This window comes from Pseudomonas sp. RW407, from assembly GCF_003176655.1.
GTDB classification, from domain to species: domain Bacteria; phylum Pseudomonadota; class Gammaproteobacteria; order Pseudomonadales; family Pseudomonadaceae; genus Pseudomonas; species Pseudomonas delhiensis.
Genome location: NZ_QGSL01000088.1, coordinates 801,575 through 845,030, shown reverse-complemented (window position 1 = coordinate 845,030; position 43,456 = coordinate 801,575). Strand labels below are relative to the sequence as shown.

Annotated in this window: 47 protein-coding genes and 1 tRNA gene; 11 read left to right on the top strand and 37 right to left on the bottom strand. The window is 67.1% G+C overall.

The window, feature by feature from the left end; translation table 11 throughout:
• The first annotated feature begins 297 nt into the window (after window positions 1–297).
• Complete coding sequence (locus DK254_RS10415) at window positions 298–1,134, top strand: M23 family metallopeptidase (protein WP_109933707.1); 837 nt, start codon at window positions 298–300, stop codon at window positions 1,132–1,134.
• Window positions 1,135–1,137: 3 nt separating this feature from the next.
• On the opposite strand, the gene DK254_RS10410 is transcribed toward DK254_RS10415, so the two are convergent.
• From DK254_RS10410 to DK254_RS10395, 4 genes are all read right to left on the bottom strand, one after another.
• On the bottom strand, window positions 1,138–1,545 hold the full coding sequence (locus DK254_RS10410; RefSeq protein ID WP_109933706.1) for a DUF6491 family protein: 408 nt from the start codon (window positions 1,543–1,545) through the stop codon (window positions 1,138–1,140).
• A gap of 101 nt (window positions 1,546–1,646) precedes the next feature.
• Window positions 1,647–2,159, bottom strand: a complete 513-nt coding sequence (locus DK254_RS10405) for a copper chaperone PCu(A)C (protein WP_109933705.1) — start codon at window positions 2,157–2,159, stop codon at window positions 1,647–1,649.
• A 107-nt stretch (window positions 2,160–2,266) separates the two neighbouring features.
• On the bottom strand, window positions 2,267–4,378 hold the full coding sequence (locus DK254_RS10400) for a TonB-dependent copper receptor (protein WP_109933704.1): 2,112 nt from the start codon (window positions 4,376–4,378) through the stop codon (window positions 2,267–2,269).
• Window positions 4,379–4,488: 110 nt separating this feature from the next.
• Window positions 4,489–4,899 carry a DUF2946 domain-containing protein gene (locus DK254_RS10395; RefSeq protein ID WP_256595841.1) on the bottom strand — a complete coding sequence of 137 codons (411 nt, stop codon included), beginning with the start codon at window positions 4,897–4,899 and terminating at the stop codon, window positions 4,489–4,491.
• A 404-nt stretch (window positions 4,900–5,303) separates the two neighbouring features.
• Here DK254_RS10395 and leuA point away from each other — a divergent pair, with 404 nt between their 5' ends.
• A complete protein-coding gene (gene leuA / locus DK254_RS10390; RefSeq protein ID WP_109933703.1) occupies window positions 5,304–6,974 on the top strand; it encodes a 2-isopropylmalate synthase in 1,671 nt (556 codons plus the stop codon).
• Window positions 6,975–7,025: 51 nt separating this feature from the next.
• On the opposite strand, the gene DK254_RS10385 is transcribed toward leuA, so the two are convergent.
• From DK254_RS10385 to dapA, 4 genes are all read right to left on the bottom strand, one after another.
• The gene (locus tag DK254_RS10385; protein WP_089389490.1) at window positions 7,026–7,310 is read right to left on the bottom strand and encodes a type II toxin-antitoxin system RelE/ParE family toxin; all 285 of its coding nucleotides are present in this window, start codon (window positions 7,308–7,310) and stop codon (window positions 7,026–7,028) included.
• Entirely contained in the window at window positions 7,300–7,539 is a 240-nt protein-coding gene (locus tag DK254_RS10380; protein WP_089389491.1) for a CopG family ribbon-helix-helix protein, read from the bottom strand. The genes DK254_RS10385 and DK254_RS10380 overlap by 11 nt, the downstream gene beginning before the upstream one ends.
• A 107-nt stretch (window positions 7,540–7,646) precedes the next feature.
• Complete coding sequence (locus DK254_RS10375) at window positions 7,647–7,982, bottom strand: DUF5629 family protein (RefSeq protein WP_089389492.1); 336 nt, start codon at window positions 7,980–7,982, stop codon at window positions 7,647–7,649.
• A gap of 65 nt (window positions 7,983–8,047) precedes the next feature.
• Window positions 8,048–8,914: a 4-hydroxy-tetrahydrodipicolinate synthase gene (gene dapA, locus DK254_RS10370; protein WP_109933702.1), complete on the bottom strand. Its 867-nt coding sequence runs from the start codon at window positions 8,912–8,914 to the stop codon at window positions 8,048–8,050.
• A gap of 343 nt (window positions 8,915–9,257) precedes the next feature.
• On the opposite strand from dapA, the gene DK254_RS10360 reads away from it, so the two are divergent.
• A complete protein-coding gene (locus DK254_RS10360) occupies window positions 9,258–10,211 on the top strand; it encodes an aldo/keto reductase (RefSeq protein WP_109933700.1) in 954 nt (317 codons plus the stop codon).
• Between the two features lie 100 nt (window positions 10,212–10,311).
• A complete protein-coding gene (locus tag DK254_RS10355) occupies window positions 10,312–11,241 on the top strand; it encodes a sulfotransferase (RefSeq protein WP_158546415.1) in 930 nt (309 codons plus the stop codon).
• 270 nt (window positions 11,242–11,511) lie between these two features.
• On the opposite strand, the gene DK254_RS10350 is transcribed toward DK254_RS10355, so the two are convergent.
• The 21 genes from DK254_RS10350 to trmJ form a co-directional block, all read right to left on the bottom strand.
• Window positions 11,512–12,321 carry an amidohydrolase gene (locus DK254_RS10350; RefSeq protein WP_109933698.1) on the bottom strand — a complete coding sequence of 270 codons (810 nt, stop codon included), beginning with the start codon at window positions 12,319–12,321 and terminating at the stop codon, window positions 11,512–11,514.
• Window positions 12,309–13,457, bottom strand: coding sequence for a pyridoxal phosphate-dependent aminotransferase (locus DK254_RS10345; protein WP_109933697.1), 1,149 nt, complete (start codon window positions 13,455–13,457; stop codon window positions 12,309–12,311). Before DK254_RS10345 ends, DK254_RS10350 begins: the two co-directional genes overlap by 13 nt.
• A gap of 79 nt (window positions 13,458–13,536) precedes the next feature.
• A complete protein-coding gene (gene der, locus DK254_RS10340; RefSeq protein ID WP_089389499.1) occupies window positions 13,537–15,024 on the bottom strand; it encodes a ribosome biogenesis GTPase Der in 1,488 nt (495 codons plus the stop codon).
• A gap of 86 nt (window positions 15,025–15,110) precedes the next feature.
• Complete coding sequence (gene bamB, locus DK254_RS10335; protein WP_109933696.1) at window positions 15,111–16,253, bottom strand: outer membrane protein assembly factor BamB; 1,143 nt, start codon at window positions 16,251–16,253, stop codon at window positions 15,111–15,113.
• A 1-nt stretch (window position 16,254) separates the two neighbouring features.
• The gene (locus DK254_RS10330; RefSeq protein ID WP_109933695.1) at window positions 16,255–16,899 is read right to left on the bottom strand and encodes a YfgM family protein; all 645 of its coding nucleotides are present in this window, start codon (window positions 16,897–16,899) and stop codon (window positions 16,255–16,257) included.
• Between the two features lie 26 nt (window positions 16,900–16,925).
• Window positions 16,926–18,215, bottom strand: a complete 1,290-nt coding sequence (gene hisS / locus DK254_RS10325) for a histidine--tRNA ligase (protein WP_109933694.1) — start codon at window positions 18,213–18,215, stop codon at window positions 16,926–16,928.
• Window positions 18,216–18,233: 18 nt separating this feature from the next.
• The gene (ispG, locus tag DK254_RS10320; RefSeq protein ID WP_009616174.1) at window positions 18,234–19,346 is read right to left on the bottom strand and encodes a flavodoxin-dependent (E)-4-hydroxy-3-methylbut-2-enyl-diphosphate synthase; all 1,113 of its coding nucleotides are present in this window, start codon (window positions 19,344–19,346) and stop codon (window positions 18,234–18,236) included.
• Window positions 19,347–19,348: 2 nt separating this feature from the next.
• Window positions 19,349–20,380 carry a RodZ family helix-turn-helix domain-containing protein gene (locus DK254_RS10315; RefSeq protein ID WP_109933693.1) on the bottom strand — a complete coding sequence of 344 codons (1,032 nt, stop codon included), beginning with the start codon at window positions 20,378–20,380 and terminating at the stop codon, window positions 19,349–19,351.
• Complete coding sequence (gene pilW, locus DK254_RS10310; RefSeq protein ID WP_109933692.1) at window positions 20,377–21,132, bottom strand: type IV pilus biogenesis/stability protein PilW; 756 nt, start codon at window positions 21,130–21,132, stop codon at window positions 20,377–20,379. The genes DK254_RS10315 and pilW overlap by 4 nt, the downstream gene beginning before the upstream one ends.
• 18 nt (window positions 21,133–21,150) lie before the next feature.
• Window positions 21,151–22,293 (bottom strand): 23S rRNA (adenine(2503)-C(2))-methyltransferase RlmN, encoded by a 1,143-nt coding sequence (gene rlmN, locus DK254_RS10305; RefSeq protein WP_089389833.1) that lies wholly within the window; start codon window positions 22,291–22,293, stop codon window positions 21,151–21,153.
• A gap of 27 nt (window positions 22,294–22,320) precedes the next feature.
• A complete protein-coding gene (gene ndk, locus DK254_RS10300; protein WP_009616170.1) occupies window positions 22,321–22,752 on the bottom strand; it encodes a nucleoside-diphosphate kinase in 432 nt (143 codons plus the stop codon).
• A gap of 330 nt (window positions 22,753–23,082) precedes the next feature.
• On the bottom strand, window positions 23,083–23,283 hold the full coding sequence (iscX, locus tag DK254_RS10295) for a Fe-S cluster assembly protein IscX (protein WP_109933691.1): 201 nt from the start codon (window positions 23,281–23,283) through the stop codon (window positions 23,083–23,085).
• A gap of 13 nt (window positions 23,284–23,296) precedes the next feature.
• Window positions 23,297–23,635, bottom strand: coding sequence for an ISC system 2Fe-2S type ferredoxin (gene fdx / locus DK254_RS10290; RefSeq protein ID WP_089389507.1), 339 nt, complete (start codon window positions 23,633–23,635; stop codon window positions 23,297–23,299).
• A 6-nt stretch (window positions 23,636–23,641) separates the two neighbouring features.
• Entirely contained in the window at window positions 23,642–25,501 is a 1,860-nt protein-coding gene (gene hscA / locus DK254_RS10285; protein ID WP_109933690.1) for a Fe-S protein assembly chaperone HscA, read from the bottom strand.
• A 45-nt stretch (window positions 25,502–25,546) separates the two neighbouring features.
• Window positions 25,547–26,068 carry a co-chaperone HscB gene (gene hscB / locus DK254_RS10280; RefSeq protein WP_109933689.1) on the bottom strand — a complete coding sequence of 174 codons (522 nt, stop codon included), beginning with the start codon at window positions 26,066–26,068 and terminating at the stop codon, window positions 25,547–25,549.
• A gap of 7 nt (window positions 26,069–26,075) precedes the next feature.
• Entirely contained in the window at window positions 26,076–26,399 is a 324-nt protein-coding gene (gene iscA, locus DK254_RS10275; protein WP_009616165.1) for an iron-sulfur cluster assembly protein IscA, read from the bottom strand.
• A 25-nt stretch (window positions 26,400–26,424) separates the two neighbouring features.
• Entirely contained in the window at window positions 26,425–26,811 is a 387-nt protein-coding gene (iscU, locus tag DK254_RS10270) for a Fe-S cluster assembly scaffold IscU (RefSeq protein WP_009616164.1), read from the bottom strand.
• 26 nt (window positions 26,812–26,837) lie between these two features.
• Entirely contained in the window at window positions 26,838–28,052 is a 1,215-nt protein-coding gene (locus tag DK254_RS10265) for an IscS subfamily cysteine desulfurase (RefSeq protein WP_009616163.1), read from the bottom strand.
• Between the two features lie 28 nt (window positions 28,053–28,080).
• Window positions 28,081–28,578 carry a Fe-S cluster assembly transcriptional regulator IscR gene (iscR, locus tag DK254_RS10260; RefSeq protein ID WP_009616162.1) on the bottom strand — a complete coding sequence of 166 codons (498 nt, stop codon included), beginning with the start codon at window positions 28,576–28,578 and terminating at the stop codon, window positions 28,081–28,083.
• A 139-nt stretch (window positions 28,579–28,717) separates the two neighbouring features.
• Window positions 28,718–29,494: a serine O-acetyltransferase gene (gene cysE, locus DK254_RS10255; protein WP_109933688.1), complete on the bottom strand. Its 777-nt coding sequence runs from the start codon at window positions 29,492–29,494 to the stop codon at window positions 28,718–28,720.
• Window positions 29,487–30,266, bottom strand: a complete 780-nt coding sequence (trmJ, locus tag DK254_RS10250; RefSeq protein WP_109933687.1) for a tRNA (cytosine(32)/uridine(32)-2'-O)-methyltransferase TrmJ — start codon at window positions 30,264–30,266, stop codon at window positions 29,487–29,489. The genes cysE and trmJ overlap by 8 nt, the downstream gene beginning before the upstream one ends.
• 152 nt (window positions 30,267–30,418) lie before the next feature.
• On the opposite strand from trmJ, the gene suhB reads away from it, so the two are divergent.
• Complete coding sequence (gene suhB / locus DK254_RS10245; protein WP_089389513.1) at window positions 30,419–31,234, top strand: inositol-phosphate phosphatase; 816 nt, start codon at window positions 30,419–30,421, stop codon at window positions 31,232–31,234.
• A gap of 501 nt (window positions 31,235–31,735) precedes the next feature.
• On the opposite strand, the gene DK254_RS10240 is transcribed toward suhB, so the two are convergent.
• The 6 genes from DK254_RS10240 to queA all read right to left on the bottom strand — a co-directional run bounded on the left by DK254_RS10240 (window position 31,736) and on the right by queA (window position 37,871).
• Window positions 31,736–32,272 (bottom strand): glycine zipper 2TM domain-containing protein, encoded by a 537-nt coding sequence (locus DK254_RS10240; protein WP_009616158.1) that lies wholly within the window; start codon window positions 32,270–32,272, stop codon window positions 31,736–31,738.
• Between the two features lie 182 nt (window positions 32,273–32,454).
• Window positions 32,455–33,372 (bottom strand): protein translocase subunit SecF, encoded by a 918-nt coding sequence (gene secF, locus DK254_RS10235; RefSeq protein WP_089389514.1) that lies wholly within the window; start codon window positions 33,370–33,372, stop codon window positions 32,455–32,457.
• 13 nt (window positions 33,373–33,385) lie between these two features.
• Window positions 33,386–35,248, bottom strand: a complete 1,863-nt coding sequence (gene secD, locus DK254_RS10230; protein ID WP_109933686.1) for a protein translocase subunit SecD — start codon at window positions 35,246–35,248, stop codon at window positions 33,386–33,388.
• A gap of 66 nt (window positions 35,249–35,314) precedes the next feature.
• Window positions 35,315–35,656, bottom strand: coding sequence for a preprotein translocase subunit YajC (gene yajC / locus DK254_RS10225; RefSeq protein WP_109933685.1), 342 nt, complete (start codon window positions 35,654–35,656; stop codon window positions 35,315–35,317).
• Window positions 35,657–35,695: 39 nt separating this feature from the next.
• Window positions 35,696–36,814 (bottom strand): tRNA guanosine(34) transglycosylase Tgt, encoded by a 1,119-nt coding sequence (gene tgt / locus DK254_RS10220; RefSeq protein WP_109933977.1) that lies wholly within the window; start codon window positions 36,812–36,814, stop codon window positions 35,696–35,698.
• Between the two features lie 13 nt (window positions 36,815–36,827).
• Window positions 36,828–37,871: a tRNA preQ1(34) S-adenosylmethionine ribosyltransferase-isomerase QueA gene (gene queA / locus DK254_RS10215; RefSeq protein WP_109933684.1), complete on the bottom strand. Its 1,044-nt coding sequence runs from the start codon at window positions 37,869–37,871 to the stop codon at window positions 36,828–36,830.
• A gap of 104 nt (window positions 37,872–37,975) precedes the next feature.
• Here queA and DK254_RS10210 point away from each other — a divergent pair.
• The 3 genes from DK254_RS10210 (at window position 37,976) to DK254_RS10200 (ending at window position 38,967) form a co-directional block, all read left to right on the top strand.
• Window positions 37,976–38,061 (top strand) — tRNA-Leu (locus DK254_RS10210).
• 250 nt (window positions 38,062–38,311) lie between these two features.
• Window positions 38,312–38,491: a type II toxin-antitoxin system HicA family toxin gene (locus DK254_RS10205; RefSeq protein WP_109933683.1), complete on the top strand. Its 180-nt coding sequence runs from the start codon at window positions 38,312–38,314 to the stop codon at window positions 38,489–38,491.
• A gap of 47 nt (window positions 38,492–38,538) precedes the next feature.
• Complete coding sequence (locus tag DK254_RS10200) at window positions 38,539–38,967, top strand: type II toxin-antitoxin system HicB family antitoxin (RefSeq protein WP_109933682.1); 429 nt, start codon at window positions 38,539–38,541, stop codon at window positions 38,965–38,967.
• 4 nt (window positions 38,968–38,971) lie between these two features.
• On the opposite strand, the gene DK254_RS10195 is transcribed toward DK254_RS10200, so the two are convergent.
• Complete coding sequence (locus tag DK254_RS10195) at window positions 38,972–39,208, bottom strand: hypothetical protein (protein WP_109933681.1); 237 nt, start codon at window positions 39,206–39,208, stop codon at window positions 38,972–38,974.
• A gap of 307 nt (window positions 39,209–39,515) precedes the next feature.
• Here DK254_RS10195 and DK254_RS10190 point away from each other — a divergent pair, with 307 nt between their 5' ends.
• Window positions 39,516–40,961, top strand: coding sequence for a SulP family inorganic anion transporter (locus DK254_RS10190; RefSeq protein WP_109933680.1), 1,446 nt, complete (start codon window positions 39,516–39,518; stop codon window positions 40,959–40,961).
• A gap of 90 nt (window positions 40,962–41,051) precedes the next feature.
• Window positions 41,052–41,378, top strand: a complete 327-nt coding sequence (locus DK254_RS10185) for a hypothetical protein (protein ID WP_109933679.1) — start codon at window positions 41,052–41,054, stop codon at window positions 41,376–41,378.
• A gap of 67 nt (window positions 41,379–41,445) precedes the next feature.
• Here the strand turns inward: DK254_RS10185 and DK254_RS10180 are convergent, their stop codons facing one another.
• The gene (locus DK254_RS10180; RefSeq protein WP_109933678.1) at window positions 41,446–42,993 is read right to left on the bottom strand and encodes a cyclic diguanylate phosphodiesterase; all 1,548 of its coding nucleotides are present in this window, start codon (window positions 42,991–42,993) and stop codon (window positions 41,446–41,448) included.
• Window positions 42,994–43,160: 167 nt separating this feature from the next.
• On the opposite strand from DK254_RS10180, the gene DK254_RS10175 reads away from it, so the two are divergent.
• Window positions 43,161–43,456, top strand: a 296-nt coding sequence (locus tag DK254_RS10175) for an RDD family protein (RefSeq protein WP_146219593.1), incomplete at its 3' end; no start/stop codon positions are given.

Below are 43,456 nucleotides of genomic sequence, written 5' to 3'. Positions count from 1 at the left end.
CTTGGGCTCCTACTCGTGCTGCGAACACCGCGGACCTGCAGCTTGCCTCCCGTCGCTCTCACCTTCGATCCTATCGAAAGTCGCAGACACAAGCGGACTCTGTCCGCGATTTGGCGGATAACGCCGTAGGCGTTATGCGCCCTACGAACCACCATCCTCGCCATTCCCGCGAATGCGGGAACCCAATGGACATTGTTCCTACAGGCGCTGGCACACCGGATGAATCACCGCGAACGGTTATACGCCCCAGGTTCGTGCCATGTAGACTGCCGGCTTTACCGGATTTACGGAAAGCCCATGTTCCGCGTCTTCTGCCTGCTGTTCGCCACCCTGCTCGCCCTGCCCGCCCATGCCGAGGGCTTCATCAGCCGAACCCTGAACAAGCCGGTGCCCGGCGGCGTCGCCGTGGTCCAGCTGGGCAGCGCGGGGCCGGCGCCGAGCGCCAGCTACCAGGGCAAGCCGGTGCTGGTGGTGCGCGAGGAAGGCCGCGACTGGATCGCCGTGGTCGGCATCCCGCTGAGCGTCAAGCCGGGCCAGCAGCAGCTGCAGGTGAAGCAGGCCGGCGCCAGCCGCAGCCTGGCCTTCCAGGTCGGCGCCAAGCACTACCGCGAACAGCGCATCACCCTGAAGAACACCCGCCAGGTCAACCCGCTGCCCGAGGACCTCAAGCGCATCAACCGCGAGCTGGCCGAACAGACCGCCGCCTACCGCAGCTTCAGCCCCGGCACGCCGAGCAACCTGGTGCTGGACAAGCCGGTGAACGGCCCGCTGTCCAGCCCCTTCGGCCTGCGCCGCTTCTTCAATGGCGAGGAGCGCAACCCGCATTCCGGGCTGGACTTCGCGGTGCCCGCCGGCACGCCGATCAAGGCCCCGGCGGCGGGCAAGGTGATCCTGATCGGCAACTACTTCTTCAACGGCAACACCGTGTTCGTCGACCATGGCCAGGGCTTCATCAGCATGTTCTGCCACATGTCGAAGATCGACGTGAAGCTCGGCGACCAGGTGCCGCGCGGCGGCGTGGTCGGCCGCGTCGGCGCCACCGGCCGGGCCACCGGGCCGCACATGCACTGGAACGTCAGCCTCAACGACGCCCGCGTCGACCCGGCGATATTCATCGGCGCCTTCAAGCCCTGAGGCTCATTCCGCGCGGGTGGAAACACGCTCCAGGCGGTAGAGCTCGCCGATCAGGCAAGGCTCGGGGATGCCGGTCGAGTCGTACGAGAGAATGCGGTCGAGCTTGGTCACCGCCCCCACCGTGCTGCTGATGTTCAGGCGGTTGCTGAACGACAGGTTGTCGCAGGGCGAGGAGAAGGCCACCAGGTAGCGCCGGCCGGGCGCCTGGCCGAGGACGATGTGGCCCTTGTCGAGGTATTCCCAGCCCTGGGTTTCCCACACCGGGATCGACTTCACCGCCTCGCCCTGCCGGTAGCCGAGACGTTCCAGGTGCTGGTCGAGGGGCAACTGGTCGTTGCGCAGCCCGGACTGGCTGCAGGCGGCCAGCAGAACGGCAGCCGCCACCATGGCGGCGCTGCGGACAGTGCCCATGCTCACCTCCCGGCCACACGGATGGCCGCTGCTCGGGCCGGAATCGGTCCCGTTCCATTTTCCCACCCTGGGGAAAGGCCGGCACACGGCCGGCCGGACGGTCAGTTCATCTTCATCCCGGGCATGTCATGGCCCGACATATCGTGGCCGGACATGCCGTGGTCACCGCCCTCGGGTGCCTGCTTCTGCACCTCGACCTCCACCTTGAGGTCGCCGGCCTGCTGGAAGTGCAGGGTCAGCGGGAAGCGCTCGCCGTCGGCCAGCGGCTTCTTCAGGCCAAGCAGCATCAGGTGGTAGTGGCCGGGGGCGAAGGTGACGGTGCCGCCGGCGGGAATGTCCACGCCCTCGACCTTCTGCATCTTCATCATGCCGTCCTTCATCTGGTGCTCGTGGACCTCGGCGCTGGCCGCACGCTCGGTGTCGGCGCCGAGCAGGCGGTCGGCCGCCTTGCCGTGGTTGTGCACGACGAAATAGGCCGCGCCGTTCTCCGAGTTGGCCGGCAGCAGCAGCGACCAGGGGTGCTCGACGTCGAGGTCGCCGGCCTTGTATTCGTGGGCCAGCAGCGGGGTGGAGAAGGACAGCATGGCCGCCAGGGCCAGGAGGGTCTTGCGCATGTTGGAACTCCTAACGATCTCATGGGCCTCCCGGCACAACGCCGGGCGGCAACGTCGAGGGCACGGGCAGCATAGCCGCTTCGCGCCCCCACTCAAGCCGGCGGTGCTCAGAAGCTGAAGTCCACCTTGGTCCAGAACGTACGGCCCGGCTCGCGGATCGCCTGGGGATCGTCCGCCGGGTAGCCGAAGCCGGCGTTGCCGGCGAGGTTGAGGTGCTCGGCGTAGTCCTTGTCGAACAGGTTGTCGACGCCGGTGCTGACCTTGAAGTGCTTGTTCACGCGGTACGCGGCGTTGAGCGAGAAGACGCCGAAGCCGGCGCTCTCGTCGAAGTCCTGGCCGACCACATTGCCCTGCCCCTCGGCCACCCGCCCCTGCTTCGCCACCAGGCGCCACAGCGCCCCGGCGCTCCAGTCGCCCTGCTCGTAGGTCAGGCCCAGGCGGCTTTCCAGCGGCGGCATCTGCGGCAACGCGCGGTCGTCCGTGGTGTTCTTGCCCCAGGCGTAGGCCAGGGTCGCGTCGGTCTTCCAGTTCGGCGTCAGCTGGTAGGCCGCGCCCAGTTCACCGCCCATGATGCGTGCGTCCACGTTGGTCGCCTGGGACGTTGAACCCATCATGCCGCCGCTGCGGTAGGTGAAGAGGATGTAGTCGCGGATCTCGCCGACGTAGCCCGAAGCCCAGGCCTTGAGCTTCTCGCCCTCGTACTGGGCGCCGAAGTCGAGCTGGGTGGTCTTCTCCGGCTTGATGGCGTCGAAGGCGTTGGCCGAGCCGGCCGGTCCCATGTTCGGGGAGAACAGCTCCCAATAGTCGGGGAAGCGCTGCGCGTGGCCGAGGCCGGCATAGAGGGTGGTGGGCGAACCCGCCAGGTCGTGCTCGTAGCGCAGGAAGCCGCTGGGCAGGGTATCGGCGCGGGTGTCGTCGGCGGTCGGGTTGGGCCGCGTCATCATCCCCGAGCCGAGGGTCTGCCGGTAGTCCTTGGCCGAAGCGCGGTCCAGGCGCGCGCCGCCGATCACCCGGTCGCGCTCGGCGGCGTACCAGGTCAGCTCACCGAAGGCGCCGTAGTTGTGGAAGGCCGCATCCTTGTTCCACGGCACCTCGTCGTAGGCGCCGATGCCCATGGCGCTGCGCTGGCGGTGCTCGCTGCTCTGGGCGTCGACGCCGGAGATCAGCTTGAAGTCGTCCCAGCGCCAGGTCGCCGCCAGGCGCCCGCCGAGGGTGCGGCGGTCGACGTTGGAAGCCATGGGCCCGGCCATCATGCCGGTGCCCGAGGGGGTGCGCAGGCTGTAGTTGTCCATCACGTGGTCGGCGTAGTTGTAGTAGACCTGCGCCTCCAGCTTGTCGAGCACGCCGCCGAGGTTGGACTTCTCGAAGCGCAGGCCGAGGCTCTCGCGCTTGAACTGCGAGCCATCCATGCCGCGCCCGGCGTAGCGCGCCTCGCCGTCGCCCTTGCCGGCGGTCAGCTCGACCAGGGTGTCGGCGTCCGGCGTCCAGCCCAGGGCGACGTCGCCGTTCCACTTGTTCCAGCGCGAGGGCACGGTGTTGCCGCCACCGTCCTCGTAGTCGTCGGACTGCGAGCGGTTGCCGGTGAAGCGCAGGTAGCCTTCGGGGCCGCCGGCGGCGGCGTCCAGCACGCGGTCGAAGCGGCCGTTGGAGCCGGCCACCAGGCTGCCGTTTATCCGCGTGCCCAGCTCGCCGAAGCGCTCCGGATCACGGTCGAAGCGGATGGTCCCGGCCGAGGCGCCGGGGCCCCAGATCACGGTTTCCGGGCCCTTGACCACGGTGAGCCGGTCGTAGGTCTCCGGGGAGATATAGGAGGTGGGGGCGTCCATCCGTGCCGGGCAGGCGCCGAGCATGACGCCGCCGTTGGTGAGGATGTTCAGCCGCGAGCCGAACATGCCGCGCAATACCGGGTCGCCATTGGTGCCGCCGTTGCGGATGGCGGAGAAGCCGGGGATGGTCTTCAGGTAGTCGGCGCCGTCGCTGGCCGGGATCGGCTGGCGCGCCTGCTTCGGGTCGGTGACCACGGTCAGCGGCGAGCTCTGCGCCACCGCGGTGATGACGCTGGGCTGCAGTTCGATGGCTTGATGGCCGGCGTGCGGGTCGTCGGCCTCATCGGCGCGTACGGACGGGGTCAGGCCGACGATGCCGCCGAGGGCAGTGAGTGCGCAAAGGGTGCGCAGGTGTGCCGGGCGAACGCGCCCGCGCAGGAAGAGTCTGGACATGCGAAATTCCATGATCGATGACGATGTTCTTCTGGCCAGGCACGGCGGACGCGCGCGGAGGAAGGTTCCCCTGCGCGATGGCGCTTGCGCTGGCTACGGCGAAAGAAAGGTCAGGCGGTCATGGACGGCGGCGCGCGCGAACGGGCGCCGGGGAAGATCGGCGAAGGCGGGATGGCTTGTTCGATGACGACCTGGGGCGCCGGGGCGGCCCCGGGCAGGTCGGCGGAGAGCGCCAGGCGCGGGGTTTCCAGCGCCGGGCTGTGGAGCAGCAGGCCGCAGTAGCCGCACTTCTCCATGAAGTGGTCGGCGGAGAAGCCCTGCTGCGCGGCATCGGCCCCGTGGTGGCCGCCGCGCATCTGTTCGGAGCAGGCCATGTCTTCCATGCCGGCCATGGCCGGCATGGGGTGGTCCATGGGCATGGACTGCGACAGCAGCGGGCCGAGGTGGATCATCAGCATGGCGAACAGCGCCAGCCAGATGCCCGTGCCTTGTCCTGTGCCTCGCCGTCTGCGACCTGTCACTGGAAGTCCCCGAATCGATTGGCGGCGTTTTACCCTGCCGGGCCGGCGGGCGCAATTCGCCGATGGCTCAATGCTGTGCGGCATGGAGACGCATCGGAGAGTAAAGCAGAAAAACCGCCTCGCAATTCCTTGCGCAATAAAGCCTGAACAGAAGCAGAAAATCTCGCCTATCCGTATAATCAAGCGACGGCTACCAATTTTTCCACAATGCTTGCCATCCACCCCCAAAGCGCACTAGGGTGGGCGCTATGAAAACCGCACACACCCTCATCCTGCTTCGCCAACACGCCTGCCTGCGCCTGGTCAGCCCGCGACTGCGTGGCTGAATCCGTTTCCCGGCTTCACCTCTTCATCTTTCTACCGCGCAGGGCCGCCGCTGGCCCGGAAGAACAAGGATTCCGCCCATGACCATGCTCAAAGACCCGTCGAAGAAATACCGCCCCTTCACCCCGATCACCCTGCCCGACCGCACCTGGCCGGACAAGATCATCGACCAGGCGCCGATCTGGCTGAGCACCGACCTGCGCGACGGCAACCAGTCGCTGATCGAGCCGATGGACGCCGAGAAGAAGATGCGCTTCTTCAAGTGCCTGGTGCAGGTGGGCCTGAAGGAAATCGAAGTGGGCTTCCCGTCCGCCTCGCAGACCGACTTCGACTTCGTCCGCGAGCTGATCGAGGGTGGCCACATTCCCGATGACGTCACCATCCAGGTGCTGACCCAGGCCCGCGACGACCTCATCGAGCGCACCTTCGAGTCGCTGAAGGGCGCCAAGCGCGCCATCGTGCACTACTACAACGCCTGCGCGCCGAGCTTCCGCAAGATCGTCTTCAACCAGGACAAGGAAGGCGTCAAGCAGATCGCCATCGCCGCCGGCAAGACCATCAAGCGCCTGGCCGCCGCCGCACCCGAGACCCAGTGGGGCTTCGAGTACTCGCCGGAAGTCTTCAGCTCCACCGAGACCGACTTCGCCGTCGAGGTGTGCAACGCGGTGATCGACGTGTTCCAGCCGACCCCGGCCAACCGCCTGATCCTCAACCTGCCGGCCACCATCGAGTGCGCCACGCCGAACAACTACGCCGACCAGATCGAGTGGTTCGGCCGCCACATCGACAAGCGCGACAGCGTGATCATCAGCCTGCACACCCACAACGACCGCGGCACCGGCGTGGCCGCCTCGGAACTGGCGCTGATGGCCGGCGCCGACCGTGTCGAAGGCTGCCTGTTCGGCAACGGCGAGCGCACCGGCAACCTCTGCCTGGTGACCATGGCGCTGAACATGTACACCCAGGGCGTCAACCCGGGGTTGGACTTCTCCGACATCGACGCCGTGCGCAAGGTGGTGGAAGAGTGCAACCAGATCCCGGTGCACCCGCGCCACCCATACGTCGGCGACCTGGTCCACACCGCCTTCTCCGGCTCCCACCAGGACGCCATCCGCAAGGGCTTCGCCCAGCAGAAGGACGACGCCGTGTGGGAAGTGCCCTACCTGCCGATCGACCCGGCCGACATCGGCCGCAGCTACGAGGCGGTCATCCGCGTCAACAGCCAGTCGGGCAAGGGCGGCATCACCTTCCTGCTCGAGCAGGAATACGGCATCAGCCTGCCGCGCCGCATGCAGATCGAGTTCAGCCAGGTGGTGCAGAACGAGACCGACCGTCTCGGCCTGGAAATGACCGCCGAGCAGATCTACGGCCTGCTGCAGAGCGAGTACCTGCAAGCGGTGTCGCCGTTCGCCCTGAAGAACTACCGTCTGCAGGAAGAGAACGGCATCTGCGCCATCGACATCGACGTGGTGCACAAGGGCGAGCAGCACCGCTGGCACGGCAAGGGCAAGGGCACCCTGGAAGCCCTGGTCGCCGCGCTTCCGGTGGAGGTCGAGATCATGGATTACAACGAGCACGCCATCGGCGCCGGCACCAACGCCCGCGCGGCGGCCTACATCGAGCTGCGCGTGGAAGGCGGCCGCTCGCTGCACGGCATCGGCATCGACGAGAACATCACCACCGCCAGCTTCCGCGCCCTGTTCAGCGCGCTGAACCGCGCCGTGACCCTGGGCCAGGCGAAAGCCGCCTGAGTGCCGGTGATGTGAAAAAGGGGCCTTTGGGCCCCTTTTTCGTGCCGAAGGCTACCAGCGCTCGGGAGGCAGGCGCCGGGTGTGGAAGATGCGCAGGATTTGCAATCGTCCGCCGCGAACGCGATAGGGGATCAGGTAGGGGTGGCCGGGCATAGGCCATTCGCGGGTACCGGGCACCCGGCCCTCGCGCCCTATCGCAGGATGGAGAGCCAGTTGTTCGATGTCGTCGAACACCGCAGCGACGAAGTCACGTGCGGCGGCCGGATTGTGCTGAGCGAGATGGGCGGCTTCGTCGTCGAGGTTCTGCAGCGCTTTGCGCAGCCACTCAACCTGCATTGCGCGTCCACTTGTTCAGAACCGCTTCGACTTCTGCCTCACTGGCGAAGTCGCCGGCATCGGCTTCTACGATGGCCTGCTGGATTTCGCCGATCTGCCAGGCCTCCCGGGCAAGGTATTCGTCCAGTGCCTGGGCGGCAAGGAAGTTCTTGCTGCGGCCGGTCGCCTGGGCAAGCCTGGCGAGGGTATCGGACTGATCATCCGACAGGCGCAGGGACATTACGGGCATGGAACACCTCGGCTGTAGTGTGTATCACTGCAACATACTACAGCACACTACAGGTCATGCGCGGTACCGATCGCCCGGAAGCGCCCAACGGGCCAGCCAGGGAAATGCTATTCGTCGTCGCCGCTGGCGCTCAGCGCGCCCAGGCAGCGCAGGCGGTGCTCGCTGCCCTCGGACTGCAGCGTCCAGCTATCGTCGCTGGCCTCGTACTGCGCTTCCATCACCTCGTTGTAGGTGAACTGCCAGCGCCGCTTGTCGCGGCCGTCGACCGCTTCCACGCGCAGCACCACGTCTTCGCTGGCGAAGGCCTGGCCGGCTTCGGCGGCGATCTCGGCGCGGTCCAGCAGGTCCTCGTCGAGGCTGAATTCCCAGGCGTGCAGGCCGTCCAGTTCGAGCATGTCGGTCAGCTCGAGCTGGTCCAGCAGGTAGAGGGTTTCGTCGGACATCTTCGTATTCCCGGTGAGACAGGCCGCCATCATAGAGCAAAGCGCCACCGGCGGCCCTCCCCCGCCTAGTCGGCCAATGCCGCCAGCACGCCGCGCAGGCGTTCCACCGTGGCCGCCGAGCAAGGCTGCATGGGCTCGCGCAGTTCGTCGGCGATCAGCCCCTGCAAGGCCAGGGCGGCCTTCACGGGCGCCGGGTTGGGCTCGGCGAAGGCGGCCTGCATCCACGGCAGCAGGCGCTGGAAGGTCGCCCGCGCCCCGGCCAGGTCGCCCGCCTCCGCCTGGCGCTGCATCCGCACGTAGAGGTCGGCGCGCACGTGGGCGGACGCGGAGATGGCCCCGGCACCGCCCAGGCACAGGTTGGCGAAGATCTGCAGGTCCTCGCCGGCCAGCACTTCGACGTTGCCGTCGGCGATCAGCGCCAGGGTGGTCTCGAGGTCGCCGCCACAATCCTTGACCGCCGCGATGCGGGGATGGCGGACGATGCGCCGCAGGGTCTCGCGCTCGATGCGCACGCCGGTGCGGTAGGGAATGTCGTAGAGCACCAGCGGCACACTGGCGGCGTTGGCCACGGTCTGGAAGAACGCCTCCAGGCCCTGCTGCGACGGGCGGATGTAATAAGGTGCCGGCACCAGCAGGCCGGCCACGGGGCGACGCTGGACGTCCTGCTGGAAGGCCAGCAGCTCGCGCAGGTTGTTGCCGGCCAGGCCCATGATCACCTGCTGCGGCGGCACCCACTGGAGCACGGCGTCGAGCACCACCAGCTGCTCCTCATGGCTGAGCGCGGCGGCCTCGCCGGTGGTGCCGCAGACCACGAAGCCGGCGACGCCGTCCTCCAGCAGCCGGCCCACCAGGCCTTGCAGGGCGGCGAAGTCGATTTCCCCGGCACGGAAGGGCGTGGCCAGGGCCACCCAGATCCCACGAAACGTAGACATGCGAAAACTCCTTGTGGCTGACCGTCTGGTCGCCGTCAGGGAGGGTGCGGGATGCAAGCGGGGGAGAGATCGACCTGGCGCCTGGTTGTCCTGTCAGCCCATCTGACGGGACAGCGCGCCCCGGTCAAATGAGCGACTGTTTCTTGGATTTCTTGGCAACGGCGACGCACGCGCAGGCCGGGGCGAAGGAGCCCGGGAGCGGCAGCGAGTGGTCGAAGTTGGCGAACATGGGAAGTCCGTTGCGCGAATCAGGCACCGAATATGCTCAACGTCAGACTTGGCTGTCAACAGTCTCCTAGGGTCTATGCTGGTTCAACCACACCGCAGTATGGAGAAGTGACAGGTGAACTCTCGCGAACTGGGCCACTCCGGGCTGGCCATTGCGCCGCTGGTGTTCGGCGGCAACGTCTTCGGCTGGAGCGCCGACGAAGCGACTTCCTTCCGCCTGCTCGATGCCCTGCTGGACGCCGGGCTGAACTGCATCGACACCGCCGACGTGTACTCGCGCTGGGTGCCCGGGCACAAGGGCGGCGAATCCGAGGCCATCATCGGCAAGTGGATGAAGCAGCGCGGCAACCGCGGCAGGATGATCATCGCCACCAAGGTCGGCATGGACATGGGCAATGGCCACAAGGGCCTTTCCGCGGCCTATATCGAACAGGCCGTGGAGCGCTCGCTGCAGCGCCTGCAGACCGACTACATCGACCTCTACCAGTCCCACTGCGACGACACCCACACCTCCCTGGAGGAAACCCTGGGCGCCTACGCCGAACTGGTGGCGAAGGGCAAGGTGCGCGTCATAGGCGCCTCCAACTACGACGGCCGGCGCCTGCGCGAGGCCCGCGAGGTGGCCGAACGCCTGCACCTGCCCAGCTACCAGAGCCTGCAGCCGAACTACAACCTCTACGACCGCGCCGACTACGAAACGCGCCTGGAACCGACGGTGCGCGAGCTGGGCATCGGCGTCATCCCCTACTACGGCCTGGCCGGCGGCTTCCTCAGCGGCAAGTACCGCAGCGAGGCCGACCTGGACAAGAGCCCGGCGCGGGCGGACAAGGTCAAGGGCTACCTGAACGAACGCGGCGTGACCATCCTCGTGGCCCTGGACGAGGTGGCCGAGGAATACGACGCCACCCCGGCCCAGGTGGCCCTGGCCTGGCTGATCGCCCGCCCCGGCATCACCGCGCCCATCGCCAGCGCCTCCAGCCTCGAACAGCTGCCGGACCTGGTCGCGGCGACGCGGCTGCAACTGAGCCAGGAGGACATCCACCGGCTGGATGCGGCGAGCGCCTACTGAGGGCGCCCGCCGGGATGGCCGCGGAGGCTTGCCGCGGCCGCCCATGGGCCCTTACTCTCTGCTGCGCGGATCCCCGACAAGAAGAAAAACGGAGCAGAGAATGCTGTCCACGCCGCAACGCCTCTGGCAGGTGCTCAAGCCCAACCCACAGCGCGAGGAATCACCCACGGCAGAGGCCCCCGGCATCAAGCTGCCGGACGACTGCGGCCTGTTCGTCATCGGCGCGGCACGCAGCGGTACCACCGTCTTCCAGAACGCCCTGAACAGCTCGCCGGAAATCTTCCTCCTCGGCGAACCGGCGCTGCAGGACGACCCGGGCACCCCGGACTTCGCCGCGCGCTACAACGCCATGCACAGGTCCTGGGGCAACCAGGAGAACAAGAGCAGCTTCTGCCCGCCGCTGTTCGAGCAGGATGCTCCCTGGCAGCATTACCTGGCCCGCCTCGCCCGGCACTACCGCTACGTCGGCAGCAAGATCGTGGTCAACCCCCACGAGGCCGCGCGCACCTGCCAGCAATTGTTCGAATTCCATTGCCGGCACTTCTACCGCTCGCACTACGTCTTCACCTTCCGCAACCCCATCGACGTGCTCATGTCGACCCGCGGCCTGGCCGAGCTGAACGGCGACGAGGCGGCCGGCCACGACACGGTGCTCAAGAGCTTCCTGCAGGTGATGGCGCTGTACATCCGCTTCCTGCGTAACCTGCCCTCGGTCAGGGCGGTGTTCCACGAGGACCTCGGCGAGGCGGTGCTGCGCGATACCGGCGCCTGGCTGGGCGTCGACCTGGGCGAGGCCGCCAGCTACTACGACAACGCCCGCGTCAGGCGCTACAGCCTGGACCAGGTGCCGGAGCACGCCCGGGCCCTGGCGGAGGAAGTCATCGCCGCCTACGAGGAATTGCGCGGGCAGGTTGCCGGCGGTATGCGCCTGGTGCAGTTGGAGCAGAACTCCAACCATATCGACCCGGCGCACTTCACCCCGCTGGGCAACCTGCACCGGCGTATCGTGGGGTTGCTGGTGGCGTCCTGACAGTCCATCGCGGCCGGAGGTTAAGGCGCGATTCGCGGATAAGATCCGCTCCTACGCCATGCCATCCCCTGGCGTTATCCGCCATTGGCCCCGGCATCGGTGTTCCGGCCGGCGGCGGATAACCGCGAACGGTTATTCGCCCTACGCCTGCACCATTCCACCCGTAGGGCGCATAACGCCTACGGCGTTATCCGCCGTTGTCCTCGGGCACTGGCGTTCCGGCCGGCGGCGGATAACCGCGAACGGTTATTCGCCCTGCGCTGCCCGCGCCTACAGGCGTCCCATCCAGGGCTCGATGACGAAGCGGTCGGCGTCGAGGTAGGCCGGGAAGCGTTCGCGGTAGGCGGCCAGCGCCTGGGCCGAGAGGCTGGCGTGGAACACGCCGTCGCCGTTGGCCGCTTCCAGCAGCGGTTCGCCCTGGAAGTCCAGCACCTGGCTGTCGCCGGCATAGGCGTGGCCCTTGCCGTCCTCGCCGACGCGGTTCACCGCCGCCACGTAGCACAGGTTCTCGATGGCCCGGGCCGGCAGCAGGCGGTTCCAGTGCAGGCGCCGGGCGGCCGGCCAGTTGGCGGTGTAGAGCAGCAGGTCGGTGTCCTGGGCATCGCGGCTCCAGGCCGGGAAGCGCAGGTCGTAGCAGACCAGCGGGCGCACCCGCCAGCCCTTCCATTCCAGCAGCACCTGGCGCTCGCCCGGGGTGTAGTGCTTGTGCTCGCCGGCCATGCGGAACAGGTGGCGCTTGTCGTAGTGGAGGATTTCGCCGTCCGGGCGGGCCCAGAGCAGGCGGTTGCGGTGGCTGCCGTCGACGGTGCGGATGATGACGCTGCCGGTCACCACCGCGTCCAGCCGCGCAGCCTGGTGGCGCAGCCAGGCGTAGGTCTCGCCCTCCTCCGCCTCGGCCAGGGCCTCGGAGTCCATGGAGAAGCCGGTGGTGAACATCTCCGGGAGGATGACGATGTCGGCGCCGCGGGCCTGTTCCAGCAGCGCGTCGAAGTGCGCGCGGTTGGCCGGTGCGTCGTGCCAGGCCAGGGTGGTCTGCACCAGGGCCAGCTTGAGGTCGGGTAGTTGGCTCAGATTGCGCATAGCTTGTCCGCCGCCTGGCGCAGCGTCTCCTCTTTCTTGGCGAAGCAGAAGCGCACCAGGCGCATGTCCGCCGGGGCCTGCTGGTAGAACACCGACACCGGGATGGCCGCCACGCCGTGCTCGCGGGTCAGCCACTCGGCCATGGCGACGTCGTCGAGGTCCGGGCGGATCGCCGAGTAGTCGACCACCTGGAAGTAGGTACCGGCGGCGCGCTGGAAGCTGAAGCGCGAGCGCCCCAGCAGGTCGCAGAACAGGTCGCGCTTGGCCTGGTAGAAGCCCGGCAGCTCGCGCAGGTGCTCCGGGTGCGCGGCCATGAAGTCGGCCAGCGCCCACTGCAGCGGGGTGACGCCGCAGAAGTTCACGTACTGGTGGATCTTGCGCATTTCCGCCGACAGCGCCGGCGGCGCCACCACGTAGCCGGTCTTCCAGCCGGTGACGTGGTAGGTCTTGCCGAAGGAGCTGACCACGAAGGCGCGGGCGTAGAGTTCGTCGTGGGCCAGCACGCTGGCGTGCTGCACGCCGTCGTAGATCAGGTGCTCGTAGACCTCGTCGCTGATGACGTAGATCTCGCGCTCGCGGATCAGCGCCGCCAGGCGGTCCAGGTCGGCGCGGTCGATCAGAGCGCCACTGGGGTTGTGTGGGCTGTTGAGGAAAATCAGGCGGGTACGCGGGGTGATGGCGTCGGCCAGGCGCTGCCAGTCGATGCGGAAGTCCGGCAGGCTCAGGGCGACGTGGACGCAGCGGCCGCCGGCCAGCTCCACCGAGGGTTCGTAGCTGTCGTAGCAGGGGTCGAGGACGATGGCCTCGTCGCCCGGGCGGATCAGCGCCTGCACGGCGCAGAAGATCGCCTCGGTGGCGCCGGGGGTGATGGTCACCTCGGCGTCGGCGCTGACGTTGCGCCCGTAGAAGGCCGCGACCTTGGCCGCCACCTGCTCGCGCAGCGCCGGCAGGCCGGTCATCGGGCAGTACTGGTTGTGCCCGGCCATGACGTGGCGGGCCACGGCCTCACGCAAGGCGACGGGGCCGTCGAAGTCGGGGAAGCCCTGGGACAGGTTGAGCGCGCCGCATTCGGCGGCGAGCTGCGACATGCGGGTGAAGATGGTGGTGCCGACGTTGGGCAGTTTGCTGGTGATCATGGCTACAGGCGACAAGCTTCAGGCTGCGGGGAGGTGCAACCAAGCTTATAGCCTGCAGCCCGTGGCCTGAAGCCTGCCGCTAGCGTTTTTTGTCCTTCTTCTTCTTCTCGGCCTTCTTGTGGTGCGACATCAGCCGGCGCTTCTTGTTGACCTGGCGCTCGGTGAGCTGGGTCTTCTTGCCTTCGAAGGGGTTGTCGCCGCCCTTGTATTCGATGCGGATCGGCGTGCCGACCAGCTTGAGCACGCGCCGGTAGGTCTTCTCCAGGTAGCGGGTATAGGCCTTGGGCACCGCCTCGGTCTGGTTGCCGTGGACCACGATCAGCGGCGGGTTGGCGCCGCCCAGGTGGGCGTAGCGCAGCTTGATGCGGCGGCCGTTGACCATCGGCGGCTGGTGCGTCTGCACCGCGTCCTCGAGGATCTGCGTCAGCTTGCTGGTCGGCCAGCGGGTCACGGCGGAGCGGAACGACTCCTGCACCGACTTGTACAGGTGGCCGACGCCGGTGCCGTGCAGCGCCGAGATGAAGTGGATGTCGGCGAAGTCGACGAACAGCAGGCGGCGCTCCAGCTCGGTCTTCACGTAGTCGCGCTCGGCGGACTCCATGCCGTCCCACTTGTTCAGCGCGATGACCAGCGCGCGGCCGGTCTCCAGCACGAAGCCGAGCAGGTTGAGGTCGTGCTCGACCACGCCTTCGCGGGCGTCCATCACGAAGATCACCACGTTGGCGTCCTGGATGGCCTGCAGGGTCTTCACGACCGAGAACTTCTCCACCGCCTCGAAGATCTTGCCGCGGCGGCGCACGCCGGCGGTGTCGATCAGGGTGTACTTCTCTTCGTTGCGCTCGAAGGGGATGTAGATGCTGTCGCGGGTGGTGCCGGCCTGGTCGTAGACGATCACCCGCTCCTCGCCGAGCATGCGGTTGACCAGGGTCGACTTGCCGACGTTGGGGCGGCCGATGATGGCGATCTTGATGCCGTCCTTCTCGCTCGGGCCGGGGATGCGCTTGGCTTCCTCGCCCTCGGCGACCTCTTCCAGCTCGTCCGGCAGGTCGTTGTCTTCCGGCGCCTCGGGCTCGGGCTGGAACATCTCGCCCAGGGCCGTCTGCAGCATGTGGGTAATGCCACGGCCGTGGGCGGCGGCGATGGTCAGGGCGTCGCCCAGGCCCAGCGGGCTGAACTCGGCGCGGGCGATGTCCGGGTCGACGGTGTCGATCTTGTTGGCCACCAGGTAGCAGCGCTTGTTCCGCTTGCGCAGGTGTTCGGCGATCATTTCGTCGGCAGCGGTCAGGCCCGCGCGGGCGTCGACCATGAACAGCACCGCATCGGCTTCCTCGATCGCCTGCATCGACTGCTCGGCCATCTTGGCGTCGATGCCTTCCTCGTCACCGGTGATACCGCCGGTATCGATGACGATGAATTTCTTGCCCTGCCACTTGGCCTCGCCGTACTGGCGGTCGCGGGTCAGGCCGGCGTACTCGGCGACGATGGCGTCGCGCGTCTTGGTCAGGCGGTTGAACAGGGTGGACTTGCCGACGTTGGGGCGGCCCACCAGGGCGATTACGGGAACCATGCGGCTCTCCAGGAAATTTCAGGAATTCGTAAAAAACACGCCGGCCGCTGTCGTCATCCAACAGCGGCCGGCAGGTAGAACATAGCTTAGCGAATGGTGTAGGCGACCAGCTTGCCGCTGTTGCCGTACACGTACATCCACCGGTCGACCACCAGCGGGCGCACGCGCACGCCGTCGCCGTCGACCTTCTCGCGGCCGACGAAGCGGCCGTCCACCTGGCTCAGCAGGTGAATGTAGCCTTCCAGGTCGCCCACCACCACGTTGCTGGAGAACACCGCCGGGGCCGACAGCTGGCGGCGCGCCAGGGCGTCGTTGCTCCACAGCGAGGACGAGCTGCGCCCGTCCAGGGCTTCCACGGTGCCGCTGGCATCGCTGACGTAGACGCTGCCGATGCCTTCGGCGACGCCGGCGTAGCTGGAGGCTTCGCGCTGCCAGATCACCCGGCCGCTGGCCAGGTCGAGGGCGGCGGCGCGGCCCTGGTAGCTGGCCACGTAGATCACGTTGTCGACCAGGGTCAGGCCGCCGTCGATGTCCACCACGCGGTCCAGTTCGGAACGGCCCTGGGGCACGGCGACGCGGGTTTCCCAGATCGGCAGGCCACGCTGCACGTCCACCGCCACCACCTTGCCGCTGGCAAGGCCGGCGATGGCCATGCGCCCGGCGATGATGGGTGCGCCGGTGCCGCGCAGGGTCAGCACGGGCACGGTGTTCTCGTACACCCAGCGCTGGTTGCCGGTGCTGGCGTCGAGGGCGATCAGCTTGTCGTCCTGGGTCTGCACGATCACCACGTCGCCGTCGGTGACCGGCGCCGCCAGCACTTCGCTGGGCACCCGGGTACGCCACTTCTGCTCGCCGTTGGCGGCGTTCAGGGCGATGACGTCGCCCTTCAGGGTGCCGACCAGCACCAGGCCGCCACCGACGCCGACACCGCCGGAGACCGGCACGTCGAGGTCCTGCTTCCAGATCACGTCGCCGTTCTCGCGCTGCATGGCCATGACGCGGCCTTCGGCGGAAGCGGCATAGATGCTGGAGCCGTCCACGGCCGGCTGCAGCAGTTCGTAGAGGTCGCCCTGGCCGTCACCGACCGAGCGGCTCCACTGCTTGTCCAGGCGCACCTCTTCCTTGAAGTCGGTGAGTTCCGCCGGCGGCAGTTCCTTCTTGCTGTTGCTGCTGCAACCGACCGCGAGCAGGGTCAGCGCCAGCAGCGCCGCATGTTTCCAGCGCAGCATCTTAGACACCTCCCTTGGCCAGGTCGTCGAGCTTCACCTGCAGGGCGCCGGCGGCGGCCTCCTCAGGCAGTGCGGCCTTGGCCTTCTCGTAGGCGCTGCGGGCGTCGTCGGTGCGCTTGAGCTGCACCAGCAGGTCGCCCTTGAGTTCCTCGCGGCTGGAGACGTAGGCCTTGTCGGCGTCGCCTTCCAGCAGCTTCAGGCCTTCCTCGGCCTTGCCCTGGGCGGCCAGGACACGGGCCAGGCGCTGGCGGGCCAGCTCGCCGAGGGTGGCGTCCACCGGCTTGTCGACCACGGCCTTCAGTTCACCGGCGGCATCGTCCAGCTTGCCGGCGTCCACCGCCACCTTGGCGACGAACAGGCGGCCGTACTGGGCGTAGTGGGTACCGCCGTATTCGCTGGTGAGCTTGTTGGCCAGCTCGGCGACGCGCGCGGTGTCCGGCTGGCCGGAGGGCGTCAGCGAGGCTTCGACCAGTTGCTGGTAGAGGATGGAGGCGTTCTGCGCCTGGTTGGCCTGGTACTTCTTCCAGGCCTGCCAGCCAAACACCACCACCAGCGCCAGCGCGGCACCGGTGAGCAGGGGCATGCCATTGCGCTGCCACCAGTCCTTGAGATCCGCCAGTTGTTCTTCTTCGGTACGCGTGGTCACCCCAATACTCCTAATCCGCTCGATTCTCAGGCCCGCTGGATGCAGGCTGCCAGGTGCTCGGGCAGAGCCTCCCAGGCTATGTTCTGTTGCTCACCCTCGCCACGCAGGGGCTTGAAACCTACCACGCGCGCGGCCAGTTCGTCGTCACCCAGGATCAGCGCGAACTGGGCGCCGCTCTTGTCGGCCTTCTTGAACTGGCTCTTGAAGCTGCCGGCGCCGGCGTTGAGCAGCAGGCGGATGCCGGGGACGGCATTGCGCAGCTTCTCGGCCAGGGCCAGGGCGGCCAGCTCGGCCGGCTCGCCGAAGGCACAGACGTAGACGTCGGCCGGGCGCTTCAGCTCGGCGGGCACCACGCCCAGGGTCTCCAGCAGCAGCACCAGGCGCTCCACGCCCATGGCGAAGCCCACGCCCGGCGTCGGCTTGCCGCCGAACTGGCTGACCAGGCCGTCGTAGCGGCCCCCGCCGCAGACGGTGCCCTGGGCGCCGAGCCTGTCGGTGACCCATTCGAAGGCGGTGCGGCAGTAGTAGTCCAGGCCGCGCACCAGCTTCTGGTTGATCTCGTAGCGCAGGCCGACCGCGTCCAGGCGGGCCTTCAGGCCCTCGAAGTGGGCGATCGACTCTTCGTCCAGGTAGTCGTGCAGGGTCGGCGCGCCGACCAGCAGCGCCTGGGTGCTTTCCACCTTGCTGTCGAGGATGCGCAGCGGGTTGGTGGTCATGCGCCGCTGGCTGTCCTCGTCGAGCTGCTCGAAGCGCTCCTGCAGGTAGGCCACCAGCGCCTCGCGGTAGCGCGCGCGGGCCTCGCTGGAGCCCAGGGTGTTGAGCTGCAGGGTCACGGCATCGGCCATGCCCAGCTTCTGCCACAGGCGCCAGGTGAGGATGATCAGCTCGGCGTCGATGTCCGGCCCCGGCAGGTTGAAGACTTCCACGCCGATCTGGTGGAACTGGCGGTAGCGGCCCTTCTGCGGCTTCTCGTAGCGGAACATCGGCCCGGCGTACCAGAGCTTCTGCACCTGGCCGCCGCCGGTCAGGCCATGTTCGAGCATGGCCCGCACGGTGCCCGCGGTGCCTTCGGGGCGCAGCGTCAGCGACTCCTCGTTGCGGTCGAGGAAGGTGTACATCTCCTTGTCGACCACGTCGGTGCCTTCGCCGATGCCGCGGGCGAAGAGTTCGGTGAACTCCATGATCGGCAGGCGGATCTCGCTGTAGCCGTATTCTTCCAGCAGGCCGGCGAAGGTGTTTTCCAGGTAGCGCCATACCGGGGTCTGTTCCGGCAGGATGTCGTTCATGCCACGAATGGCTTGCAGGGACTTGCTCACATGTTGTCCTTGTTGCGGTCAGCCGCGCACGATCAGGGCGGCGTCGGCTTCGGCCTTGGCGGCCGCTTTTTCGCGGATCAGCCGTTCCAGCTCATCCACCAGGTTTTCGTTCTGCAGCTTCTGCGCCGGCTTGCCGTCGATGTAGACGAGGTTGTTCGGCGTGCCGCCGGTGAGGCCGATGTGGGCCTCCTTGGCTTCGCCCGGGCCGTTGACCACGCAGCCGATCACGGCCACGTCCATGGGCACCAGCAGGTCTTCGAGGCGGCCTTCGAGCTCGTTCATGGTCTTGACCACGTCGAAGTTCTGCCGCGAGCAGCTCGGGCAGGCGATGAAGTTGATGCCGCGCGAACGCAGGTGCAGGGACTTGAGGATGTCGAAACCGACCTTGATCTCCTCCACCGGGTCGGCGGCCAGGGAGATGCGGATGGTGTCGCCGATGCCCTCGGCCAGCAGCATGCCCAGGCCCACCGCGGACTTCACGGTGCCCGAACGCAGGCCGCCGGCCTCGGTGATGCCCAGGTGCAGCGGCTGCTCGATTTCCTTGGCCAGCAGGCGGTAGGCCGCCACGGCCATGAACACGTCGGAGGCCTTCACGCTGACCTTGAAGTTCTGGAAGTCCAGGCGCTGGAGATGTTCGACGTGGCGCATGGCCGATTCCAGCAGGGCCTCGGGGGTCGGCTCGCCGTATTTCTTCTGCAGGTCCTTCTCCAGGGAACCGGCGTTGACGCCGATGCGGATCGGGATGTTCTTGTCGCGGGCCGCGTCCACCACCGCCTTGACGCGGTCCTCGCGGCCGATGTTGCCCGGGTTGATGCGCAGGCAGTCGACGCCAAGCTCCGCCACGCGCAGGGCGATCTTGTAGTCGAAGTGGATATCGGCCACCAGCGGTACGCGGACCTGCTGCTTGATCTTGCCGAAGGCCTCCGCCGCGTCCATGTCCGGCACCGAGACGCGCACGATGTCCGCGCCGGCGTCTTCCAGGCGGCGGATCTGCGCGACGGTGGCGGCCACGTCCAGCGTATCGGTGTTGGTCATGCTCTGCACGGCGATGGGCGCGTCGCCCCCCACCGGCACCGAACCGACCCAGATCTTGCGGGACTGGCGTCGCTTGATCGGAGAAGCGCAATGCATCTTTAGTTACCACCCAACTTCATGCGTGCCGTCTCGCCACGGGAATAGGGCGAAACGTCGACCGGCTGGCCGTTGTAGCTGACCTGGGCGCCGCGGGCGAAGCCCAGGCGCAGCTCCAGGGGAACCTTGGCGGCAACTTCCATGGAGTCGCCCTTGCGCTTGAGCGCGCTGACCAGGACCTTGCCGTCGGCATCGGTGACCTGGGTCCAGCAGTCGGCGATGAACTGCACCTTGACCACGCCCTGGCCGACCGCAGCGACCACGGGCGCAGCAGCCGGAGCGGCAGGCTCGGCCGGAACCGCCGGGGCAGCCGGCGCGGCAGGAGCAGCGGGCACGGCGGCGGCATTGGCGGCCGGTACGGCAGGAGCCGCCGGCGCTGCCGGTGCGGCCACCTGGGGCGCGGGCTCGGTCGGGCTGGCCGGATTGGCCGGGGCCTCGGCGGCCGGCTCGGGCTCGGCGGCGGCGGTATCGCCGGCCGGCTCGCTCGGCGCGGCGGCCTTGTCCTCGGCGACGGCCTGGTCTTCGGGCTCGTCGAGGCTGTGAACTTCGGTGGTGCCGTCGGCGCTCTCGACCTCGACGTGCTCCAGGTTCAGGCCACTGTTCTCGGCGAGGTTGCGCCCGGCGCGCTCCTGCCACCAGAAGTAGCCGAAGCCCACCAGGATCGCCAGCAGCAGCAGGCTGAACAGGCGCAGCAGGTTGCGCGACAGGCGCATCGGCTCGGCCACCCGGCCGAGGCTCTGCACGTTGCTGCCGGTGGCGTCGGTGCCGGTGTACTGGTCGAAGGCGCTGACCATCTGCGCCTGGTCCATGCCCAGCAGCTTGGCATAGGCGCGCACGTAGCCGCGGGCGAAGGTGTGGCCCGGCAGCTTGTCGAAGTTGCCCAGCTCCAGCTGGCGCAGGGAATTCTCGGTGAGGTTCAGTTGACCGGCCACCTGCGAGGTCGACCAGCCCCGGCTCTCGCGCGCCTGGCGCAAGGCCTCACCCGGATTGGCGCGGGTCGCGCTGGCGACTTCTGGCTGCGACGTCTTCATCATTTCTCTGCCTGGTATGCCTGGTATTCGGGGGATGCGGGATACAGGCGCTTGAGCTGCAGGCCGTAGCTGGCGGCGGTGTCCTTGTCGTCAAAGACCCGCGCCAGCCGCACGCCCAGCAGCAGGCTCTTGGCGTTCTGCTGTCCCTGCTTCAGGTATTCGTTGTAGTAGTCGCGCGCCGGCACGTACTGGCGATCGTCGTAGGACAGCTGCGACATTTCCAGCAAGGCGCTGGGCTGCCGGCGGTTCAGGCGCAGGGCCTTTTCGAAGTACTGCTTGGCCTGCTCGCGCTGCTTCAGCTTGAGGCTGACCAGGCCGAGGTTCTCGAAGACCCGCGAGCGCTCCGGATAGAGGGTGTCGTCGGCGGCCTTCTGGAAGGCGTCGACGGCCTCGTCGTCGCGATTCTGCTCGTACAGGAAGCTGCCGTAGTTGTTCCAGATGCGCGCATCCGAACGCGAGGACAGCGCCTTGCGGTACTCCTGCTCGGCCAGCTTGGGCTCCATCTCCTGCTGGTAGACCAGGGCCAGCGCGGCGTGGGCATCGGCGCTCGAGGAGTCCAGCTCCAGGGCCTGGCGCAGCGGCACCTTGGCCTGCTCGGTATTGCCGTTCTGCAGGTAGCCGATGGCCAGCTGGATGTAGGCGTCGCGGGCCTCTTCACGGCCCTTGGCGGTGCGGAGGGGGTCCTGCTTCCCAGACGTCACGCAACCCGCCAGCAGGCTGGCCAGGAATACGAACAGCGCGGCGCGCAAGGTCATCGGAATCCTCCCTCGAGATCAGTTTCGATTGGCGGGCGCCTTCTCGGCGTCGGCCGACAGCTGGCGCACGGCGATGTAGCGTTCGCTGCGGCGGGTACGGTCCATCACCTGGCCGACCAGTTGGCCGCAGGCGGCGTCGATGTCGTCGCCGCGGGTGGTGCGTACGGTGACGTTGAAGCCGCCCTTGTGCAGCATGTCCTGGAAACGGCGGATCGAGTTGTTGCTCGGCCGCTCGTAGCCGGAATGGGGGAACGGATTAAACGGAATCAGGTTGATCTTGCAAGGAATTTCCTTGAGCAATGCGATCATCTGCTCAGCGTGCTCGGGCTGGTCGTTGACATCCTTGAGCAGGGTGTACTCGACGGTCAGCACGCGTTCCTTGCCCAGGCGGCCGATGTAGCGCTGGCAGGCATCCAGCAGCACCGCCAGGGGGTACTTCTTGTTGATCGGCACCAGCTGGTTGCGCAGCTCGTCGTTGGGCGCGTGCAGCGACAGCGCCAGGGACACGTCGGTGACTTCGCCGAGCTTGTCGATCATCGGCACCACGCCGGAGGTGGACAGGGTCACCTTGCGCTTGGAGATGCCGTAGCCGAAGTCCTCCATCATGATGCTCATGGCGGTGACGACGTTGTCGAAGTTCAGCAGCGGCTCGCCCATGCCCATCATCACCACGTTGGTGATGGCGCGGTCGATCTTGCCGGGCACGGTGCCGAAGGATTTGTTGGCGAGCCACACCTGGCCGATGATCTCGGCGGAGGTCAGGTCGCTGTTGAAGCCCTGCTTGCCGGTGGAGCAGAAGCTGCAGTCCAGGGCGCAGCCGGCCTGGGACGACACGCACAGGGTGCCGCGGCCGTTCTGCGGGATGTACACGGTCTCGACGCAGCTGCCGGACGCCACGCGCACCACCCACTTGCGGGTGCCGTCGCTGGAGATGTCCTGGCTGACCACTTCGGGGCCGCGGATCTCGGCACAGGCCTTGAGCTTTTCGCGCAAGGCCTTGCCGACATTGGTCATGGCGTCGAAATCCTCGGCGCCAAAGTGGTGAATCCATTGCATCACCTGGCCGGCGCGGAAGCGCTTTTCACCGATGGACTCGAAGAATTCCTCGAGCTGGGGCTTGGTCATGCCCAGCAGGTTGGCCTTTGCAGCGGTATCAGTCATGGATTCACCCTCGCCCATTCGCCTGGATCAGCGAATGCGCTCGCACACCTCGGTGCTGGAGAAGAAGTAGGCGATTTCGCGGGCAGCGGAAGCTTCCGAGTCGGAACCGTGAACGGCGTTTTCGTCGATGGAAACGGCGAAATCGGCGCGGATGGTGCCGGCGTCGGCTTTCTTCGGATCGGTGGCGCCCATCAGCTCACGGTTCTTGGCGATGGCGTCTTCGCCTTCCAGAACCTGCAGGACGACCGGGCCGGAGGTCATGAAGGCGACCAGGTCCTTGAAGAAGGGACGCTCTTTGTGCTCGGCGTAGAAGCCACCGGCTTCGCGCTCGGACAGTTGGACCATCTTGGAAGCGACGACGCGCAGACCGGCCTTCTCGAAGCGGGTCAGGATTTCGCCGATGACGTTCTTGGCGACGGCGTCGGGCTTGATGATGGAGAAGGTACGTTGCAGGGCCATTTGGGATAACTCCGAAAAGCAAGGTTGGTAATGCTGAGAAGCCCCTGGGCGGACCCAGGAGCTCCTGTGATTCAGGGTGTGCCGCGCGACGGCTGCAGCCACGGGGCTGGCACGCGCGGAGCCGGCACGCACGCGGCGTTCCGGCGGGCACCGGCAGGTACCGCGGGGAACCTGGCCGATCACCTAAAGATAAAACCCGCGAATTATACGCGGGTTCGGGGAAAAGCATAAGGGCGGCTGCAAGCGGCAGGCTACAGGCTGCAGGCAAGAGCGAAAGCCCTGTAGGAGCGAGCTTGCTCTTCGCCTGCCGCCTGCCGCCTGCCGCCGCTTTCAGTCCGCTTCTTCGATCCAGGCGCCCTGGATGGCTTCCAGGACCTTCTCGCCGCCGCGCGACGGGTCGTCGGAAAACTCCGGCAGGCTGACCACCCAGTTGTGCAGGTCGACGAAGTTGACGTAGCGCGGGTCCACGTCGGGGCGGCTATCGGCCAGCTGGATAGCGATTTCCAGCACATCGGTCCATTTCAGGCTCATGCGCGCACTCCCCTCAATGGCCTTCGGAAACCTGGTTGATGGTGTATTTCGGAATTTCCACCACCAGGTCCTCGTCCGCCACCACCGCCTGGCAGGACAGGCGCGAATCCGGCTCCAGGCCCCAGGCCTTGTCCAGCATGTCGTCTTCCAGCTCGTCGGACGGCTCCATGGAGCCGAAGCCCTCGCGCACGATCACGTGGCAGGTGGTGCAGGCGCAGGACATCTCGCAGGCGTGCTCGATATCGATGCCGTTACGCAGCGCAGCCTTGAGGATGGTCTCGCCGGGCTGGGCCTCGACCACCGCGCCCTCCGGGCAATGCTCGGGGTGGGGCAGAAATACGATCTGCGGCATCTTCGCTTATTCCTCGATTTCGTTGAGCCGGCGACCGGCCAGGGCGGCCTTGACGGAAGCGTCCATCCGTCGCGCGGCGAAGGCGTCGGTCACCTGGGACAGACGCTTGATCTGTTGCTCGATGGCGGCGGTATCGGTACCGGCGGCCAGTTCGCGCAGGGTATCCATGCCGGCCTCGATGGCCAGCCGCTCGTCGGCGTCCAGCAGGCGTTCGCCGTCGGCATCCAGCGCCGAACGCACGGCTTCGAGCAGGCGCTGCGCCTCGACCTGCTGCTCGCGCAGGGCGCGGGCGTTCATATCGTCGCCGGCGTACTGGAAGGAGTCCTGCAGCATGCGGGCGATCTCGCCGTCGGTCAGGCCGTAGGACGGCTTGACCTGGATGCTGGCCTCGACGCCGGAGCTCATCTCGCGGGCGGACACCGCCAGCAGGCCGTCGGCGTCCACCTGGAAGCTGACGCGGATCTTCGCCGCGCCGGCCACCATCGGCGGGATGCCGCGCAGCTCGAAGCGCGCCAGGGAGCGGCAGTCCTTGACCAGTTCACGCTCGCCCTGCAGCACGTGGATCATCATGGCCGTCTGGCCATCCTTGTAGGTGGTGAATTCCTGGGCGCGGGCCACCGGGATGGTGGTGTTGCGCGGGATCACCTTCTCCATCAGCCCACCCATGGTCTCGAGGCCCAGGGACAGCGGGATGACGTCCAGCAGCAGCAGCTCTTCGCCGCGCTTGTTGCCGGCCAGGGCGTCGGCCTGGATGGCGGCGCCGATGGCCACCACCTGGTCGGGGTCGATGTCCACCAGCGGCTCGCGGCCGAACAGCTCGCCCACCGCCTGGCGCACGCGCGGCACGCGGGTGGAGCCGCCGACCATGACCACGGCGCCGATGTCCTCCAGCTCGATGCCGGAATCGCGCACGGCGCGGCGGCAAGCCTTGAGGCTGCGGGCGACGAAGGGTTCGATCAGGGCGTCCAGCTGGCTGCGGTCCAGCTTGCCGCGCCAGTCGCCATAGGCGACCTCGACGCTTTCATTGAGGGTCAGGGCTTCCTTCGCCGCGCAGGCGGCCTGCAGCAACTGGCGCTGGCTGCCCGGGTCGAGGTCGTCGGAGGCGCCGGCCTGCTGGATGATCCAGCCGGCGATGGCATGGTCGAAGTCGTCGCCGCCCAGGGCGCTGTCGCCGCCGGTGGCCAGGACCTCGAAGACGCCACGGGTCAGGCGCAGGATGGAAATGTCGAAGGTACCGCCACCCAGGTCATAGATGGCCACCACGCCTTCGGCGTTCTTGTCCAGGCCGTAGGCGACCGCCGCGGCGGTGGGCTCGTTGAGCAGGCGCAGCACGTGCAGGCCGGCCAGGCGCGCGGCGTCCTTGGTGGCCTGGCGCTGGGCATCGTCGAAATACGCCGGCACCGTGATCACCGCGCCGACCAGCTCGCCGCCCAGGGTGGCTTCGGCGCGCTGGCGCAGGCTGCGGAGGATTTCCGCGGAGACCTCGACCGGGCTCTTCGGGCCCTGCACGGTCTCGATGAAGGGCATGTGCGATTCGCCCTGGGTGAAGCGGTAGGGCAACTGGCCACCGAGCTGCTTCACGTCTTCCAGGCCACGGCCCATCAGGCGCTTGACCGAGATGATGGAGTTCAGCGGATCGGCGGAGGCGCCCCGCTTGACCGACTCGCCGACCTCGACGCGGTCGGCCAGGTAACGCACCGCCGACGGCAGGATCAGGCGCCCCTCGGCATCGGCCAGGGGTGCGGCGACGCCGCTGCGCACGGCGGCGACCAGGGAATTGGTGGTACCCAGGTCAATGCCCACGGCCAGCCGGCGCTGGTGCGGCTGGGGGCTTTGTCCGGGCTCGGCGATCTGCAGTAGGACCATGCGGCTTCTAATCAGGCGTAACGGGCGCGGCGCAGGCCGCGCGGATTAATCGTCGAGTCGCTCTTCGAGCTGGCGCACTTCCTGCGCCAGCTTGTCGAGAAACTGCATGCGGCGTACCAGGCGCTCGGCTTGCGGGCGACGCTCGGCGTCGTCCCAGCAATCGGCGAAGCTGTCCTCCAGCTGCTGCTGAGCCCCTTTCAGGCGGCGCTTGAAGGCGGCCACCCCATCCAGGTCAGCGCTTTCCTGCAAGTCTTCCAGCTCCTCGCGCAGCTGCATCTGCTGCAGGAGGAACTCCGGGTCCTGCACCGTGGCTTCCAGCGGCAGCGCCTGGCCCCGCAGGGACAGCAGGTACAGCGCCCGGCGCGGCGCGCTCTTCAGCGTCTGGTAGGCGTCGTTGAGCTCGGCGGCGCGCTCCAGCGCCACGCGCTGCTCGCGCTCGGTGGCGTCGGCGAAGCGATCCGGGTGGACGCTGCGGACCAGCTCACGGTAACGCTGGCCGAGGGCATCCAGGTCGAGGCGGAAGGCCGGCTGCAGGTCGAAGAGCGCGAAGTGACAAGGACTACCCACGCCGGCCTCAGACGTTGAAGCTTTCGCCGCAGCCGCACTCGCCACGAACGTTCGGGTTGTTGAACTTGAAGCCCTCGTTGAGGCCTTCCTTGGTGAAGTCCAACTCGGTGCCGTCGAGGTAGACCAGGCTCTTCGGGTCGATGATGACCTTCACGCCGTGGCTCTCGTAGACCAGGTCCTCGGGCGCCAGCTCATCGACGAACTCGAGCACGTAGGCCAGGCCGGAACACCCGGTGGTGCGCACGCCAAGACGAATGCCCTCGCCCTTGCCGCGCCCCTCGAGGGAGCGCTGGACATGCTTGGCGGCGGCTTCGGTCATGCTGATGGCCATGGGAACTCCTTACTCAACTGAGCGGTTAGAGCAGACCCTTCTTCTGCTTGTAGTCGCGCACGGCCGCCTTGATGGCGTCCTCGGCGAGCACCGAGCAGTGGATCTTCACCGGCGGCAGGGCCAGCTCTTCGGCGATGGTGGTGTTCTTGATGGACTCGGCCTCGTCCAGGGTCTTGCCCTTCATCCACTCGGTGGCGAGGGAGCTGGAGGCGATGGCCGAACCGCAGCCGTAGGTCTTGAACTTGGCGTCTTCGATCACGCCCTGCTCGTTGACCTTGATCTGCAGGCGCATCACGTCGCCGCAGGCCGGCGCGCCGACCATGCCGGTGCCGACATCGGGATCCTCGGCGTCGAGCTTGCCGACGTTACGGGGGTTTTCGTAGTGGTCGATGACCTTGTCACTGTATGCCATGGCTAATCCTCACTCTATGGGGCGGGTCAGTGGGCCTGCCATTCGACCTTGGACAGGTCGACACCCTCTTTGAACATGTCCCACAGCGGCGAGAGCTCGCGCAGCTTGGAAACGGCTTGCCCCACGATACCGGCGGCGTAATCGACCTCTTCCTCGGTGGTGAAGCGGCCGAAGGTGAAACGGATGGAACTGTGCGCCAGCTCGTCGTTGCGGCCCAGGGCGCGCAGCACGTAGGACGGTTCCAGGGAGGCGGAGGTGCAGGCCGAACCGGAAGAGACCGCGAGGTCCTTCAGGGCCATGATCAGCGACTCGCCTTCGACGTAGTTGAAGCTCAGGTTCAGGTTGTGCGGCACGCGCTGGGTCAGGCTGCCGTTGACGTAGAGTTCTTCCAGGCCTTCGAGCTTGGCGAAGAAGCGGTCACGCAGGGCGCGGATGCGCTCGTTCTCGGCGTGCATCTCTTCCTTGGCGATGCGGAAGGCCTCGCCCATGCCGACGATCTGGTGGGTGGCCAGGGTGCCCGAGCGCATGCCGCGCTCGTGGCCGCCACCGTGCATCTGGGCTTCCAGGCGCACGCGCGGCTTGCGGCGCACGTACAGGGCGCCGATGCCCTTGGGACCGTAGGTCTTGTGGGCGGAGAAGGACATCAGGTCGACCTTCAGCTTGTCCAGGTCGATGTCGACCTTGCCGGTGGACTGCGCGGCGTCGACATGGAACAGGATGCCGCGGGAGCGGGTCAGCTCGCCGATGGCGGCGATGTCGTTGATGGTGCCGATCTCGTTGTTCACGTGCATGATCGAGACCAGGATGGTGTCGTCACGCAGCGCCGCCTCGACCATGGCCGGGGTGATCAGGCCTTCCTCGGTGGGGTCGAGGTAGGTCACTTCGAAGCCTTCGCGCTCCAGCTGGCGGGTGGTGTCCAGCACCGCCTTGTGCTCGATCTTCGAGGTGACGATGTGCTTGCCCTTGCTGCCGTAGAAGTGCGCCACGCCCTTGATGGCGAGGTTGTCGGACTCGGTGGCGCCGGAGGTCCAGACGATCTCGCGGGGGTCGGCATTGACCAGTTCGGCGACCTGGCGGCGGGCATTCTCCACGGCTTCCTCGGCCTTCCAGCCGAACACGTGGGAGCGCGAGGCGGGGTTGCCGAAGTTGCCGTCCACCAGCAGGCAGTCAGCCATCTTCTGAGCGACGCGCGGGTCCACCGGGGTGGTGGCGGAGTAGTCGAGGTAGATCGGCAATTTCATCAGGTAACTCCTACAGGCTGGCGCGCGCTCAATCGATGGCGGACGCTTCAATCTTATCGAGGCTCGGCCGTTTGCCGGTGCCTCCGCAACGACGCTCATCCTGCCGCTGCGCGACTTCCTGGACTTCGCGGCGCTCGACCAGGTCGGCGAGGCTGATGCCGCTGAGGAATTCGTGGATCTGCTGGCTGAGGTCGCACCAAAGGTGGTGGGTCAGGCAGGTGTCGCCAGAGTGGCAATCCCCCTGCCCCTGGCAGCGCGTGGCGTCGACCGATTCGTTGACCGCATCGATCACCTGGGCGACGTGGATACCGGCCATGTCGCGGGACAGCTGGTAGCCGCCGCCGGGACCGCGCACGCTGGTCACCAGGTTGCCACGGCGCAACTTGGCGAACAGCTGTTCAAGGTAGGACAGGGATATGCCCTGGCGCTCGGAAATGTCCGCCAGGGAAACCGGACCACGCTGGGCATGCAACGCCAGGTCGAGCATGGCGGTTACGGCATAGCGGCCTTTGGTGGTCAGACGCATGGAACATTCCCGAATGGATCACTGGACTGGCGAAAGGATGCCATTTCCGAGTATTTGAGTCAACTATAAGACCTATCAAATTACTCGGGATTAGCCAGCGAAGGGCGGCATAATGTAGCAGAAAATCGTTAGCGGCGCATCAATGCGCCGCCTTGCCCTCTTCGTCCTTGACGCCGGCGAAGTCCTCTTCACGCAGCTCGGGCAGCTTTTTCGCACAATAGTCGCTACCCAGGGCCGTCAGCGCCTGGCACATGCCCTCCAGCCGGCCGTCGACCGCCTGCAGGTGGTCGAGCAACTGGCCGATGGCGCGCGCCACCGGGTCGGGCATGTCCTGGCTGACGCCGTAGGCGTCGAAGCCGAGCTTCTCGGCCATAGCCTGGCGCTTGGCCAGCTGCTCGGCGTCGTCCTTCATGATGATGCGCCCCGGGATGCCGACCACGGTGGCGCCCGGCGGCACTTCCTTGGTGACCACGGCGTTGGAGCCCACTTTCGCCCCGGCGCCGACGGTGAACGGACCGAGCACCTTGGCGCCGGCGCCTACCACCACGCCATCGGCCAGGGTCGGGTGGCGTTTGCCCTTGTTCCAGCTGGTGCCGCCGAGGGTCACGCCCTGGTAGAGGGTCACGTCGTCACCGATCTCGGCGGTCTCGCCGATCACGATGCCCATGCCGTGGTCGATGAAGAAGCGCCGGCCGATCCTGGCGCCCGGGTGGATCTCGATGCCGGTCATCCAGCGGCCGAAGTTGGATACCAGGCGCGCCAGCCACTTCCAGCCGGAGGTCCACAGCAGGTGCGCCAGGCGGTGCAGCCACACGGCGTGCAGGCCCGGGTAGCAGGTGAGTACCTCGAAGGCATTGCGCGCTGCCGGGTCGCGATGGAATACGCTCTGGATATCTTCGCGCACACGCTCAAACATCATCGTCACTCCGCTTGCAGGCCGCGCCCTGCGCGGCCTTCTGTGTTTCGGTGAGGATACCCCGGAGGATATTCATCTCCAGCTTGCTGACCCCGGCGCGGCCGTACAGGCGGCGCAGGCGCGACATCAGGTGCCGCGGCTTCTGCGGGTCGAGGAAGCCGATATCCACGAGGGTCGATTCCAGGTGCGAATAGAAGCGCTCCAGCTCGTCGGCGGTGACCGGCAGGCTGTTGAGCATGGCCGTGGTCTCCAGCTTCTCCTGCTTGGTCGGCTGGCCTTCGGCGGCCAGCCAGGCCATGCGCACTTCGTAGGCGAGCACCTGGACCGCCGTAGCCAGGTTCAGCGAGCTGAACTCGGGGTTGGCGGGAATGTGCACGTGGAACTGACATCGCTGCAATTCTTCGTTGGTCAGGCCCGCGTACTCGCGGCCGAACACCAGGGCCACCTCGCCGCCCTGCTGGGCGTGCTGCAGGCTGGTGGTGGCGCACTCGCGGGGGTCGAGCAACGGCCAGGGGATGCGCCGGTCACGGGCGCTGGTGCCGAGCACCAGACTGCAGCCAACCAGGGCGTCCTCCAGGGTCGGCACCACCTGGGCGGCGTCGAGGATGTCGGTCGCCCCGGAGGCGCGGGCCACCGCCTCGCCGCTGGGGAAGTCCATGGGGTCGACCAGCACCAGGCGCGACAGGCCCATGTTCTTCATGGCCCGGGCGGTACCGCCGATATTGCCGGGATGACTGGTGTTGACCAGCACCACGCGAATTCTGTCGAGCAACCGGAGCTCTCCACACAAGCAGATACGAAAAGGAACGGAATCCTACCGCAGCGCTCGGTCTTGCGCCACGCAAGCGACAGGCCGCCCTATGAGCGCCACGGTTTTCTGGTACAATGTTCGGCTTTCTTTAACATCATCCAGGTGACCTCTCCATGCAGCCCATGCTGAACATCGCCCTGCGCGCGGCCCGCAGCGCCGGTGAACTGATCTTCCGCTCCATCGAACGCCTGGACACCCTCTCGGTCAACGAAAAAGACGCCAAGGACTACGTCACCGAAGTCGATCGCGCCGCCGAGCTCAGCATCGTCACCGCCCTGCGCAAGGCCTACCCGAACCACGGCATCATGGGCGAGGAAGGCGGCTACCTCGAGGGCAGCGGCGAAGGCGCCGACTACCTGTGGATCATCGACCCGCTGGATGGCACCACCAACTTCATCCACGGCGTCCCGCACTTCGCCGTCAGCATCGCCTGCAAGTACAAGGGCCGCCTGGAGCACGCCGTGGTCCTCGACCCGGTGCGCCAGGAAGAATTCACCGCCAGCCGCGGCCGCGGCGCCGCGCTGAACGGCCGCCGCCTGCGGGTGAGCAACCGCAAGAGCCTGGAAGGCGCCCTGCTGGGCACCGGCTTCCCGTTCCGCGACAGCCAGCTGGACAACCTCGACGCCTACCTGGGCATGTTCCGCAGCCTGGTCGGCCAGACCGCCGGCATCCGCCGCGCCGGCGCCGCCAGCCTGGACCTGGCCTACGTCGCGGCCGGCCGCTTCGACGCCTTCTGGGAGTTCGGCCTGTCCGAGTGGGACATGGCCGCGGGCGCCCTGCTGGTGCAGGAAGCCGGCGGCCTGGTGAGCGATTTCACCGGCAGCCACGAGTTCCTCGAGAAAGGCCACATCGTCGCCGGCAACACCAAGTGCTTCAAGGCGCTGCTGACCAGCATCCAGCCGCACCTGCCGCCGTCGCTCAAGCGCTGAGCGCGGATGGAATGAAAAAGCCCGGCCTTGTGTCGGGCTTTTTGTTGGGTGATGGGGACGTCGGAGCCGCTGGCGAGCCCGATCGCGGACGGAGTCCGCTCCTACGCCATTCCCATGCTGGACGCGCCCTGGGCGCGAATCGCGGGCAGGGCCCGCTCCTACAGTTCGCCGTGAGGCACGGTATCCCCCTGTAGGAGCGGACTTTGTCCGCGATAGCCGGCGGTTCCGGCGCGTTTCGCGGATAAGATCCTACGCCACCCCACCGCACCATTCCCCTGTAGGAGCGCGCCCTGCGCGCGAAATCGCGGGCAGGGCCTGCTCCTACAACCCATCGGGAAGCACGGTGTTCCACTGTAGGAGCGGACCTTGTCCGCGATAGCCGGAGGTGTCGGCGCGATTCGCGGATGAGATCCGCTCCTACGCTGCGGGTGAGCACGGCTCGCTCCTACCTGCCGGAAACGAAGAAGGCGCCCCGCGGGGCGCCTTCTCATGCTTCGATGCTTACTGCTGGCTGAGGATCAGCCGACCGCTCTTGTCCACCGGGATCTGGCTGCCCGGATCACGATCCATGCGCACCTGGCCGGCCTTGCCGTCGAGCATGTACTTGACGTCGTAGCCCACCACTTTCTCGCTGGTGTCGTTCACGGTGCTGCAGCGGGTTTCGGTGGTGGTGTAGGTGTCACGCTCCTGCATGCCTTCCTGCACCTTGTTGCCGGCGTAGCCGCCGCCGACCGCACCGGCCACGGTGGCGATCTTCTTGCCATTGCCGCCGCCAATCTGGTTGCCCAGCAGGCCGCCGGCGATGGCGCCGATGGCGGTGCCGACGATCTGGTGCTGGTCCTTGACCGGGCGCTGGTGGGTGACCGCCACGTCCTTGCACACCTGGCGCGGGGTCTTGATGGTTTCCTTGACCGGCTGGACGGCGACGACCTCGGCATATTCCGGGCCGCGGTCCACCAGGCTGTACGTGGCCACCGCTCCACCTGCCGTAACGCCGACTGCGCCCAACACGGTACCGATGAGCAACGACTTGTTCACATAGACCTCCTGGCTTTCCTTTCATACGGGCACTTGCCCTTGTCCTTGCCTTGGAGCAGGGAATCCTTAAGAAAGTTCCGACATTCCTTGGCGATGCGCCACCCGATACCGACGCACGGCCGCATCGCGCACAAAGAAAAACTCCCGCCGAAGCGGGAGTTTCCAGGGAGCGCGGGACAGACTCAGGGGCGGTCGTCGACTTCCTTGGCCTGCGGCGGGATCAGGTCCTCGGCCGACAGCTTCAGCCAGATCAGCACCACATCGGCGATGTAGATCGACGAGTAGGTACCGGCCAGCACGCCGACGAACAGGGCGATGGAGAAGCCGAACAGGTTGTCGCCGGCGAAGAACAGCAGCGCGGCGATGGCCAGCAGGGTGGAGATCGAGGTCGCCATGGTCCGCAGCAGGGTCTGGCTGGTCGAGATGTTGATGTTCTCGATCAGGCTGGCCTTGCGCAGCACGCGGAAGTTCTCGCGCACCCGGTCGAAGATCACGATGGTGTCGTTCAGCGAGTAGCCCACCACCGCCAGCACCGCGGCGAGCACGGTGAGGTCGAAGGTGATCTGGAAGAACGACAGCACGCCCATCACGATGATGGCGTCGTGGATCAGCGAGAGGATGGCGCCCAGGGCGAACTTCCACTGGAAGCGGAAGCCGACGTAGATGAGGATGCCGCCCAGGGCCAGGAGCATGCCCAGGCCGCCCTGGTCGCGCAGCTCCTCGCCGACCTGCGGGCCGACGTATTCCACGCGCTTGAGGCTGGCCGGGTTGCTGGTGTCGGCCGCCTGCAGCGCCGCGGCGACCTTCTTGCCCAGCTCCGGGTCCTCGCTGGGCATGCGCACCAGCACGTCCTTGGTGTCGCCGAAGCTCTGCACCACGGCCTCGGCGTAGCCGGCCTTGACCAGCTCGTCGCGGACCTTGCCCAGGTCCGCCGGCTGCTGGTAGTTCAGCTCGATGAGCGTACCGCCGGTGAAGTCCAGGCCGAAGTTGATGCCCTTGGTGATCCAGCTGCCGAGGGCGATCAGGGTGAGGACCAGGGTAGCGGCGAACGCGATGTTGCGCACGCCCATGAAGTTGATGGTACCGATCTTGATATTCATCTCATGATCCCCCTTAGATCCACAGCTTCTTGAAGTCACGCCCGCCGAAGATCAGGTTGACCATTGCGCGGGTGACCATGATGGCCGTGAACATCGAGGTGAGAATACCGAGCGACATGGTCACGGCGAAGCCCTTCACCGGGCCGGTGCCCATGGCGTAGAGGATGCCGCCGACCAGCAGCGAGGTCAGGTTGGCGTCGACGATGGCGGTGAAGGCGCGGTTGAAGCCTTCGTGGATGGCGCGCTGCACCGACATGCCGCCGGCCAGTTCCTCGCGTATCCGCGAGAAGATCAGCACGTTGGCGTCCACCGCCATGCCCATGGTCAGCACGATACCGGCGATGCCCGGCAGCGTCAGGGTCGCGCCGAGGATCGACATCAGCGCCACCAGCAGGACCATGTTGAAGCCCAGGGCGACGGTGGCGATCAAGCCGAAGAAGCGGTAGATGACGATGATGAACAGCGACACGAACACCATGCCCCACAGGGAAGCGTCGATGCCCTTGGCGATGTTGTCGGCGCCCAGGCTCGGGCCGATGGTGCGCTCCTCGGCGAAGTACATCGGCGCGGCCAGGCCGCCGGCGCGCAGCAGCAGGGCCAGTTCCGAGGATTCGCCCGGGCCGTCGAGGCCGGTGATGCGGAACTGGTTGCCCAGGGCCGACTGGATGGTCGCCAGGCTGATGATCTTCTTCTCTTCCTTGAAGGCCGGGACGGCGACTTCCTGCTCGACGCCGTCGACCACCTGCTTGGCGTAGCGGGTGATCGGCTTCTGCTCGATGAACACCACCGCCATGCTGCGGCCGACGTTGTTGCGGGTGGCGCGGTTCATCAGTTCGCCGCCGTGGCCGTCGAGGCGGATGTTCACCTGCGGGCGGCCGTTCTCGTCGAAGCTGGCGCTGGCGTCGGTGACCTGGTCACCGGTGATGATCACGCTGCGCTCCAGGGCCGCCGGCGGGCGGCGCGGCTCGCGGAACTCGAAGGTCTCGGTGGCCGACTTGATGGCGTCGGGCTCGGCGGCCAGGCGGAACTCCAGGTTGGCGGTCTTGCCGAGGATGCGCTTGGCTTCGGCGGTGTCCTGCACGCCCGGCAGTTCGACCACGATGCGGTTGGCGCCCTGGCGCTGCACCAGCGGCTCGGACACGCCCAGCTCGTTGACGCGGTTGCGCACGGTGGTGAGGTTCTGCTTGATCGAGTATTCGCGGATCTCGGCGAGCTTGGCCGCGGTCATGGCCAGGCGCAGCACCTGCATGTCGTTGCGCTGGTCCTGGGTCACCTCGAAGTCGCGGTAGTCCTTGGCGATCAGCGCCTTGGCCTTGTCCAGCGACTCCTCGTCGGTGAAGCCCAGCTGGATGGCGCGGTCCTGCACCGGCAGGCTGCGGTAACGCAGGCGCTCCTTGCGCAGGGCGCTCTTGATCTCGCTCTCGTAGACGTTCAGGCGGGCGTCCACGGCCTTGTCCATGTCCACTTCGAGGAGGAAGTGCACACCACCGGACAGGTCCAGGCCCAGCTTCATCGGATGGGCGGCGATGTTGCGCAGCCAGTTCGGGGTGGTCTGCGCCAGGTTCAGCGCGACCACGTAGTCGTCGCCCAGGGCGCGACGCACGATGTCCTTGGCGGGAAGCTGGTCTTCCTGCTTGGCCAGGCGGATCAGGCCGCTGTTCTTGCCGAGGCTGCCCGCCTTGACGGCGATGCCCGCGTCGGTCAGCGCCTTGCTGGCCTTGTCGATGTCGGCCTGGGTGATCTGCAGCGCGCTGCTGGCGCCGCTGACCTGCACGGCCGGATCGTCCGGGTAGAGGTTGGGTGCGGAATAGATGAAGCCGACGGCAAGCACCGCCAGGATCAGCAGGTATTTCCACAGGGGATATTTGTTGAGCATTGATACCGCCCGTTATGACGCGGGGCGCTTCATGCGCCCCGTCTATTGGTTTTCTGTTGCCTGGACTCAGATGGCCTTGAGCGTGCCTTTGGGCAGGGTCGCGGCGATGGCGCCCTTCTGGAACTTCAGCTCGACGTTGTCGGCGACCTCGACGACCACGAAGTCGTCGGCGACTTTCAGCACCTTGCCGGCGATACCCGCGGAAGTGACGACTTCGTCACCTTTCTGCAGGTTGGACAGGAGGTTCTTGTGCTCCTTGGTGCGCTTGGCCTGCGGACGCCAGATCATCAGGTAGAAGATGACCAGGAAGCCGACCAGGAAGACCCACTCAAAACCAGTGCCCATCGGGCCTGCGGCGGCCGCGGGAGCAGCGGCGTCGGCGTAGGCGGCGGGAATCAGAAAGCTCATCGGATACTCCTGTCTCTATATTCTTTTGGAAAATCGGGATCAATCGCCCAACGGCGGCGTCGGAAGGCCGCGTTTGGCATAGAAGGCGTCGACAAAGGCGGCCAATGTACCCTGTTGGATTGCCTCGCGCAAACCAGCCATAAGCCGCTGATAATGCCGCAAGTTATGGATGGTATTGAGCATGCTGCCGAGCATTTCCCCACACTTGTCCAGGTGGTAGAGGTAGGCGCGGGAGAAGTGCTTGCAGGTGTAGCAGTCGCAGGTCGGGTCCAGCGGCGATTCGTCGTGCTTGTGCACGGCGTTGCGGATCTTGATCACCCCGGTGTCGACGAACAGATGGCCGTTGCGCGCGTTGCGCGTGGGCATCACGCAGTCGAACATGTCTACGCCGCGGCGCACACCTTCCACGAGGTCCTCGGGTTTGCCCACCCCCATCAGGTAACGGGGTTTGTCGGCCGGCATGCGTGGCGGCAGGAAGTCCAGCACGCGGATCATCTCTTCCTTCGGCTCGCCCACCGACAGGCCGCCGATGGCCAGGCCGTCGAAGCCGATTTCCTGCAGGCCTTCCAGCGAGCGCATGCGCAGCTCTTCATGCATGCCGCCCTGGACGATGCCGAACAGCGCCGAGGGGCTTTCGCCATGGGCGACCTTCGAGCGCTTCGCCCAGCGCAGCGACAGCTCCATGGAGCGCTTGGCCACGTCGAACTCGGCCGGGTACGGGGTGCACTCGTCGAAGATCATCACGATGTCCGAACCCAGCGCGCGCTGCACCGCCATGGACTCCTCGGGGCCCATGAAGACCTTGGCGCCGTCCACCGGCGAGGCGAAGTACACGCCCTCTTCCTTGATCTTGCGCAGGGCGCCCAGGCTGAACACCTGGAAGCCGCCGGAATCGGTGAGGATCGGCCCCTGCCACTGCATGAAGTCGTGCAGGTCGCCGTGCTTGCGGATCACCTCGGTGCCCGGGCGCAGCCACAGGTGGAAGGTGTTGCCGAGGATGATCTGCGCGCCAATGCCCTCGATGTCCCGCGGCAGCATGCCCTTGACCGTGCCGTAGGTGCCCACCGGCATGAACGCCGGGGTCTCGACCACCCCACGGGGGAAGCTCAGGCGGCCGCGCCGGGCCTTGCCGTCGGTGGCCAGCAGTTCGAACTTCATGAAACTCATGGGATCAGTCCTCGGGCCCGCGCGGCGCGGGGTTGCGGGTGATGAACATGGCATCGCCGTAGCTGAAGAAGCGGTACTCGTGCGCCACCGCCGCGGCATAGGCGGCCATGGTCTGCGGGTAGCCGGCGAAGGCCGAGACCAGCATCAGCAGGGTCGACTCGGGCAGGTGGAAGTTGGTCACCAGGGCATCGACCACATGGAAGGGTCGGCCCGGGTAGAGGAAGATGTCGGTGTCGCCGCTGAAAGGCTTGAGCTGGCCGCCGCGGGCCGCGCTCTCCAGCGAACGCACGCTGGTGGTGCCGACGGCGATCACCCGGCCGCCACGGGCACGGCAGGCGGCCACGGCATCGACCACGTCCTGGCCGACCTCCAGCCACTCGCTGTGCATGTGGTGGTCTTCGATTTTCTCCACGCGCACCGGCTGGAAGGTGCCGGCGCCCACGTGCAGGGTGACGAAGGCGGTGTCCACGCCCTTCTCGCGGATAGCCGCCAGCAGCCCTTCATCGAAGTGCAGCCCGGCGGTGGGCGCGGCCACGGCGCCGGCACGCTCGGCGTAGACGGTCTGGTAGCGCTCGCGGTCGGCGTCCTCGTCGGGGCGATCGATATAGGGCGGCAGCGGCATGTGCCCCACCCGCTCCAGCAACGGCAGCACGTCCTCGGCGAAGCCCAGCTCGAACAGCGCGTCGTGCCGCTGCAGCATCTGCGCCTCGGCGCCACCGTCGATGAGGATCTTCGAACCCGGCTTGGGCGACTTGCTCGAGCGCACGTGGGCCAGCACGCGGCGGCTGTCCAGCACGCGCTCGACGAGGATCTCCAGCTTGCCGCCGGACGCCTTCTGGCCGAACAGCCGCGCGGGGATCACCCGGGTGTTGTTGAACACCATCAGGTCGCCCGGCCGCAGGTATTCCAGCAGGTCGGTGAAATGACGGTGACTGAGCGCGCCCGTCGGTCCGTCCAGCACCAGCAGGCGGCTGGCGCGACGTTCGGCGAGCGGATGGCGGGCGATCAGGGCCTCGGGCAGATCGAAATGGAAGTCGGCGACGCGCATGGGGGTATATCTCGAAGGGCCGGCTATATTACTGGAATTGCACTGGCATCGCCATGCAAGTGGATTGACCGGTACCGAGGGCCTCCCTATACTGCCGCGCCATTGCCTCGGTGGCGGAATGGTAGACGCGGCGGATTCAAAATCCGTTTCTGGCGACAGAGTGAGAGTTCGAGTCTCTCCCGGGGCACCACTAAGAGCCTGCGAAATCTTGATTTTGCAGGCTTTTGCGTTTCTGGCGGCGTGAAACACGGCGACCAGTAGCGCCGCGCCTTCCCCCTCCTTCCGCGGGAAGCTGATCGCCCAGATCGGCCTCTTCACGTACCGACATCCGAGCCCCGCTCGAAAGCCTGCGCCACCCGCTGCCTCTCCATACAACAGAATTGTTTTATAACCACAAAAATGTGGTAAGTTGACTTCGTCCAATCAACAGAGACGAGGTGATGAAGTTCAGTGAATTCAGGCGTTGGTTGAAAGCCCAGGGCGTGACTTTCGAAGCCGGCAAGGGCAGCCACTTCAAGATCACGGCACCCAACGGGAGGACGACGACCTTTGCGGACCACGGCGCCAGGGAAATGCCGGAGCCGACCCGCAAGGCGATCATCAAGCAACTGGGGCTCTAAGGGCGCCACCTGAACTGGACATCGTCACCCATTGAGAGGGGACAGCCATGTACGACTATCCAATCCGTTTCGAGCAGGACGACAGCGCCCCGGGCATCGCCGTGTTCTGCCGTGACCTGCCGGAGCTGAACAGCTTCGGCGACGACCGGGACCACGCGATCCGCGAGGCCCTGGATGCAATCGAAACCACGCTGTCGCTGTACGTGGACGAGCGCCGTGCCATTCCGGCCGCCTCCGCGCCGGAGGCCGGCGAGCACGTGGTGCACTTGCCCGCGGTTACCGTGGCGAAGATCGCGCTGTGGAACGAGATGATGCAGCGCGGCATGCGCAAGGCCGACCTGTGCCGGCTGCTGGGCGTGGCCCAGACCCAGGGCGACCGCCTCGTGGACTTCCTGCACACCTCGAAGATGGATCAGCTGGAGCTCGCCCTGGGCGCGCTCGGCAAGCGTCTCAGCATCACCGTGGAAGCGGCGTGAACAGCTACTTGCGGAGCCATTTGGCGCCGGAGTGCTCGGGCCCCCAGTAGTACTTGCCGTCCTTGTGCATCAACCAGTCGTTGCAGAACTCGCGGAAGTGATGGGGCTCGGAGAAGGGGTCGCTGGCCAGGCGTTGCCGCTCGGCCTTGCGGAAGGAGCGGTGCCAGGTCTGTTTATCGAAACGTTCGCTGGCCGCGGTGGTGATGCCGCAGATGGGCGTCTTGCGTCGGCTTCTGCTCATGGCGGATGTCCTGCAGGTGGAGCCCATCAGCCGATGGCTCGCCCTGCGGAGCAGAGCCGCACAGGTTAATGCTGGAGGCCAGAAACGAAAAGCCTCGGCGCTACGTGCTTGTATCAGGCTGCTTCGGGTAGCTTGCCGCGCAAGCTGGCGATGAATTCCGAAAGCCATGAATAGCTGGTTTCCGGTTACCGGCAGAGCGCGCCGGCAGCCTTTCCGACTGGCTCCCGCATCCGTGATTCCGTACCATTCGCCTCCTTTTTCCGCCTTGCCCCGCGACCGCCCACACCGGTCCAACTTCAGGAACGCCATGAAACCCGCCCGTCTGCGTGCCGACATCCTGGCCGGCCTCACCACGTCCTTCGCCCTGGTGCCCGAGTGCATCGCCTTCGCCCTGGTGGCGCACCTCAACCCGCTGATGGGCCTGTACGGCGCTTTCTTCATCTGCACCCTCACCGCGCTGTTCGGCGGCCGGCCGGGCATGGTGTCCGGTGCGGCCGGCTCCATGGCGGTGGTGATAGTGGCGCTGGTGGTGCAGCACGGCGTGCAGTACCTGCTGGCCACGGTGCTGCTCGGCGGGCTGGTGATGATCGCCTTCGGCCTGCTGCGCCTGGGCAAGCTGGTGCGCATGGTGCCGCACCCGGTGATGCTGGGCTTCGTTAACGGCCTGGCGATCATCATCGCCCTGGCCCAGCTGGAGCACTTCAAGAGTGGCGGGGCCTGGCTCGGCGGGGCGCCGCTGTACCTGATGCTGGGCCTGGTGGCGCTGACCATGGCCATCGTCTACCTACTGCCGAAGCTGACCCGCGCGGTGCCGCCGGCGCTGGTGGCGATCCTCGGCGTCGGCCTGCTGGTGTACCTGCTCGGGCTGCCCACGCGCACCCTCGGCGACATGGCGCACATCGCCGGCGGCCTGCCCGCCTTCGCCCTGCCGCAGGTGCCGTGGAACCTGGAGACGCTGCGGATCATCGCGCCCTACGCCATCCTCATAGCGCTGGTCGGCCTGCTGGAAACCCTGCTGACGCTCAACCTCACCGACGAGATCACCCAGAGCCGCGGCTACCCGGACCGCGAGTGCGTGGCCCTGGGCGCGGCCAACATGGTCTCCGGGGCGTTCGGCGGCATGGGCGGCTGCGCCATGATCGGCCAGACCGTGATCAACCTGGGCTCCGGCGGCCGCGGCCGGCTGTCCGGGGTGGTCGCCGGGGTGATGATCCTGCTCTTCGTGCTGTTCCTCTCCCCGCTGATCGAGCGCATCCCGCTGGCGGCGCTGGTGGGGGTGATGTTCGTGGTCGCCCAGCAGACCTTCGCCTGGGCCTCGTTGCGGGTGCTGGGCAAGGTGCCGGCGAGCGACGTGCTGGTGATCGCCGTGGTGACCGTCATCACCGTCTTCACCGACCTGGCCACCGCCGTACTCTGCGGCATAGTCGTGGCCGCCCTGGACTTCGCCTGGAAGCACGCCCGCGAGCTGTACGCCGACAGCCACCTGGAAGCCGACGGCAGCAAGCTCTACCGCATCCACGGCACGCTGTTCTTCGCCTCCACCACGCCCTTCCTGGAGCAGTTCGACACGGCCGGCGACCCGCCGCAGGTCACCCTGGACTGCCGCCACCTGAGCTTCGTCGACTACTCGGCCATCGCTGCGCTGAAGACCCTGCGCGAACGCTACGCCAGGGCCGGCAAGCACCTGCGCGTGGTGCACCTGTCCGAGCGCTGCAGGCAGTTGTTCAAGCGTGCCGGGGTGCAGCACGGCTGATTCGGACGTTCTTCCGAAAACGACCGGCCGCGCTGGTACGCCGGGAACCCTGTGGAATAATGCCGCCCCTTTTCTGACTAGGAGGTCCACATGGTCACTCACTTCCTGATTGGCACCAGCCAGGCCGCTTGCGGGCGCAGCGACCCGAACGTGGCGGGCTCGCAGGTCGCCGCGCAGGTCAGCTGCAAGGCCTGCCGCCGCACCAACGCCTTCACCCAGGCGCAGGACGCCGCGGGTGCCGCCGCAGCCGTCGCGAAGCCCGCCCCGGCTGCGGCGCCGAAGAGCCGGCAGTCCGCCCGCGCAGCGGCACAGCCCGCCAGCGGCGCCGCCTGGCAAACCTGGCAGGCCCGCCTGAGCGCCCTCTCCGGCAAGGCCCGCCTACCCCGCGGCAAGCGCCGCGCCCAGGCCTACGTCTGATCGCGCATGTGCTGGCGACGGCGCCCCCTGCGGGCGCCGTCGTTCGACGGAAGCCAGCCGGCGTCCGCTAGGCGCCCGGGCGGGCACGGCGCTCCAGCTCGGCGACGAACTCCGCCAGCGGCATCGGCCGGCCGAACAGGTAGCCCTGCAGGCAGGGCACGCCGCGGGCCGCCAGGTAGTCGCGCTGCGCCGGCGTCTCGATGCCTTCGGCGATGACCTGCAGGTCCAGGCGGCCACAGAGGTCGAGAATGCTGTCGAGGATATGCCGGGAACGGCTGTCGTCGTCGACGGTGGCGACGAAGCTCTTGTCGATCTTCAGCGCGTCCACGTGGAAGCGGCGCAGGTAGGCGAGGCTGGAATGGCCGGTGCCGAAGTCGTCTATCGCCAGGTTCACCCCCAGCTCGCGCAGGTGCCCGAGCAGTTCGTCGGTGTGCGCATCGCTGCCGATCAGTTCACGCTCGGTCAGCTCCAGCATCAGTGTCACCGAGCCCACCGGAAAGGCGCCGAGGAAATCCAGGCAATCGCCGAACAGGCTGCCGCTGCGCAGGTTTACGGCGCTGACGTTGACGCCGAGGTGGAAGCCCTCGCCCAGCAGCTGCGAATGCTTCGGCAGCACGGCCGCCAGCTGCTGCAGCAGGGAACGGGTCATGGGCACGATCAGGCCGCTCTGCTCCGCCAGGGGGATGAAGATGTCCGGGCTGACCAGCCCCGCGCGCGGGTGGCGCCAGCGCATCAGCACCTCGGCGCCGATCCAGCGGCCGCCGGTGGCCTCCACCAGCGGCTGGAGGAAGGGCACGAACTCGCCGGCATACATCGCCCGCTCGATCTCGCGGGTGGGCGTCGCCGCGCGCCCCAGCAACCAGTAGCAGCCAATGCCGAACAGCCCGCCGAGCACCGCCAGCATGGCGAACAGCGGCCAGTAGTCGATCCCCATGATCCGCCACTGGGCGCCGGCCGGAAAGCCGCCGACCACCCGGTAGGGAAAGCGCGTCGAGGCCTGCCGCGTCTCGGCCAGGGGGAAGGCGTCGGGCGTGCCCTCGTGCACCTCGCCCGCCTCGTCCATCCAGCGCGGGCCGACCTGGATCACCAGGTCGCTGCGCTGGTCCACCAGTTGCAGCACGTTGCTCAGGTAGCGCCCGTCCACTGCCGCCAGCACGCCATCGCGGCCCTCGGCCAGGCGGTACACGATCAGCGCGAAGTCCGGCGTCACCGCATTGCCGGGCAGCAGGTTGAGGCGCCCGTCGACGAAAGCGGCGACGTCCACCGGCTCGTCGAAAGCGCCGAACAGCGAGGTGCAGAACACCCTGTCGTCCCGCACCAGGTTGACCGAGCGCACGAAGGGTACGGTGGCGACCTGTTCGCGCAGTACCAGCTCGGCCGCGGAGCAGGGCCCTGCGGCGTAAGCGAGTGTGGCCCGCGCCGAGCCGGCGGCATTGGCGAGCATCACGTCGATCAGGTGCAGCGCCTCGCTGGCGGCGTGCCCCGCCTCGCGCCGGAGGCCGACCTGGGTCTGCCAATAGATGATCACGCCGCCCAGCAGCAGCGGCAGCAGGGCGACCAGCAGGGAAATGCACAGGCGCCAGAGCAGGCGCCGGACTTTGCTCGATCCAGGCATCCGTGTCATCCCCGGCGCCGCCGCTGTCATCGGGCTCGGCGAGCAGCCTGAGCGGGCACCTGAAACCAGCGTAGATCATTCCGCCTGCGGCACCCTGGCCTCGGTGGCGATCCGCCAAAGGTCGTATAATCCCCGCCTCGTCCCTGCCCCGAGCGCCGAACGACGCCATGCCCAAAGCCCGACTCCAGCCGGAGGGGAATTTCCCCCCCGCGCCCCTGCTGCGCCGCTTCGCGGCCATGTTCTACGACTTCCTGCTGTGCGTGGCCCTGCTGATGGTGGTCACCCTGCTCTACCAGCAGGTGCTGCTGCGCCTGCTGCTGGGCGGCGAGAAGCTCCGGCAGCTCGCCGACCAGGGCGGGCTGGTCGGCGACCCGCTGCTGTCCAGCCTGCTGTTCGTCAGCCTGTTCGCCTTCTTCGCCAAGTTCTGGACGCACAAGGGCCAGACCCTCGGCATGCAGGTCTG

Bases quoted from the DNA above. Each gene is read 5' to 3' on its own strand.
- DK254_RS10415 (WP_109933707.1), top strand. From the start codon at position 298: ATGTTCCGCGTCTTCTGCCTGCTGTTCGCCACCCTGCTCGCCCTGCCC.
- DK254_RS10410 (WP_109933706.1), bottom strand. From the start codon at position 1,545: ATGGGCACTGTCCGCAGCGCCGCCATGGTGGCGGCTGCCGTTCTGCTG.
- DK254_RS10405 (WP_109933705.1), bottom strand. From the start codon at position 2,159: ATGCGCAAGACCCTCCTGGCCCTGGCGGCCATGCTGTCCTTCTCCACC.
- DK254_RS10400 (WP_109933704.1), bottom strand. From the start codon at position 4,378: ATGTCCAGACTCTTCCTGCGCGGGCGCGTTCGCCCGGCACACCTGCGC.
- leuA (WP_109933703.1), top strand. From the start codon at position 5,304: ATGACCATGCTCAAAGACCCGTCGAAGAAATACCGCCCCTTCACCCCG.
- DK254_RS10385 (WP_089389490.1), bottom strand. From the start codon at position 7,310: ATGCAGGTTGAGTGGCTGCGCAAAGCGCTGCAGAACCTCGACGACGAA.
- DK254_RS10380 (WP_089389491.1), bottom strand. From the start codon at position 7,539: ATGCCCGTAATGTCCCTGCGCCTGTCGGATGATCAGTCCGATACCCTC.
- DK254_RS10375 (WP_089389492.1), bottom strand. From the start codon at position 7,982: ATGTCCGACGAAACCCTCTACCTGCTGGACCAGCTCGAGCTGACCGAC.
- dapA (WP_109933702.1), bottom strand. From the start codon at position 8,914: ATGTCTACGTTTCGTGGGATCTGGGTGGCCCTGGCCACGCCCTTCCGT.
- DK254_RS10355 (WP_158546415.1), top strand. From the start codon at position 10,312: ATGCTGTCCACGCCGCAACGCCTCTGGCAGGTGCTCAAGCCCAACCCA.
- DK254_RS10350 (WP_109933698.1), bottom strand. From the start codon at position 12,321: ATGCGCAATCTGAGCCAACTACCCGACCTCAAGCTGGCCCTGGTGCAG.
- DK254_RS10345 (WP_109933697.1), bottom strand. From the start codon at position 13,457: ATGATCACCAGCAAACTGCCCAACGTCGGCACCACCATCTTCACCCGC.
- der (WP_089389499.1), bottom strand. From the start codon at position 15,024: ATGGTTCCCGTAATCGCCCTGGTGGGCCGCCCCAACGTCGGCAAGTCC.
- bamB (WP_109933696.1), bottom strand. From the start codon at position 16,253: ATGCTGCGCTGGAAACATGCGGCGCTGCTGGCGCTGACCCTGCTCGCG.
- ispG (WP_009616174.1), bottom strand. From the start codon at position 19,346: ATGCATTGCGCTTCTCCGATCAAGCGACGCCAGTCCCGCAAGATCTGG.
- DK254_RS10315 (WP_109933693.1), bottom strand. From the start codon at position 20,380: ATGATGAAGACGTCGCAGCCAGAAGTCGCCAGCGCGACCCGCGCCAAT.
- pilW (WP_109933692.1), bottom strand. From the start codon at position 21,132: ATGACCTTGCGCGCCGCGCTGTTCGTATTCCTGGCCAGCCTGCTGGCG.
- rlmN (WP_089389833.1), bottom strand. From the start codon at position 22,293: ATGACTGATACCGCTGCAAAGGCCAACCTGCTGGGCATGACCAAGCCC.
- ndk (WP_009616170.1), bottom strand. From the start codon at position 22,752: ATGGCCCTGCAACGTACCTTCTCCATCATCAAGCCCGACGCCGTCGCC.
- iscX (WP_109933691.1), bottom strand. From the start codon at position 23,283: ATGAGCCTGAAATGGACCGATGTGCTGGAAATCGCTATCCAGCTGGCC.
- fdx (WP_089389507.1), bottom strand. From the start codon at position 23,635: ATGCCGCAGATCGTATTTCTGCCCCACCCCGAGCATTGCCCGGAGGGC.
- hscA (WP_109933690.1), bottom strand. From the start codon at position 25,501: ATGGTCCTACTGCAGATCGCCGAGCCCGGACAAAGCCCCCAGCCGCAC.
- iscA (WP_009616165.1), bottom strand. From the start codon at position 26,399: ATGGCCATCAGCATGACCGAAGCCGCCGCCAAGCATGTCCAGCGCTCC.
- iscU (WP_009616164.1), bottom strand. From the start codon at position 26,811: ATGGCATACAGTGACAAGGTCATCGACCACTACGAAAACCCCCGTAAC.
- DK254_RS10265 (WP_009616163.1), bottom strand. From the start codon at position 28,052: ATGAAATTGCCGATCTACCTCGACTACTCCGCCACCACCCCGGTGGAC.
- iscR (WP_009616162.1), bottom strand. From the start codon at position 28,578: ATGCGTCTGACCACCAAAGGCCGCTATGCCGTAACCGCCATGCTCGAC.
- cysE (WP_109933688.1), bottom strand. From the start codon at position 29,494: ATGTTTGAGCGTGTGCGCGAAGATATCCAGAGCGTATTCCATCGCGAC.
- suhB (WP_089389513.1), top strand. From the start codon at position 30,419: ATGCAGCCCATGCTGAACATCGCCCTGCGCGCGGCCCGCAGCGCCGGT.
- secF (WP_089389514.1), bottom strand. From the start codon at position 33,372: ATGAATATCAAGATCGGTACCATCAACTTCATGGGCGTGCGCAACATC.
- secD (WP_109933686.1), bottom strand. From the start codon at position 35,248: ATGCTCAACAAATATCCCCTGTGGAAATACCTGCTGATCCTGGCGGTG.
- yajC (WP_109933685.1), bottom strand. From the start codon at position 35,656: ATGAGCTTTCTGATTCCCGCCGCCTACGCCGACGCCGCTGCTCCCGCG.
- tgt (WP_109933977.1), bottom strand. From the start codon at position 36,814: ATGAAGTTCGAACTGCTGGCCACCGACGGCAAGGCCCGGCGCGGCCGC.
- queA (WP_109933684.1), bottom strand. From the start codon at position 37,871: ATGCGCGTCGCCGACTTCCATTTCGATCTGCCCGAGGCCCTGATCGCC.
- DK254_RS10205 (WP_109933683.1), top strand. From the start codon at position 38,312: ATGAAGTTCAGTGAATTCAGGCGTTGGTTGAAAGCCCAGGGCGTGACT.
- DK254_RS10200 (WP_109933682.1), top strand. From the start codon at position 38,539: ATGTACGACTATCCAATCCGTTTCGAGCAGGACGACAGCGCCCCGGGC.
- DK254_RS10195 (WP_109933681.1), bottom strand. From the start codon at position 39,208: ATGAGCAGAAGCCGACGCAAGACGCCCATCTGCGGCATCACCACCGCG.
- DK254_RS10190 (WP_109933680.1), top strand. From the start codon at position 39,516: ATGAAACCCGCCCGTCTGCGTGCCGACATCCTGGCCGGCCTCACCACG.
- DK254_RS10185 (WP_109933679.1), top strand. From the start codon at position 41,052: ATGGTCACTCACTTCCTGATTGGCACCAGCCAGGCCGCTTGCGGGCGC.
- DK254_RS10180 (WP_109933678.1), bottom strand. From the start codon at position 42,993: ATGCCTGGATCGAGCAAAGTCCGGCGCCTGCTCTGGCGCCTGTGCATT.